Annotated in this window: 65 protein-coding genes (1 of these 65 only partly in view); 33 read left to right on the plus strand and 32 right to left on the minus strand. The window is 67.7% G+C overall.

What is annotated here, in order from left to right; all coding sequences use genetic code 11:
* Positions 1–639, plus strand: a 639-nt coding sequence (locus ABIC28_RS25300; protein WP_354581383.1) for a hypothetical protein, incomplete at its 5' end; no start/stop codon positions are given.
* A gap of 270 nt (positions 640–909) precedes the next feature.
* Here the strand turns inward: ABIC28_RS25300 and ABIC28_RS25305 are convergent.
* The 21 genes from ABIC28_RS25305 to ABIC28_RS25405 all read right to left on the minus strand — a co-directional run bounded on the left by ABIC28_RS25305 (position 910) and on the right by ABIC28_RS25405 (position 12,011).
* Positions 910–1,122: a hypothetical protein gene (locus ABIC28_RS25305; protein ID WP_354581385.1), complete on the minus strand. Its 213-nt coding sequence runs from the start codon at positions 1,120–1,122 to the stop codon at positions 910–912.
* Positions 1,123–1,178: 56 nt separating this feature from the next.
* On the minus strand, positions 1,179–1,448 hold the full coding sequence (locus tag ABIC28_RS25310) for a hypothetical protein (protein WP_354581387.1): 270 nt from the start codon (positions 1,446–1,448) through the stop codon (positions 1,179–1,181).
* Positions 1,449–1,482: 34 nt separating this feature from the next.
* Entirely contained in the window at positions 1,483–1,815 is a 333-nt protein-coding gene (locus ABIC28_RS25315) for a hypothetical protein (RefSeq protein WP_354581389.1), read from the minus strand.
* Positions 1,816–1,888: 73 nt separating this feature from the next.
* The gene (locus ABIC28_RS25320) at positions 1,889–2,206 is read right to left on the minus strand and encodes a hypothetical protein (RefSeq protein WP_354581391.1); all 318 of its coding nucleotides are present in this window, start codon (positions 2,204–2,206) and stop codon (positions 1,889–1,891) included.
* Positions 2,207–2,390: 184 nt separating this feature from the next.
* Positions 2,391–2,789, minus strand: a complete 399-nt coding sequence (locus ABIC28_RS25325) for a hypothetical protein (protein WP_354581393.1) — start codon at positions 2,787–2,789, stop codon at positions 2,391–2,393.
* A gap of 239 nt (positions 2,790–3,028) precedes the next feature.
* Complete coding sequence (locus tag ABIC28_RS25330) at positions 3,029–3,337, minus strand: hypothetical protein (RefSeq protein WP_354581395.1); 309 nt, start codon at positions 3,335–3,337, stop codon at positions 3,029–3,031.
* Positions 3,334–3,561 carry a hypothetical protein gene (locus ABIC28_RS25335; protein ID WP_354581397.1) on the minus strand — a complete coding sequence of 76 codons (228 nt, stop codon included), beginning with the start codon at positions 3,559–3,561 and terminating at the stop codon, positions 3,334–3,336. The genes ABIC28_RS25330 and ABIC28_RS25335 overlap by 4 nt, the downstream gene beginning before the upstream one ends.
* Before the next feature lie 29 nt (positions 3,562–3,590).
* The gene (locus ABIC28_RS25340; protein WP_354581399.1) at positions 3,591–3,884 is read right to left on the minus strand and encodes a hypothetical protein; all 294 of its coding nucleotides are present in this window, start codon (positions 3,882–3,884) and stop codon (positions 3,591–3,593) included.
* Between the two features lie 58 nt (positions 3,885–3,942).
* The gene (locus ABIC28_RS25345; RefSeq protein ID WP_354581401.1) at positions 3,943–4,299 is read right to left on the minus strand and encodes a hypothetical protein; all 357 of its coding nucleotides are present in this window, start codon (positions 4,297–4,299) and stop codon (positions 3,943–3,945) included.
* 40 nt (positions 4,300–4,339) lie between these two features.
* Positions 4,340–4,777 carry a helix-turn-helix domain-containing protein gene (locus ABIC28_RS25350; RefSeq protein ID WP_354581403.1) on the minus strand — a complete coding sequence of 146 codons (438 nt, stop codon included), beginning with the start codon at positions 4,775–4,777 and terminating at the stop codon, positions 4,340–4,342.
* A 96-nt stretch (positions 4,778–4,873) separates the two neighbouring features.
* Complete coding sequence (locus tag ABIC28_RS25355) at positions 4,874–5,101, minus strand: hypothetical protein (protein ID WP_354581405.1); 228 nt, start codon at positions 5,099–5,101, stop codon at positions 4,874–4,876.
* Positions 5,102–5,294: 193 nt separating this feature from the next.
* Entirely contained in the window at positions 5,295–5,801 is a 507-nt protein-coding gene (locus ABIC28_RS25360) for a transglycosylase SLT domain-containing protein (RefSeq protein ID WP_354581407.1), read from the minus strand.
* 68 nt (positions 5,802–5,869) lie between these two features.
* A complete protein-coding gene (locus ABIC28_RS25365) occupies positions 5,870–6,346 on the minus strand; it encodes a hypothetical protein (protein ID WP_354581409.1) in 477 nt (158 codons plus the stop codon).
* Between the two features lie 44 nt (positions 6,347–6,390).
* Complete coding sequence (locus tag ABIC28_RS25370; RefSeq protein ID WP_354581411.1) at positions 6,391–6,594, minus strand: hypothetical protein; 204 nt, start codon at positions 6,592–6,594, stop codon at positions 6,391–6,393.
* 598 nt (positions 6,595–7,192) lie between these two features.
* Positions 7,193–7,441: a hypothetical protein gene (locus ABIC28_RS25375; RefSeq protein ID WP_354581413.1), complete on the minus strand. Its 249-nt coding sequence runs from the start codon at positions 7,439–7,441 to the stop codon at positions 7,193–7,195.
* Positions 7,442–7,541: 100 nt separating this feature from the next.
* Positions 7,542–8,096: a GNAT family N-acetyltransferase gene (locus ABIC28_RS25380; RefSeq protein ID WP_354581415.1), complete on the minus strand. Its 555-nt coding sequence runs from the start codon at positions 8,094–8,096 to the stop codon at positions 7,542–7,544.
* 92 nt (positions 8,097–8,188) lie between these two features.
* Positions 8,189–9,205, minus strand: coding sequence for a hypothetical protein (locus ABIC28_RS25385; protein ID WP_354581417.1), 1,017 nt, complete (start codon positions 9,203–9,205; stop codon positions 8,189–8,191).
* Between the two features lie 26 nt (positions 9,206–9,231).
* The gene (locus ABIC28_RS25390; protein WP_354581419.1) at positions 9,232–9,909 is read right to left on the minus strand and encodes a 3'-5' exonuclease; all 678 of its coding nucleotides are present in this window, start codon (positions 9,907–9,909) and stop codon (positions 9,232–9,234) included.
* A gap of 41 nt (positions 9,910–9,950) precedes the next feature.
* Entirely contained in the window at positions 9,951–10,250 is a 300-nt protein-coding gene (locus ABIC28_RS25395) for a hypothetical protein (protein ID WP_354581421.1), read from the minus strand.
* 88 nt (positions 10,251–10,338) lie between these two features.
* Entirely contained in the window at positions 10,339–11,361 is a 1,023-nt protein-coding gene (locus ABIC28_RS25400) for a DUF3560 domain-containing protein (protein ID WP_354581423.1), read from the minus strand.
* A 50-nt stretch (positions 11,362–11,411) separates the two neighbouring features.
* Complete coding sequence (locus tag ABIC28_RS25405; RefSeq protein ID WP_354581425.1) at positions 11,412–12,011, minus strand: hypothetical protein; 600 nt, start codon at positions 12,009–12,011, stop codon at positions 11,412–11,414.
* 174 nt (positions 12,012–12,185) lie between these two features.
* Between ABIC28_RS25405 and ABIC28_RS25410 the strand changes: the two genes are divergently transcribed.
* Positions 12,186–12,443: a transcriptional regulator gene (locus ABIC28_RS25410; protein WP_354581427.1), complete on the plus strand. Its 258-nt coding sequence runs from the start codon at positions 12,186–12,188 to the stop codon at positions 12,441–12,443.
* Between the two features lie 149 nt (positions 12,444–12,592).
* On the opposite strand, the gene ABIC28_RS25415 is transcribed toward ABIC28_RS25410, so the two are convergent.
* From ABIC28_RS25415 to ABIC28_RS25445, 7 genes are all read right to left on the minus strand, one after another.
* Positions 12,593–13,153 (minus strand): hypothetical protein, encoded by a 561-nt coding sequence (locus ABIC28_RS25415; protein WP_354581429.1) that lies wholly within the window; start codon positions 13,151–13,153, stop codon positions 12,593–12,595.
* Between the two features lie 27 nt (positions 13,154–13,180).
* The gene (locus ABIC28_RS25420) at positions 13,181–13,939 is read right to left on the minus strand and encodes a DUF8176 domain-containing protein (RefSeq protein ID WP_354581431.1); all 759 of its coding nucleotides are present in this window, start codon (positions 13,937–13,939) and stop codon (positions 13,181–13,183) included.
* A gap of 25 nt (positions 13,940–13,964) precedes the next feature.
* The gene (locus ABIC28_RS25425) at positions 13,965–15,200 is read right to left on the minus strand and encodes an insoluble domain protein (RefSeq protein ID WP_354581433.1); all 1,236 of its coding nucleotides are present in this window, start codon (positions 15,198–15,200) and stop codon (positions 13,965–13,967) included.
* A 117-nt stretch (positions 15,201–15,317) separates the two neighbouring features.
* On the minus strand, positions 15,318–16,715 hold the full coding sequence (locus ABIC28_RS25430) for a CpaE/TadZ family protein (protein WP_354581435.1): 1,398 nt from the start codon (positions 16,713–16,715) through the stop codon (positions 15,318–15,320).
* A 3-nt stretch (positions 16,716–16,718) separates the two neighbouring features.
* On the minus strand, positions 16,719–17,069 hold the full coding sequence (locus tag ABIC28_RS25435; RefSeq protein WP_354581437.1) for a hypothetical protein: 351 nt from the start codon (positions 17,067–17,069) through the stop codon (positions 16,719–16,721).
* A 36-nt stretch (positions 17,070–17,105) separates the two neighbouring features.
* Positions 17,106–17,417 (minus strand): hypothetical protein, encoded by a 312-nt coding sequence (locus tag ABIC28_RS25440; protein ID WP_354581439.1) that lies wholly within the window; start codon positions 17,415–17,417, stop codon positions 17,106–17,108.
* Positions 17,414–19,579 carry an FtsK/SpoIIIE domain-containing protein gene (locus tag ABIC28_RS25445; RefSeq protein WP_354581441.1) on the minus strand — a complete coding sequence of 722 codons (2,166 nt, stop codon included), beginning with the start codon at positions 19,577–19,579 and terminating at the stop codon, positions 17,414–17,416. The genes ABIC28_RS25440 and ABIC28_RS25445 overlap by 4 nt, the downstream gene beginning before the upstream one ends.
* A gap of 1,180 nt (positions 19,580–20,759) precedes the next feature.
* Between ABIC28_RS25445 and ABIC28_RS25450 the strand changes: the two genes are divergently transcribed.
* From ABIC28_RS25450 to ABIC28_RS25485, 8 genes are all read left to right on the plus strand, one after another.
* The gene (locus tag ABIC28_RS25450; RefSeq protein ID WP_354581443.1) at positions 20,760–21,068 is read left to right on the plus strand and encodes a hypothetical protein; all 309 of its coding nucleotides are present in this window, start codon (positions 20,760–20,762) and stop codon (positions 21,066–21,068) included.
* A 44-nt stretch (positions 21,069–21,112) separates the two neighbouring features.
* Positions 21,113–21,511 (plus strand): hypothetical protein, encoded by a 399-nt coding sequence (locus ABIC28_RS25455; protein ID WP_354581445.1) that lies wholly within the window; start codon positions 21,113–21,115, stop codon positions 21,509–21,511.
* Positions 21,508–24,567 carry an ATP-binding protein gene (locus tag ABIC28_RS25460; protein ID WP_354581447.1) on the plus strand — a complete coding sequence of 1,020 codons (3,060 nt, stop codon included), beginning with the start codon at positions 21,508–21,510 and terminating at the stop codon, positions 24,565–24,567. Before ABIC28_RS25455 ends, ABIC28_RS25460 begins: the two co-directional genes overlap by 4 nt.
* A complete protein-coding gene (locus ABIC28_RS25465) occupies positions 24,564–26,735 on the plus strand; it encodes a hypothetical protein (RefSeq protein ID WP_354581449.1) in 2,172 nt (723 codons plus the stop codon). Before ABIC28_RS25460 ends, ABIC28_RS25465 begins: the two co-directional genes overlap by 4 nt.
* Positions 26,735–27,553, plus strand: a complete 819-nt coding sequence (locus tag ABIC28_RS25470; RefSeq protein ID WP_354581451.1) for a hypothetical protein — start codon at positions 26,735–26,737, stop codon at positions 27,551–27,553. Before ABIC28_RS25465 ends, ABIC28_RS25470 begins: the two co-directional genes overlap by 1 nt.
* A complete protein-coding gene (locus tag ABIC28_RS25475; RefSeq protein WP_354581453.1) occupies positions 27,550–29,136 on the plus strand; it encodes a peptidoglycan DD-metalloendopeptidase family protein in 1,587 nt (528 codons plus the stop codon). The genes ABIC28_RS25470 and ABIC28_RS25475 overlap by 4 nt, the downstream gene beginning before the upstream one ends.
* Before the next feature lie 228 nt (positions 29,137–29,364).
* The gene (locus tag ABIC28_RS25480) at positions 29,365–29,943 is read left to right on the plus strand and encodes a hypothetical protein (RefSeq protein ID WP_354581455.1); all 579 of its coding nucleotides are present in this window, start codon (positions 29,365–29,367) and stop codon (positions 29,941–29,943) included.
* A gap of 13 nt (positions 29,944–29,956) precedes the next feature.
* A complete protein-coding gene (locus ABIC28_RS25485) occupies positions 29,957–30,538 on the plus strand; it encodes a hypothetical protein (protein ID WP_354581457.1) in 582 nt (193 codons plus the stop codon).
* A gap of 201 nt (positions 30,539–30,739) precedes the next feature.
* Here the strand turns inward: ABIC28_RS25485 and fabG are convergent, their stop codons facing one another.
* The 3 genes from fabG to ABIC28_RS25500 all read right to left on the minus strand — a co-directional run bounded on the left by fabG (position 30,740) and on the right by ABIC28_RS25500 (position 33,223).
* Entirely contained in the window at positions 30,740–31,438 is a 699-nt protein-coding gene (gene fabG, locus ABIC28_RS25490) for a 3-oxoacyl-ACP reductase FabG (RefSeq protein WP_354581459.1), read from the minus strand.
* Between the two features lie 53 nt (positions 31,439–31,491).
* Positions 31,492–32,436, minus strand: a complete 945-nt coding sequence (locus ABIC28_RS25495) for a hypothetical protein (RefSeq protein WP_354581461.1) — start codon at positions 32,434–32,436, stop codon at positions 31,492–31,494.
* 355 nt (positions 32,437–32,791) lie between these two features.
* Entirely contained in the window at positions 32,792–33,223 is a 432-nt protein-coding gene (locus ABIC28_RS25500; RefSeq protein WP_354581463.1) for a helix-turn-helix transcriptional regulator, read from the minus strand.
* A gap of 803 nt (positions 33,224–34,026) precedes the next feature.
* On the opposite strand from ABIC28_RS25500, the gene ABIC28_RS25505 reads away from it, so the two are divergent.
* The 5 genes from ABIC28_RS25505 to ABIC28_RS25525 all read left to right on the plus strand — a co-directional run bounded on the left by ABIC28_RS25505 (position 34,027) and on the right by ABIC28_RS25525 (position 37,738).
* Positions 34,027–34,320, plus strand: a complete 294-nt coding sequence (locus tag ABIC28_RS25505; protein WP_354581465.1) for a hypothetical protein — start codon at positions 34,027–34,029, stop codon at positions 34,318–34,320.
* A complete protein-coding gene (locus ABIC28_RS25510; RefSeq protein WP_354581467.1) occupies positions 34,320–34,814 on the plus strand; it encodes a hypothetical protein in 495 nt (164 codons plus the stop codon). Before ABIC28_RS25505 ends, ABIC28_RS25510 begins: the two co-directional genes overlap by 1 nt.
* Positions 34,811–35,239 (plus strand): hypothetical protein, encoded by a 429-nt coding sequence (locus tag ABIC28_RS25515; protein WP_354581469.1) that lies wholly within the window; start codon positions 34,811–34,813, stop codon positions 35,237–35,239. Before ABIC28_RS25510 ends, ABIC28_RS25515 begins: the two co-directional genes overlap by 4 nt.
* A 296-nt stretch (positions 35,240–35,535) precedes the next feature.
* Positions 35,536–36,963 carry a hypothetical protein gene (locus ABIC28_RS25520; RefSeq protein ID WP_354581471.1) on the plus strand — a complete coding sequence of 476 codons (1,428 nt, stop codon included), beginning with the start codon at positions 35,536–35,538 and terminating at the stop codon, positions 36,961–36,963.
* 169 nt (positions 36,964–37,132) lie between these two features.
* Positions 37,133–37,738: a hypothetical protein gene (locus tag ABIC28_RS25525; RefSeq protein WP_354581474.1), complete on the plus strand. Its 606-nt coding sequence runs from the start codon at positions 37,133–37,135 to the stop codon at positions 37,736–37,738.
* Here ABIC28_RS25525 and ABIC28_RS25530 read toward each other — a convergent pair.
* On the minus strand, positions 37,728–38,168 hold the full coding sequence (locus tag ABIC28_RS25530; RefSeq protein WP_354581476.1) for a hypothetical protein: 441 nt from the start codon (positions 38,166–38,168) through the stop codon (positions 37,728–37,730). The two genes, ABIC28_RS25525 and ABIC28_RS25530, sit on opposite strands and share 11 nt — an antisense overlap.
* 759 nt (positions 38,169–38,927) lie before the next feature.
* On the opposite strand from ABIC28_RS25530, the gene ABIC28_RS25535 reads away from it, so the two are divergent.
* The 18 genes from ABIC28_RS25535 to ABIC28_RS25620 form a co-directional block, all read left to right on the plus strand.
* Positions 38,928–39,869, plus strand: coding sequence for a ParA family protein (locus ABIC28_RS25535; RefSeq protein ID WP_354581478.1), 942 nt, complete (start codon positions 38,928–38,930; stop codon positions 39,867–39,869).
* Positions 39,866–40,267, plus strand: coding sequence for a ParB family protein (locus tag ABIC28_RS25540; RefSeq protein ID WP_354581479.1), 402 nt, complete (start codon positions 39,866–39,868; stop codon positions 40,265–40,267). The genes ABIC28_RS25535 and ABIC28_RS25540 overlap by 4 nt, the downstream gene beginning before the upstream one ends.
* Before the next feature lie 79 nt (positions 40,268–40,346).
* Positions 40,347–41,594: a DUF2637 domain-containing protein gene (locus ABIC28_RS25545; RefSeq protein WP_354581481.1), complete on the plus strand. Its 1,248-nt coding sequence runs from the start codon at positions 40,347–40,349 to the stop codon at positions 41,592–41,594.
* On the plus strand, positions 41,594–43,411 hold the full coding sequence (locus ABIC28_RS25550) for a hypothetical protein (RefSeq protein ID WP_354581483.1): 1,818 nt from the start codon (positions 41,594–41,596) through the stop codon (positions 43,409–43,411). Before ABIC28_RS25545 ends, ABIC28_RS25550 begins: the two co-directional genes overlap by 1 nt.
* Positions 43,412–44,206: a hypothetical protein gene (locus ABIC28_RS25555; RefSeq protein ID WP_354581485.1), complete on the plus strand. Its 795-nt coding sequence runs from the start codon at positions 43,412–43,414 to the stop codon at positions 44,204–44,206. It begins immediately after the preceding gene.
* A 218-nt stretch (positions 44,207–44,424) separates the two neighbouring features.
* Entirely contained in the window at positions 44,425–46,413 is a 1,989-nt protein-coding gene (locus ABIC28_RS25560) for a cutinase family protein (protein ID WP_354581487.1), read from the plus strand.
* On the plus strand, positions 46,410–46,676 hold the full coding sequence (locus ABIC28_RS25565; protein ID WP_354581489.1) for a hypothetical protein: 267 nt from the start codon (positions 46,410–46,412) through the stop codon (positions 46,674–46,676). Before ABIC28_RS25560 ends, ABIC28_RS25565 begins: the two co-directional genes overlap by 4 nt.
* Before the next feature lie 253 nt (positions 46,677–46,929).
* On the plus strand, positions 46,930–47,244 hold the full coding sequence (locus tag ABIC28_RS25570) for a hypothetical protein (protein WP_354581491.1): 315 nt from the start codon (positions 46,930–46,932) through the stop codon (positions 47,242–47,244).
* 14 nt (positions 47,245–47,258) lie between these two features.
* Positions 47,259–47,981, plus strand: coding sequence for an HNH endonuclease family protein (locus tag ABIC28_RS25575; RefSeq protein WP_354581493.1), 723 nt, complete (start codon positions 47,259–47,261; stop codon positions 47,979–47,981).
* 24 nt (positions 47,982–48,005) lie between these two features.
* On the plus strand, positions 48,006–48,563 hold the full coding sequence (locus ABIC28_RS25580) for a hypothetical protein (RefSeq protein ID WP_354581495.1): 558 nt from the start codon (positions 48,006–48,008) through the stop codon (positions 48,561–48,563).
* Between the two features lie 483 nt (positions 48,564–49,046).
* A complete protein-coding gene (locus tag ABIC28_RS25585; RefSeq protein WP_354581497.1) occupies positions 49,047–51,191 on the plus strand; it encodes an ADP-ribosyltransferase in 2,145 nt (714 codons plus the stop codon).
* 55 nt (positions 51,192–51,246) lie between these two features.
* Positions 51,247–51,426, plus strand: coding sequence for a hypothetical protein (locus ABIC28_RS25590; RefSeq protein WP_354581499.1), 180 nt, complete (start codon positions 51,247–51,249; stop codon positions 51,424–51,426).
* Entirely contained in the window at positions 51,423–52,508 is a 1,086-nt protein-coding gene (locus ABIC28_RS25595; RefSeq protein WP_354581501.1) for an ADP-ribosylglycohydrolase family protein, read from the plus strand. The genes ABIC28_RS25590 and ABIC28_RS25595 overlap by 4 nt, the downstream gene beginning before the upstream one ends.
* A gap of 126 nt (positions 52,509–52,634) precedes the next feature.
* Positions 52,635–53,285 carry a hypothetical protein gene (locus ABIC28_RS25600; protein ID WP_354581503.1) on the plus strand — a complete coding sequence of 217 codons (651 nt, stop codon included), beginning with the start codon at positions 52,635–52,637 and terminating at the stop codon, positions 53,283–53,285.
* Positions 53,282–53,665: a hypothetical protein gene (locus tag ABIC28_RS25605; RefSeq protein ID WP_354581505.1), complete on the plus strand. Its 384-nt coding sequence runs from the start codon at positions 53,282–53,284 to the stop codon at positions 53,663–53,665. The genes ABIC28_RS25600 and ABIC28_RS25605 overlap by 4 nt, the downstream gene beginning before the upstream one ends.
* Entirely contained in the window at positions 53,658–54,023 is a 366-nt protein-coding gene (locus tag ABIC28_RS25610; RefSeq protein WP_354581507.1) for a hypothetical protein, read from the plus strand. The genes ABIC28_RS25605 and ABIC28_RS25610 overlap by 8 nt, the downstream gene beginning before the upstream one ends.
* A complete protein-coding gene (locus tag ABIC28_RS25615) occupies positions 54,013–54,570 on the plus strand; it encodes a hypothetical protein (RefSeq protein WP_354581509.1) in 558 nt (185 codons plus the stop codon). The genes ABIC28_RS25610 and ABIC28_RS25615 overlap by 11 nt, the downstream gene beginning before the upstream one ends.
* A protein-coding gene (locus tag ABIC28_RS25620; RefSeq protein WP_354581511.1) for a hypothetical protein crosses the window boundary here: on the plus strand, positions 54,570–54,783 show its 5' portion. The gene runs 98 nt beyond the window's last position; 214 of the gene's 312 nt are visible here — the first part of the coding sequence; its start codon is at positions 54,570–54,572; its stop codon lies beyond the right edge, outside the window. The genes ABIC28_RS25615 and ABIC28_RS25620 overlap by 1 nt, the downstream gene beginning before the upstream one ends.

Raw genomic sequence — 54,783 nt, forward strand, 5'->3', positions numbered from 1 at the left:
AACACGGCCCGCAGCCACCCCACGCCCCCTACCGGACGAGTCCGGTATCCGGGGACAATCAAAGAACCGACCATTCGCTTTTCGGCGGCGCAGCGACACCCCTCAACGAAAGTTGGTGAGCACCCGATGGTCTCAAGCGCGAGTTGGACTCACGGAAACTCGACCGTCCCAGAGATAGACGATTGGTGGCCCGACAACCCCATATGTCGACACCGCGGGTGGGGGTTCCAGGCAATCTTCATCGGGGGTAGCGCCCGGTGGTTCCACATCCCCCTCCCCACGCCCGTCATCCAGAACGAAGAGCGCTACCGCCTGACGAAGTTCTTCCTTCTGTGGGGCATTGAGGGTGACGGCGTCCTTGGGAGGGTCCACCTGTTCGACGGCCCCTATCTGGTATCCACCACCATCGAAGGTGGACGGGACGGCTATCTCCGCGTACAGCCTTACGGCTACCAGTATCAGGGCGTGCACCACCAGATCGACAGCGAGTCGGAGTTCCATATCGAAGCCCCTCACAACGTCGCGTTTGGAATGGGGATCTCATTCCTCGTCGGCGTCGGTGAACGGACAACGAGGGAGCGTCCTGTATTCCTGACCATCTCCACCGCCGGGGCAGACTACGAACCCATTCCGAGCTAGCGGGACATCCCCGTTGCAGTTCCACCCCACAACACGGGAACCCGAACCGAGACGGAAGGTTCGGGACGCCAGGACCGAGCTGTACCTGCCACCGGCCCCACCCTGCCCGGTAGGGCCGAGCCTCATCAAGCCAACCCGAACATGCCATCAACACCCGGTCAAGACGCAAAACGGCCCCCACGCCATCAAAGGCGTGAGGGCCGCGCCGCTTGCGCCGCCTGGCCTGGCTCAGCATGAAGCCGGGCCAGGCTCTCGACGCGCAGCGGGCAACTACAGGTACTGCTCCCAGAACTCGACCGCAGCGTCATCCTGATCGGTGTAGCTGGGAAGGCCAGTCCCCTCATGGACCGGCCGCAATGCGTCCGCGATCCACTCCAGGTGGTCCGAGCTCCACTCGGCGTATCCGCCGAGCGAGACCAGGATGTTGGCACACGCGATCTGTGCCTTTGCGGGGTCGATCCTGGCTGCGATCTCACTGATCATGGTGGTTCCTTCCGTTGGTCCAACGTCGTCTGTGCGGGTCAGGTGAACGATTGGCCCTACTGGTCGATCCAGGGCTCGTCGTCGCGGCCCTCGACGTACTTGCCGCCGGGCGGGTCGTCGTAGTGGCCGAGCAGCGCGGCGCGGGCTGCGGGCGAGGCGGCGGCGAGGTTCTCGTCGCGGGTTTCCTTCCAGCCCTCCCAGTCAGCGCCTGCGCCTGCGTCGATGACGTACTCGGTGGCGTCGATCGGTTCGCCGCCGAGGAACGCGTCGACGTGGGTGTAGCCGTCGGGGTCGCGGACGATGATCAGTTCGAGTTCAGGGGTCAATCGGTGGTCCTTTCGGCGGGTCCGGGTTGGTCGGTCAGCTCGGGTCGGTGACCGACTCGTCGAGGTAGTTCCGTTCGGCGCGGCGCTCGACCTCTCTCCAGTCGACGCCGAGATGGTCTGCCAGATGGCGCGTGTCCGAGATGAGGTCCACGAACGGCGTCGTGACGTCGTCGGCGGGCTCACCGTCCTCGACGTACGCAGCGACGCCGGAAACGGCCCTCAGAGCGCGCACAGCGCGCGATTCGGCCGCATCCAGGCTTCCCGTCTCCGGGGTGGGGAGAGCGAAGCCCTCGTCGTCATAGGCCGTGAGGTCGGTGGTGGTGCGGAGCGCGGCGAGCGCGGCGGTGTAGGTGTTGGTGTTGGTCATGCGGTGGTCCTTTCGTCCGGGGCTGGCGGGCAGGGGCCAGGGCCGCCGTTGGTGGCGGCCCTGGCCGGGTGGGTCAGTTCTTGGTGGCGGTGAAGTCGAGAGCGGTGGCGAGCATGTGCATCAGCTCCTCGGCGCTGGGCATGAACAGCTGTTCCATTCGCTCGACGGCGGCGTTGCACTCGTCGGGCCGCTCACACGGGCAGTTGCCGTTCTCCACGTCTTCGTCCCCGAGAAGGGCCTCATCACCGATCGAGGCCGGGTCGAGCACCCAGGTGTCGGTGTCGTCGAGGCTGCGCATCATGTAGACGCGGACGACCCCTTCGAGGTAGTGGGTGCCACGCTCGGCGGCCTGGTCGGAGGGGTGGATGAAAGCCGGTGCGGGAGTGGTCATGTTGTGGCCCTTTCGGTCGTTCCTACTGCCGTAACTATACAAAAGACTTTTGTATAGTTCAAGTCGAGGGCCTGGACGTCGCATCGAAGCCGCTGGCGCGCGGGACGTGCCATCTATGCGGGTCAAGACACAGAACGGCCCCCGCACCCGAGGTGAGTGCAGGGGCCTCGCGGAGTACTGGCGGTCAGTCGCCGTCAGTCGGACCGGACATCTGCAAACGAAGGGCTGCCGTCAATGCGGGGGCGACTCCGGCCGAGTCGATCAGCTCGTTCTTGATGGCCGTGAAGCCGAGAGCGGTGGCGAGGATGTGCATCAGCTCCTCGGCGTCCGGGAGTGACTCCTCCGCCATTTCGTTCACTACGACTGCACATTCCTCGGGCTGTCCACACCGACACTCCCGGTTCTGCGGCCCGTCATAGTCGGACTCAGGCGCGAGATCCAAAGCTGCGGGATCGAGCACCCACAAGTTGATGCCGTCGAGGTCGCGCATCAGTGGCACGCGGACGACTTCCTCGATGTAGTGAGTGCCGTTGACCGCGGCCTGGTCGGAGGCATTGAGAACGACCTGCTCAGCGCTTGTCATCGTGTAGTCCCTTTCGGTTCGGTCAACCACTGCACCAAACTATACAAAAGACTTTTGTATAGTTCAAGCGGATTGCTGTCGGTCGCGAGGTGAAGCATGGCCGCGACGGCGGCGCGGTGAATCAGAGGTCGCCGGCCGCCCACATCGCACCGCGCGGGACATGTCATCTACACAGGTCAGGACATAGAAGCGGCCCCCGCACCCGAGGTGGGCACAGGGGCCGCATGGGGTACTTCGGGTCAGTCGAGATCGGGCAGGTTGTGCACCTGCTGGCGGCCGAGGCGGGTGAGGGCATTCACTTTCCCGACCAGCCCTGGCGAAGCGACGGGAAGGATCCAGAACTCGCGCGACCGGCGGGCGGACGCCGCGAGGTCGAGATGATCGGGCTCACGTCGGTGCCATACCTCGTCGAGGATCCGCGGGGCGGACTCACCGCCCGGGTTGATGGAAGTCAGATCGGACACCACCTGTGTGGCCGGGCGGATCACCTGGCGCGGCTTCTCGGTCGATTCCGGGTCGGTGGTGCGCATCGAATCGTGCCGGGTCACGACAGTTCCCACTCGTCGGGGTCGACGAGGACCTCGATGTCGCACTCGGCCTTCTCGATGTACTGCTTGACGTCCTCGCCGGTGAGGTCGGCCTGCAACTCGCTGACGACCCCGGATTCCCAGACCTCGCGGGATTCGAAGATGTCGGCCAGGTCCTGGCCTTCGGGCACGCGCACGCGCGCGCGGACGCGGATGTCCATCTCGACGTACTTGGTGTCGCTCATATGTTGTTCCCCCTGTGGGTTTCTGCTGGTTAGGCGTTGTCTTTACGGACCTTGGCTGTAGCTCTCACGACGACCCCGAGCAGCATCACGGCGGCGGCCCCGGTCATGACCTTCAGCACCCCAGGCACGTCGGAGGTGAGGGCGCCGAAGTTCATCAGGACGCATCCGAAGACAGCCAGCCCCACGCCGATCCCGTGCCTGATGCGGTGCTTGCCTGGCGGCAGCCCCGCCCCGGCGAGCGCGTCGGACTTCGGGGCGCTGGCGAGGATCAGGATTACCCCTGCCATGAGGATCGGAATGCCGATCCAGGTGTAGATGGTCATCGTCGGTGTCTCCACTCTGCTGTTGCTCGCGGCAGTCCGCCCGAGCTGGGGCGATCGGTCACGGGTGCGGCGGCAGCGTTATCGAGGGAACCGTCATCGGGGGCACGGTGGCCGCGGTCTTGTTCGCCCAGTCGCAGCTCACCCCGCCACCCGACTGTTGCAGCGCGTTATTCGCTTCCCAGATGCACAGGACCTGCGCGCCGTCGGGAAGGGTGACCGTGTGGGCGCTGACGATCGGCGGGGCGTCACCCCGGACCTCGATCACCTTCGGGCCCTCTTCCCGCGCCGGGTCGCCGTACACCGCCGAGCAGGCGGACGTGGTGAGCAGCGCCGCCGCGGCGATCGCGAGCACGGCCGCGCTTCTGCGGCTGCGATGGCCGATCCCTGGCCGCCTTTCGGTTCGGTTGTGGTGCATGTGGTTCCCCCTGTGTCAGTTTCGGTTCCCGATGGCGCGTCTATGCGCTGTGGCGTACGTGGGCCTCGACTGCGGACAGGCGCAGAACCCAGGTGCCACCAACGCGCGTGGCGGGCAGCTTGCTGGTGCTGATGGCGTTGAGGACGCTCTGGCGGGCGACTCCGAGGATGCTGGCGGCCTCAGCGACAGACACCAGCGGCGGCAGCTCGACCGCCTCGGCAAGGCGGTCGAAGTCAGCGGTGGTCAGTACGCGCATCGACAGCAGCGGCCACGGGTAGGTGTCGAGGATCGCCAGGGCGGTGGTGTTGGCCTGGCGGACGGAGTCGGCAGGGAGGGTGAAGACAACTTCGGTGCGGCCAAGTTCGGAGCGGCCGACGGCGCCGCCGTGGTCGGCGATCGGGGCGAGCAGCTGGTCGGAGGTCCCCTCATCGAACGGCACGTCGAGTTCGGCGACGACGTTGTAGTCCTGTGTGGTCACTGGTCTGGTCCTTTCTGTTTCGTCTCTGGTGCGAGGTTTGGTTCGATGAGGGCGGGCCGGGGGTGCTACCTACATCCCCGGCCCGCCTTCGTCAGCTCAGTGGCGGGGCGGCCACTGGAACCCGGTCTGGCGCTTGATTTGCGCCAGGGCATTCTTGAAGGCCCGACGGTCGCTAGCCGTCTTCGAGAAGGTCGTGATCATCTGGCCGTCTTTGTAGACGAGCGGATGGCCATTCTTGGATTCGCGGATCTCGAATCCGGCCTTCTCGAGTGCCTTCAGGACCACCTTGGTGTCCCGGTCGATTCCCCTGAACTTCTGCGGCAATCCTCGCACCTCTCTGTTTAATTGACAAGCTAATCGTAACCTATCGCTTGTCAATTGACAAGCGATAGGTTGAAGCGGTGCCTCGACCTGGGGTTTTCGGTGGTCGCGACAGATGGCCGGCGCGGCGGCTGGACATGCATCGGAGGGACTCCCCCAGCTCGGGCGAAGCCCCTCGGTGCGCGCTGCGGGCCGGTTACAGGCCCTCGGTGACGGCGCGGGCGTACTCGCGCGCGATCGGCTGGTCGATGCCGCCGACGCCCGCGCTGTAGGCCGCGGCGATGGTCTCCGGGTCGATGGACTTCCCGGCGGCGGCGAGCTGGTCGACGAGGCGGCAATCGATGCGCACGAGCGCGTGCACGGCGTCGCCGATGTCGAACGGAGAGGCCGCGCCGCTGCCGTCGTCGTCACGGAGGTCGCCGGAATGGTCGGGCAGCAGCTGCGCGGGCCCGGCCTGGCCGAGCGGGCCGACGGCGCGGGCGTCGAATCCGGACTCGAACTCGATCTGCGCGGCGACGAGCTCGGGCGTGATCTGCGGTGCGGCGCACGTAGCCGGGGCGGCGCGGATCCAGGGCGCGAAGTCGGCGGGCACGCGGTCGAGCGCGCTGGCGCCTGCGGCTACCGGGGCGGCGAGCAGCGCGGCCGTTCCGGCCGCTGCCGTGGCCATAGCGAGCGCGGCGCGGCGGATGGAGAGGGCGAACATGCGAGTTCCTTTCCTACAGCGGAGGGTCCACCTTCGCTGGTGCCGGGCTTCCGGCACCAGCGGGTGGTCTAGCGGGGGAAGTTGTGGACCCGCACCTCAGCGGGCACACCGCCACCGTCGTGACCCCAGGACTGCACCTCGGCGCGGGCCTGCCCGGGCACGAGCGCGTTGGCCGCACTGGCGCCGTAGCCGTGGGAGTCGAGCGCGTAGGCGCCGTTCTCGGCGTCGTAGACGGCCGGGTGCAGGTACCAGGTGGTGCCGCGAGGCATGCCGAGCACTCCTGCGACGAAGTTGCTACGGGTGCTGCGGCTGATGGGGTCGACGGTGATCACCTCGGTGGCCCAGTCGACCCGGACGAGCGCGTAGAGCGGCGCGCCGATCACGCCGGTGGCGGCCGCGACGGAGTCGCCCTGGGCGAAGGGGCGAACCCAGCTACCCGAGGCGGGGTGGTGCGGGAACGCGTGGACGTAGCCGACGACGAGCGCGGCGGCCCCGTCGACCTCGGTGGCGAAGCCGGTGGGGAGCACGGTGGCGGTGGCAGTCATGGCGATCTCCTGTGTCTGGGTGGGCGGTTCGGGCGCGGGGACGGTCAGGCGGCGGTGACGAGGCCGCCGCGCATCACGTCGCCGACGTTGACGTCGTTTGCGTTGGCGCCGAGCACCTCCTGGCCGTTGACGAGCACGACGTCGACGAACCGGCCGTCGTTGTAGTCGCCGCCGTAGCAGGCGATGATCTCGGCGACGGGGACCGTGCAGTCCGGGGTGATGTATTCGGCGGCAGTGGAATTCGACATTTCCGGCTCCTTCGGTGGGGGGTGTTCGATGACGTAACTATACAAAAGACTTTTGTATAGTTGCAACCCTTTGAAGGAGCGAAGGCCGCCGCGGCCATGCCCTGGACGTGTCATCTGCGCAGGTCACCCCAGGTTTTCGAGGGCTCGCGGGCATACGAAAATTGCTGGACCACGGGGGCGTGCGTCGATGCCCACCGTGGCCGATCACGGGGGGCCGGCCAATGCCGGGACGTGTCATATCCCCAGCTCAGGGCACATTAATCCGACGCAGCTGGTCGGCAAGGCGAGCGTCAGCATGTGGTCAGTGATTGGCCCTGTGGGAATCTCGCCCCGAGTCCGGGTGGCGGCCAGTATGGCCACCGGTTCGGCGTCATGCCGCACAGTCGTGTGGTTCCTCCAGCCAGCGGCGCCCAGCCCGCCCGCTTGGGCGCCGCGGCGGGCGCGGGAGCTCCCGCCGGGACGTGTCATCTATGCAGGTAGACGTGGGTCTTCGGGAAGTTTCATCACGGCGCGACTGCTGGGCCGCGGCGCCGGACAAAGCGAAAAGGGGCGGGCCCAGGTTGCCCCAGGCCCGCCCCTTTCACATCCTCCGTCAGGATTACCCTGCGCCGCAGTCGCTTCCGCCGCCCGACGATCCGCCGCAGTCACCGCCACCGCCCCACCCGCCGCCGTTCGGGCCGCTGTCGCTGACGAAGACTCCGCTCCACGCTCCCGTCGATGCGTCGCTGCCGGACCTGAGTCGACTGCCGCGGCCGGGTCCCGGCCGCGGGGTCGACTTCACCGCGCGCACGATCGTGATCGAAACCCCGACCAGGATCGCGATGGCGATCCATCCCAGTGCGTCCATGTGATTCCCCCTTCAGAGGTTCGTGTGGCTCCGGCTGACCGCCGGGACGTGTCATCTATGCAGTTCAGAGAGCTATTTCGACTGCATGTGCGTGATCCTCTCAGAGGTTCTTGTAGATCCAGGTGCCCGACCGGGACACGCGGGAGCGGCCGAGGATGCTCGCGACGCCGGGCAGCTGGCCAGGGTCCGTGATGCTGGTGAACCCGAGGTGTTCGTACATCGGCAGCGCTGCGCCTTCGCGGTCGTCGACGAACCCGAACCACAGGTCGATGCCTCCCGCGGCGCGGTGGCGCTCCTCAGCGGCCGCAACGAGGGCGCGAGCGTAGCCGCGGCCGCGATACGAGGGTGCGACCGCGAGGTGTTCGAGCGACCGGGTGGCGATCAGTAGTTCGGTGGCCGTCGCCACCTGGCCGGGCATTGCGGCGGTGAGCCCGGTCGCAAACGACACCGGGCGATGCGAGTTGATCGCGGCCACGGTCCGCGCGCCGTCGCGGATGAACAACCCGACCGCCTCCGGGTCCGCGGCGTCGCGATTCGCCATGTCCCCGCCCAGCGAATCGGCCCCGATGCCGCTGATGTGCTGCTGCAAGAGCTGAGTCACCTTGCGCAGCGCGGTGTCTGTCTCCACGCTCTCGATCGTGGGTGTGGTGGTCATGGGTTCCCTCCCTGTGGTGATGGCCGGTGCCTCCGGCCCGAGTAGGGGCAGGCGTCCTGCGTAGCCGCGGGATGCGCGCTCCCCACTCCAGATCAGCGTGTAGTCGTCGGGGCGGCGCTGCCCCGATCCGGGTGCACGGGCAGCTCGGCGTAGGCGTCGAGCCTCCCGGCGAGAGCGTCTGCGACGTCGTCGAGTGCGGGGCTGATGTTCGCGAGTGCGTCTCGGGTATCGGCCAGCTGCGCGGCGCGGTCGGCGAGAGCGGCCGCCTGGCGGTCGCGTTCGGCTTCGAGCTCGGCCCGGCGCTGCGGTTCGGCGAGCTGGTCGTCGAGCTGGTCGTCGAGCCGTTTCGTCTGCTCGGCGATCGTGACGAGGCGTTGTGCACCGCGGCTGACGTGGTCGATTGCGGCGTGCAGCGCGGTCCGGGCCTCGTCGATCTGGATGTGGTGCTCGGCCGAGTCGTCGTCTGCAAACGCGGCGAGCTGGTGGTGCAGCTGCGCGCCGATCTTGACGTGCTCGGCCAGGTCCCACACCGCGGCGTCGAGGTCCACCTCGGGCAGCCAACCGTCCTTGTAGGCGGCCGAACAGCGGATGGTGCTCGCCGCCCCGAGCGCAGCGACCATCGGCTTCTGCAACTCGACAGGGGCGGCCGCGAGTTCACCGCGGGTGAGCGTCGACGGCTGCTCGTCCTCCGGCTCACTGAGGATGAGCAGGAGTACGCCCACGATCACCGCGCCCAGTCCGATACCGGCCACGACGGCAGACCCGGGCCACAACCACTCCATGCCCGTGTCGCTGTAGTCGCTGGTCCTACCCAGCGTCGCTGCGACCGTGTCGAAGACATCCCCCAGGAGGCGAGCCGCCCAGTACAGGACGGCGCCGCCTGCGCCCGCCATCACGCCGCCCAACCCGATCACCGACAGGAGCAATCCGACCGCGTCGGCCGCCTTCCGGATCCCGGATCCCGGGCCCGAGCTGGGCCCTCGGGGAGCGGTGGCGGCAGGCGCTTCCGGCCGGCTCGTGGTGTAGCCGGGGCCGTCAGACTCCCCGTCGTTGGACTGGTCCAGTTCCGCGCTGGCCGATTTCTCGTTGAGCTCGTCGCGTTCGTCCATGGCGTTGTCCCCCTTGTTGTTGCTGGTCAATGGATCAGAAGCCGTGGAAACTCGGCCAGCTCGATTGCGCTGTCTGTCCACACAGATTCGATGGCGAGGCGCTCGGCCTCTGGGAGCTCGCGGCTCCAGCCCCAGCGCGCCCAGAACAGTTCCCGCTTGACCTGGACGGCGCCGGGGGCGGTGTCGGGGTGGCCGGTTGCGAGCATCTGCACGATTGCGCGGGCGGCGTGGACATCGCCGAGGGCGCGGTGACCGCCGTCGAGCTTGACCCTGAACTCGGTTCCGAGAGCTTCGGAGCGGCGGGCCATGATGCAGTGCCAGCGCGCCGGGTCGAAGAGGTGCCCGGGTTCGATGTTGGCGCACCGGCAGTCGTGCAGGACCCGGTCTCGATCGAACGGGGCGTTGTAGGCGAGCACGATTCGACCGGCGGTGGCGGCAGCCAGGGCGGGCAGCACTTCGCGCCAGGTAGGCGCGCCGACGAGGTCGGCAGCCGTGATGCCGTGCACGGCCTGCGCTTCGGGTTCGATCGCGACCGAGCCGGGGTCGACCAGGGTGTCGAGCAACGTCTCACCGGTGGCGGCGTCAATGACCGCCGCCTCGATGATCGACCCCACGAATCCGGTGGTCTCGACGTCGAGGATGCACGCGACCCCAGGCGCGAGCATGCTGATCGCCCACTCGCGCGGGGTGATGGTGACGGTCATCGGTACCTCCTCGGTGGCCATGGTCTCGCGGGGCCCTGACATCACGCGGTAGCGGCGGGCTGCTCGGCGGCGGCCTCGGCGAGCCGGTAGCCGTTGCCGCCAGCGGTGGTGTGGAGGCGGTCGATGTTGATGGTGACGACGCGGCCGGGCTCGGTGATCTCATCGGTGGTGGTGTTGTGGGCGCGGATGACGGTGCAGACCGCCTGTGTGCCGAGGGAACCGGCGTCCTCGAAGGTTTCGACGTGGAGGGTGCGGCGCACGTCGCGGCGGGGGTCGTCGGTCCAGAGCTGGCCGGTGTGGATCTCGTCGCCGTGGCGGTTGGTCATCGTGGTGGTGGTCATGGTCGTCTCCTCGCGTGGTCGATCAGGGTTGGTGGACGGGGGCGCCCCGGCCTGGTGTGTCTCGGGGCGCCCCCGTCGGTTCGGTGGGTCAGGCGGCGGGGGTGTCGATGACGCGGGCGCCGTCGACGATGCGGACGGTGGCGCCGGTCTCGTCGTGCAGGCCGCGAATGTCGGTGTAGGGCACGCGGTCGGTCCAGGTGCCGCCGACGATCGACGGGATGGTCACGGACTTGGCGTTGACCTTGAGCACCTCGTGCCAGCCGTGGCTGTTGTAGGCGACCCGGTCGCCCTTGACGATGACGTCGCGGCTGTAGGCGGTCGTCTTCCCGTCGGCGAGCTGCTGCTCACGCACACCGGACCAGTAAGCGATCTCGTCCTCGACGCGTGCGAGCTCGACGTCCAGCTGTTCGCGGTAGGCGCCGTCGGCGGGCTCGTGGATCTCGACCTGCTTCTGTCCCGTCTGCGGGTGCGTGAAGAGGGTGCGGGTGTAGCCGTCGCGGGCGCGCTCGAAGCGGTTGCGGTCGGCGGTCAGCTTTTCGATCCGGCGAGCCACGGTGTTCGGGGCGTAGCGCGCGTCGGTGGTCTTCGCGGCGGCGTCGGCGCGGCCGCGGGCGGTGGCGGCGTCGCGCTGGGCGTGGACGGCCTTTCCGAGTGCGTTCCAGGCTTTGTCGACGGCGCGGCGGTGCCGTCCCTCGCTGTGGTGTCCGACCTTGATCGGTTCCCCGAATTCGGGAAGCGCCGCGTGTGCCTTCTTGTCGGCCTCCCAGGCGGCGTCGGCGGCGCCGCTCTTGCGGTCGGCCTTGGCGTCGAGGGCGTCGACGCGAGCGGCCTGGCGGGTGATCTTGTCGGCCTCGACCTCGGCGGTGGTCCGGTAGCTGGCGTCGATGTCGATGTCGACGGTGTACCCCGCCTCGCGCAGCTTCTCGGTGGTCATGTTGATCAGGACGCGCTTGGGGGCGACGTCGCGCGAGCGCGGCACGTACCAGGATTCGAGGTTGCGGGACCAGCGCCAGCCTCTGGCCTTAAGGATCGGACCGGCGGTGTCGCCGCGGGAGGTGCCGTCGATGAGGGTTCCCTCGGCGGGGGTGTGGGTGATGGTCAGTGCGGACATGGGCGGTCCGTCCTTTCGTTCAGAGGTGCAGGTCAGGGGGCGCGTCGCGGTCACTTGAGGAACCGCCACGCCGAGCGTGCGGCGCGGGCCCCTGGGACCTTGCGGACGGCGAGGTTGGTGGCGGCCTTGGCGGCGCGCTTGCCGTAGACGGCGCTGCGGGAGGGGGCAGCGGGGCGGGCGGCGGGGCGGGCGGGGGCGCGCTTGGCGGCGGGTCGTCGGGCCGGGGCCGGGTCGGCGGGGGTGAGCTCGCGTTCCCACTCGGCGAAGTGGTCGAGCTGTGTGGGAGCGGTGGCCGGGGTCTGCTCGCGGTTCGGTTCGGTGGTGGCGCTGCGGGATTCGCGGCGGGCCTGGCGGTGCGTGTGGGCGTTGACCGGGTCGAGGTATCGCAGCGGGGTGTGGGTGACGATGTTCTCGGCCAGGCGTGAGTGCCAGTGGCGGGTCTTGTAGGCGGCCAGGAAGTGGCCGGCCAGCCAGGCGGTGGCGCCGAGGGCGATCAGACTCAGGCGGGAGGTGATCGGGGCGCCTCCCGCGATGGAGATCAGCGCGACGATGACCGCGAGGGCGCCGCCGAAGCGCAGAAGGGGCGCGCCGATGGTCCAGATGAGCAGACCGGCCAGGGAGAGCAGGGCGGCGAGTGCGATCAGCGACATGTGGATTTCCTTTCGGCGGTGCGGCTTACAGGTTTAACTATACAAACAACTTTTGTATAGTTGCAACCCATGGCGCTACAGACCGCAGACAAGGTGACCTCTAACGACACAATGAGGTCTTGTAAGGTTCCAGAATTGGACAACCCATACCCACCGCGAGGAGGTGAGACAGCAATGCCCAGCAAGAACGAGATCACCGTGCAGCAGATCATCGAGCTGATGAAGCAAGAGACCGGCAAAGAGATCAAGCCCATGACCTACTACTCGTACGAGGCCCGGGGGCAGGCACCCGCTCGGATCGGCAAGGTCGGCAACTCCCCCGTGTACGACCGACGCAAGGTTCTTGAGTGGATCAACAACCGGCCAGGCCGCGGCGCCGGCGGCGGCCGACCACCACGCCGCCGCACCCAGGACACCGACACCACCGAATAGCCCACTCCATCACGGCGGGACGTGTCATCTTCCCAGCTCAGAGCACCGACTCCACACAGCGCAGTGCCCCCGCTCCGACATCTGGAGCGGGGGCACTGTCGCGTTCGATCCCTCCGAGCGCACCGGCCGGGACGTGTCATCTGCGCAGGTCAGCCGCAGTCGACGTGGATGGACAGGTAGACGCGGCCGCTGTGGGTGCGCTGCCAGTCGGCGGGGGCGTCGGCCGCGGCGGCGATGTCGAGCTGGTCGCCCTCGGACCAGCTCACGCCCTGGAGGGTGTCGAGAAACTTGCTGCTGGCGTCGACATCGGCGGCGGCGAGGAACCTGTCGGTGGTGTCGATGTCCGTGGCCGCGAGGTGCTGGTCGGTGTTCTCGACGCGCAGGGTCGGCGAGCCATGGCGGGCCTGGATCTTCCAGCCGTGCGGGGCGGTGATGTCCACGGCCAGGTCGTCGCCGCGGCCGGTGCAGCGCGCGGTGACCTGGCCGGGTTGGGGCGTGGTGATCTCGGTGTCGGAGTGCTCCTCTCCCCACCCGATGACGATGCTGCCGAGGTCGGTGCTGGTCTTGGTGACGATGTTTCCGCTGGTCGAGGTGGTGACCGACGCGGCATCTCGGGGCCCGTCACTGCCACATGCAACCAGGACCGCCACGGCGGCAAGGGCAGCGAACGTGACGGCGGTTGTGGCTGTGGCGTTGCGTGAGCTGGTCATTCGGGGGAAGTCCTCTCCGGGGTCCGGTCAGTTGAACACGTCGACGAACCACTTGCCGTCGATCTTCTTGGTGGTGACGGTCTGCGTGATCCGTTGCGCGCCTCCAGGTCGCAGCTCGGACAGATCCATGAGGTAGACGTCCTCGGTCAGCGCTTTGGTGCTCAGGCAGTAGGTCGTGCCGACAGGCACCTCGTTGATGAAGCCCTGGAGCTTGTCTGCGGGCACCACGGACGAGTTCGGGGTGGCCAGCGCGCGAGCCGCGGCACCGCTGCGCTGGGTGTAGTAGGCGTGGTTCCACGCGGCGATCACGCCGTCGCCGCTGCGCTGGTCTCCGCGCTCGGCGCGGCACTCTTCACCCCCGCCGAGCGGGGGCGCGCTCTGCTCGGTCTGCCCTGCCGGCTCGGCCTTTTCAGATTCGGGCAGGTTGAGCGTGGGCAGCCCGTTCTCATCGGTCGGCCCGAAGTCGGAGGTCTGTTCCGCCTGGGTGGGGGCGGTGTCGTCGCCACCGAACTGGCCGATCACCACGGCGCCGGCCAGGACCACCGCGGCGGCGCCGACCACGGCCACGGTCTTCTTCCCGGGTCGGCGCCCGCCGAGCCCAGAGAGGCGACCGGGCCCCGTGGGCGGCGCGGTGGCCGCCGGGGCGCTCAGCGGCCGCGTGGGCGCCCCGCCGGGCACCACGCTGGTGGTGGTGCCCGGCGGGACCTTCGTGGTGGGAGCGGCGCCGAGAAGGTCGATCACGGCAGGATGCCGCGCCGAGCTGCGGCCGAGGTTCGACATCTTCATGGTGTTGCACCCACCCTTTCTGGGATCAGTTGTTGTGCTGGGCGATTCCGTCGCCGACTGCATTCGAGATCAGGTTTCCGGACAGGCCGGGGGTGGCGTCGCGGAAGAACCCGTTCAGCGCCTGGTCGACCTGCTCGAGCATCTGCTCACCGCCGGGCTGCGCGGTGACGAGGTCGCGGGCCTGCTGATCGACCGTGCCCGCGGTCTCGACGGTGTTGACCACGGCGGCCGCCGCGGCCTGGCCGACCGGGCCGGAGTTGTTCCAGTCGTTCAGCACCGTCTCGGTCTGGGCGGTGACGGCGGCCTGGTCGACGTCGGGAACCTTGATCTCCTGCGGCTGACTCAGGTCACCGGCACCGAAGTTCGTACCGGCGGCAACACCTGCCGCACCACCGATCAGCGCGCCGGCCGCGGCGGCCGGGACACCGGCGACCGCTGCACCGATCGCGGCACCGGCTGCGGTGCCGGCCACGGTGGTCGGCACGACCACCACGGCGGGAAGGCCGGGCACGGGCGCAAGCGGGACCGAGATGACCCCGCCCATGCCGAGACCGATGTTGCCGCCGACGGTTCCGCCGATCAGGCCACCGACAACCGCGGCCGGGACACCGGCTGCGGCGGCACCGGCGATGGCACCGGTCGCGCCGCCCGCGACCTGCGCGGCGGCCATGCGCTCGGCGCGGGTGGTGTCCACACCGACCGACCGCCAGAAGTCCGTGACCTGCGACTCGATGACCGCGGAGGTGCCGTTGGTGCGGGCTGCGTCGCGGTCGGAGATCCAGTTCGGCTGCTCGATCAGGACCTCACCGAGGCGGATCTTGTCGCGGGGGGCGATGATCGGCGCGGTCGGCGCGACCGGGGTCGGCAGGTGCAGCTCCTGGATCTGCACGGGCGCAACGTACGTGTCCTCGGGTGCCACGTAGACGTTGTTTCCGTAGTCGTAGTTCGGCAGCTCGCGCCATTCGGTGTTCTGGTACTCGGCAGGCGGCGCGACCCAGTACTCCGGAGGCGCCTCCGGGGCGGCCGCCGGGGCGGGGGCGGCCTCGGGCTGCGCGGCGGGGGCCGTGGTGGTGCCGCCCTGAGTGTTCCCTCCGGTCGTGCCGCCCTGGGTGGGCGCGGCGCCCGCCGCGCCGATACCGGAGGCCAGGGCGGCGGCGACCACGGCCACCGCGGTGGCGGCCTGGGTGGCGGTCTGGCGGCGGTGCCGGGCTCGAGTAGCGCGGCGGGCGGCGCGGTTGCCGGTGGTGATCTCGTTGCTCATCGCGAGTGTGCCTTTCATCTTCGGGTCGGCCTCGTGGTGAGGCCGGGATCTTCTCGGGAATGGGAAGGATCGGGGGTAGGGACGGTCACGCCCGGACTGGTTGCCCGGGCCAGCGCATCAGCCCATGGCAACGCCCGTCATCAGGCCGACGACGGTGGCCCCGAGCACGGTCAGTGCGGCCCGCGTCTCCCCCCGCAGCTGGCTGTACGCGATGCGCTCACCGGAGGCGAACAGCGGCTCGAACGGCATCCGGCACAGCTGCACCCCCAGCGCGGAAAGCGCGTCGACGGCCTCGGTTTCGACCATGGGCGCGTCCCCGGGGCCATCGGTGATGACCACGACGGTGCGGGCCAGCAGGTCCGGACGCTTGGCCGCGATCGCGGCAAGGGTGTGCTGAGCGCCCTTGGCCGCGTCGCGGCGCATCGGCAGAGGCACCACGACCGCGTGCGCGGCGTCGGTCGCCCACTGCCAGCTGCCGGCCATCGTCGAGTTGCCGGTGTCGACTACGACCAGGTCGCGGTGGCGGCTCAGGATCGTCGAGAGCGCCGCGGCGTCCTCGTAGCTCAGTGGTGCCTGGGCCTCGGCCCGCCCGGCGATGATGTCGGAGCCGGACGGCTGGCGGGTCATGTACCGCCCGAGCGTGGTGGGCCGGGCATCGTTGGCCGCGCCAGCGAGCAGGCTGAGCACGTCCTGCCCCGCGGTCGGGGGCACGGCGACGCGGTCAGCGAAGCTGCCGCCGACCTCCCCGAGATCCAGGCACGAGACGGTGGCGGGGCCACGGTGCTCGGCCAGCCCCTCAGCCAATGCGATCGCCATCGGGCTCTTACCCACGCCGCCCTTGATGTTGGCGAAGGTGACCACTGCGCCTTCGGGGAGCGGGCGCGCGATCGTGGTCTGCGCGCCGCGCAGCCGCATCTCGAGCGAGTCCGTCTTCGGCGCGAGCTTGAGACCGAGTACAGCGTTCACCCGGCCCCGCAGCCCGAGCCGAGCAGGGTCGCTCGACTCGGGGTCCGCGCGCGGCGCGGACAGCTGCGGGAACACGTTCAGCGGCCCCGTGATCGGGCCCGTGGTCGGCGCTGCCGGCCGCTGCCCCACCGGGGAAGGTGTGGGGGCAGCAGCCGGGCGCGAAGCGGCCTGTATGGGCACCTGGATGGGGTCCAGGGCCACGTCGTGGCCGATCGGGTCGGCCGCGACCATCACGGGCGCGGAGACCGGCTCCGCGGCCACCGGTGCGGGGGTGGTGGTCGTGACGATCGGAAGCGGCATGCTCGGTGCGCTTTCCGCCGCGGTCCCGTCCGGGTGGACGGTCCGGAACGCAGTGCCCTTCTCGGTCCGGACGACGACCTCGACGACTGTGTCGTGTTCCTGCGCCAGCTGGTGCAGGAACTCGTGCACGACGGCGCCGATGGTCTTACCCTCGGTCGCTTCCAACTTCATCGGAGGAACCTCGGCGTCCGCCAGGGTGGCGCGCGCGGTGGACTTGGAGGTGATCTCGACATCAACGGTCGGCCTCATCGTCTATTCGGTCCCGCCGAAGGCATTGGCACCGGCCAGCGCGGTGTCCATGTCGATGGCCGCGCTCTCCGCACGATCCAGTTCCTCCAGTGCCTGGGTGCGGGCGGGGCCCTCGGGCAGGGCAGCGATCACAAGGCGGCGCTGGTTCGCCGCCTCGCGGATCTCCGCGAGCCGCTCACGGGTCAGCTCCTGGTTCTCGCCGATCTTGGGCAGCCATGCGGGAACCGAGTCCTTGAGGAACTCGCGCATCGCCTTGATGACGGGGTCGTTCGCGCCCTTGGACACGAAGGCCAGGCGTAGCACGGCGACGTCCTCGGAGGTCGGGGCAATGGTCTGGGAAATTCGGCGGCTCATGGTGTTCCTTTCGGTGGTGGTGGGTGGAGCTGGGGGTCAGGGGTTGAGAGGCTTGAACATCTCGGCCGCAGCGGCGGCGTTGTAGCCGTCGCGAAGGGCGATCCGGTAGGCGAAGTTGCCGCCGAGAATCGAGGATTTGCCCGCGCCCGGACGCCCCAGAGCGCCGGGGATCGGCGCGGGCCACTCGCGCTGCCGCCAGCGGTCGGCGACCTGCTTTTCCATGGCCGCGGCGGGACTGTCGACGTGCTCGGCGAGATCGTCGATGCGCTGGGTCAGGTACTGGGGCGGTGCTGGTGACTCGGCGTGGTTCATGGGTTGTTCCTTCCTGCGGTCGATGTGGTTGCTCATGCGGACGCTCCGACGAGGTCGGCTTCGGGGAGGAGGACGACCTCCTTCGCGTCGAACGAAATGCGTGTCTTCACTGCGCCGTTGCCGATGGTCAGGACGGTCTCGACGACATCGCCTTGCTTGTTGCGGCGGACATCGACTGAGTCGACGGTGACGGGGACCAGGACGCCGTTGTCGTTGTCGACGAGGACGGTCTGGCCGGCCTCGACGGCAGAGGCGGGGATGACGTCTGAGAAGTCGTCCTCGACAACGGGCTCGGGCGCGGCCTCCGCGATCGGTGCCGACGCGGGAACTCCAGTTGTCTCGGCGTCTGCATCCTCAGCAGCGGACGTGCCGATGACGATCGGTTCGGGGGCGCGGCCGTGCGTGCGTGCCCGCTTGGCGAGGGCACGTTCGGATTCGATGAACGCGGCCAGCTCCGACGAGTAGCAGGTGAACCCTGGTGCCTCGGCGGGCATGAGGCCGTCGATGATCGCCATCTCGCTCTCGGCGAGCTGGTTCCACTTGTTCGGGTGGCGGTCGACGTTCGGGGTCCACCACATCTGCGCGTCGGTGGGATTGCCGTCGTCGCCGAGCGCGATGCCGCGGCCCTTGACGGAGGTATCGACCTCGCGGCCGACGGTGGAGTCTCCCCACATCATCAGCGCACCGTCCTGCGAGAGGTTGCCGAGCGAGATGCGGGTGCCGAAGTTGTCTCGGGCGTTGCCGGAGGCTCCACCGAACAGCGAGGCGTCCGGGCGCTGCACACCGAGCAAAAGACGGATGCCGGCCGACCGTGCGAGGACGGCGAGGTCGGCCCATGCGCCGAGCGGATCGAGTTCCTTGAGCTGTTCGCGGGTCTCGTCGTCACCGGTCTTGGCCAGGCGCTGCCACTTGCCGGAGAGGATGAAGAACTCGTCGAGCACCGCGATCATCAGCGGCAGTTGCGAGCCCTCGATCTTCTCTTGGTGGATGTAGGCGTTGCGGGCCATCATCTCCGTGTGCAGGGCGCGGACGAACATCGCGGCGCGCAGCGCGTCGTAGATGATCGCGCCGCAGCCCGGGTAACCCTCTAGGCCGTCGAGTTCGATCATCTTCGGATCGACTCCGACAAACGGGATCCCCCGGCGCGCGGCCTCGGTCAGCAGCGTGCGGATCACCGACGTCTTACCGCCGCCGGTGGGTCCGACGATCAGGCAGTGCGGCTTGTTGGAGCTGGTGGAGGTGTCCCAGTAGAAGGTTCGGTCCGCAATACCGGTGGCGTACGGGAGGTGGCGCAGGTTCTCGTCGACCAGTGCAAGCGGGTGATCGACACGTGTGGGCATCGGCGAGACGAGACGCATGATCAGGTGGCCCTTGTCGGGGTACCAGTCGGTGGTCCAGTTGCGGCCGGACTCGTGCTCGCCCGCGAGGGAGGCGAGGGCCTCTTCGACCTTGATCTGGAATCCCTTGGCACCTGCGTTCATCGACTTCTCGAAGGCGATCCGGTAGCCGGTCTCGATGCCGTCCTCGTCGACGGTCTCGACGGTGACCTTGGGGTCCTTGAAGATCGGGGTGCTGTCGATCGCTGACTGGAGGGCCTTCTGCCGGTCGCTGCGGGTGTCGGGGGTGATGGTTTCGCGGGTGACGACGATGCGGTCGTGGTGGGCCTCGTGGCGGACCTTGACGTCCCACGCGTCATTGCCGGGGAAGGTGGCCTCGACCGCGCGGGACAGCTCCTCGAACTGCTTGGGCCGGATGACGCTGCCTCGGGGCAGCTTGACCGTGGCGCGGCGGATCACGCGCCACCCGGGAGGGAACGCGATGGTGGTCTTCTTCGGCAGATGCCCGGTGCCCTGGCGGACCACCGATTCGAGCGCTTGTGACCACTTGTGCATGCGGTGGCGGACCACGTCGACCGCGACGAGCGCGACCGCCGCGACAACGAGCAGCACCCGGTAGCTGTGCAGCGTCGTCAGCGCCTCGACGACCGCTTCGTTGCTGACTGCCTCCATGATGCGCGGGGAGTACACAGCGGCCGCAGCGGCGACGATGACGATGGGCGAAAGGGGCGTGAACTTGCGGATGCGCGTCGGCTGGCCGTCCTTGCCGAGCTGGTTGCCGCGGCCGTTGCCGGAATCGCCGAAGGTGTCGCGCCAAAACGCCACCAACCAGTCCTTGAGTGGGTCGTGATTTCCGCTCACCGCCTACGCCTTTCGCTCGCGTCGTTGCCTTCCGAACGCCGCCCGTGGAGGCGTCTTTGAGCACAGTGGCAGAAAACGGCAATTTTCCTCAACAGGGTGACTCTTACCCGTTCGGGCGACGAACACCGCTGGCGCGCACAGTCTCTGAACCCGGCTATCCGCGCCCAGAGGTAACTCGATATGCGGTGATTTGAGCGCTCTCACACGCGCTTGGCACGCGGTCTGACGTGCGCCCCAATTCACCGCTCGTGTGGGCGCTCGGATCCCCGTGTGGGTGGGCGTTGTTGCAGCGGTCCGCCGAGCGCCCACACGAGCGGTGAGTGGACGGGATTTCAGCGCTCGTGTGACCGCTCGGTTGCGCCCTGCGTGGCGCGGTGTAGGGAGCGGTTGTTCCCGCGTGATCGAGCGTTGATGTGAGCGTGGCGACGAGCCTGGGGTGAGCGGTCGGCGCGACGCGGTGTCGAGCGCTGCGGATAGCGTTCCAAGTGGGCGTTCCGAAAGGTGTTGGCGCGGAGCGGAATTCTGGATTACACTCCCCCCCCAAGGAACGCCGGGGGGGAGTGACCCCGGAGGGGTGGGGCGTGGGAGCGCCTTTTTGAGCGCTCAGAATCACCGCCGAATTGCGGCGCAGATCCCGGCCCCCATTTCCACCGCACATCTGAGCGCTTCTCAGAGCCCTGTTCACCGGGCCTCGATTTGCCCCCTCAGGGAACTGCCGTGAAACCCAGGTTCCGTGCGGCATCCGATACCGCCTTCCAGCGGCGCCCCTGAGTACCGCTCGATCCCGCGCCCAATTGGGCCGATGTGCGCACCCCTAGCCTCTCTGCGCGCTAACGCCCTGAGAGTGCCGCTGCCGCCGCGCGGTCGAGGGAGTCATCTAGCGCCCGCTGCTACGCCTGCGTTCCCATCTCTGGCGCACGCCGGACTTCCGGCGCCGTGAATCACCCTCGTGTGCACCGAGATAGCTGCGTGTGTTGCCGGTGCCTGCGCGGTGAGGTCGCTATCGAGCTGTTCGACTGTTGCTGAAACGACCACTCCGAGACCACAAGTCCTGCGGATCCAGCGCAACGGACTGGTCGGGGTAGTGGGCACCCCTTTGAGATAAAACGCGAAATCGACTTACGGTCACGCGCATCCAGATTCAGGTGCACCGACCGAACCTCAGCGATGGAGAGTGCTCATGTCCCTCACGTCCACAGTCGCCGATCTCGCGATCGCGACCCCCCACGTCGAAGTCCTCGCCCAACAGACCGACGTCAACACAAGCGGCCTGCGCAAATGGATCAGCGACAACGGTGTCTTCACGATCCTCGCGCTGATCGCGTGCGTGATCCTGGCCGGCGGTATGCGCGGCAACCTGTCGAAGGTCTTCACCGTTGGTGGTCTCTCGCTCGTCGGCATCGCGTTCTTCAGCCTCTCCAGCAGCGAGAGCGCCGCGACCGGCATCGGCAACTGGATCCTCAGCCTCTTCGGCATCAACGTCGCCTGATCTCGCATGCCTGATCACCGACCGACGATCGAAGGGAGCCGACTGTGATCGACAACGACGACATGCTGCACCGGGTGGACCGGCACTACCTCGGCCCAACCGGATTCACCCTTCCGATCCGGCTTCACTACGCCGCGCTCGGACTCGGGGTCACGATCCTGCTCACGGTCTTCGTCATCGCACGCGGAATCGTGCACGTGCCGCTCGGCTACAAGTCCTTCGTCCTGATGATCATCATCACCGTCGCACTCACCAGGCAGGTGACGAAGTACGTCAACGCTGATCGCCCTGTCCGGTCGGTGATCCGGTCCGCCTGGAACGACTTGAATGCGCCGCGCCCGCCGAAGCCTGGGCAGACCGTCGTGCTCCGCGTTCCCGCTCTCTCTCGCGCTGTTGGACGCGCACACACCATCACGTCAATCGAAGGTGAGTCCTCCCGATGACCATGCAACCCGACAACGACATCGCCGCGCTGTTCGATCCGAACTTTGAGGAGCCCGAACCGGCCGTGGTGGTTCCTGGTGCGCTTCCGCAGTCGTGGGTGGCTGCGATGGCGGCGAACCGCGCTGCGGCCGGGCCGGTCGCCCCCGCACCGGCGCCCGAGCTGGCGTGGTCGAAGGTGCCGCCCAACAGCTTCGTCCCGTCGCCGGCGCCGGTCGCTTCCCCGCCGGCCGACGCCCCCGATGAAGGTCGCAGTTCGCGCCGTGATCGACGACGCAAGCGCGGCAAGCACGATGATCCGGCGGCAGAGTTCAACCGCCAGAGCTCCGCGGCGAAGAAGCGCGCGGACCGTGAACGTAAGGCCGTGCGCCTGGCACTGGTCGGGGTCGAGGGAAACGTCACCCGCACCCGCCGCCAGTCGACGGCGTGGTTCGTCCAGCCGCCGGGGCCGTGGAACATGCGCCCGGTTGGCAAGCAGCGCCGCTACATCCGCAACGAGGGCCTGGTCGTGGCCAACCTGGCCGAGTCTGGAGTCACGGGGCTGCACCGCCGACTTCTGCGCACGCCGTGGCCGGTGCGTCAGTGGGCACAGAATCACGACCGGTGGGCTGATCCGATCCCGGACGTTCCCGGAGCGCTGTCGTGGGCGGACTACCTGCGCGGCCAGCAGCACGCGATGTTGTGGGGCAACCCGACACAGAAGGGCCGCTACTGGGGTGTCGAGCTTCCCCCGCGCTCGGTGCTCGCTCAGGGCCTCGACCTCGTCGGTCAGTGGCTCGTTCCGGTGGTTGATTGGCCGCTGCTGGGCCGTGTCGCGCAGCTGGTGCGTCAGTGGGCTCGCAATGCGTTCCTGGGCGAGCAGAAGGCCATCGCCGATCACCTCGCCACCATCGAGCGGCACCTGTCCGGCACGGGCGTCAATGCCAAGCCCGCCAACGCAGCGCAGATGGACTACCTGCTGCTGCGCTCGGCGACGCTCGGGCTGCCGCTCGACGCCGATGGTGTGATCTCCGGCGGCGGCGACTGGGAAGAGTCCGACGTCGCCGCGCTCGAAGACCTCACGAACCTCGAACTGACCCCGGGTGATGGCTACACCACGGTGCGCGGGCAGGTCGGTGGCCGCGACTACACCGGCTACGCGATCGTCCTCACCGTCGGACGCATGGCGCCGCTGCCGATCCCGGAGAAGATGCTGCCGTGGCAGGTCATTGGCGACCCGTCGGGTGAGCCCCTGGAATGGTCCGAGCGGATCCAGCTCAAGACCAAGGGGCAGACGCTGCGGAACCTGCGCCGACTGACGAACAAGATCGAGTCGCAGTTCGACCACTACACGGTCGAGCACGACCAGGTGCCGCCGCAGGAGCTTGCCGAGCAGCACGCACTCGCGCAGCGCGTCATCTCCGATATCGAGGAGGACCACTCGGGGCTGTCGGTGCGCACCGAGGGCTGGTACCGCGTGCTCGTCGTCGGGTCGACACCGGAGGAGGCCAAGGAGAAGGTCTCCCTGATGCAGGAGATGTACGCGCCGCACATCCGCCTGGAGCACGAACATGGCCAGTACCAACTCCTGCGCGAGTTCATCCCCGGCGAGCCGCTGGCGAACATCGCGCACTGCCGACGGATGAACGTCGAAGCGCTCTCCGCAGGGATGGCCGCGGTCGGTGACCGGATCGGTGACCGCACCGGCGTCGTGGTCGGTCAGACCGCGTCGATCGCGCCGCGGCCGGCGGTGTGGGACCTGTTCGCCGCGCACGAGAAAAAGCACAAGTCCGGTCTGACGCCGATCGTCGCGGTGCCCGGCTCGGGCAAGACGTTCTTGGCGGGCATGCTCGTCTACCAGGCAGTGCGCGCAGGTGCGTACGGCGTCGTGCTCGACCCGTCCGGGCCGCTCAAGAAGCTCGCGCAGCTGCCCGAGTTCCGTGGCATCGCTGAGGTCAAGGAGCTGACCGGTCGCAACTCGCGCCCGGGTTCACTCAACCCGTACTGGATGATCGTCGACCCGCGCCGTGACGATCCGGAGTACGACCCGAGCAATCCTGACTACCGCGACGATCCCGATCCGAAGGCGGCAGCGCAGGCGCAGTACGAGGCCGATGTGCGGGCCGCGGCTGCGGAGCGGATTTCGGTGGTGGTGTCGGTGCTGAAGATGATGCTCACCCCGGCCCGCCTCGAGCGCGACGGGACTGAGACGGTGCTCCAGACCGCGGCGAACATGGTCGGCGGCGAGCGCCATCACAACGCGCGCGAAGTCCTCGACGCCATCGCCCGAATCGCCGCGGACGACGTCGACCACAATCTGCGTTCGGTTGCCAAGAGCGTGCACCAGGACCTCGAGATGATGTCCGATCTGGCCGAGGCCCGAGTGCTGTTCCCGGAGAGGGGCACCACCGGTGAGGCAGAGGACTTCGTCGACAGCAAGATTGTGCTGACCGTGCTGACGATGCCGGGCCTGCAACTGCCGCCGGAGGGCACCAACCCGTCGCAGTGGACCCCGCAGCAGCGCATGGCAGGTCCGCTGATGCACCTGGCCGCGTGGATGGCGAACCGGCTTATCTACGAGCTGCCGCGCTGGGTGCGCAAGGTGCTGTTCCTCGACGAGAACAAGTACCTCGAGCAGACCGGCGCTGGCCGCACCCTGAACCTTCGCATCGCGCGTGACTCGCGCAAGTACAAGGTTCGCGCGTTGGTGTGCTCGCAGCTGCCGGACGACTACCTCGGCGTCGACGGCACCGACGACAAGTCAGCGTTGACGTACGAGGTGATCATCGGTGACCTGGGTGGCAACGCTCACGCGATCGAGGGTGCGCTCAAGCTGCTGAACCTGCCGACCGGTGAGGGCTACGAGTCGATGCTGGCCGATCTCGGTGGCGGCGGCGAAGACACCCTCGACGAGGACACCGACACCGAGCACCTGGATGAGGCGCGGCGGTTCATCGTGAAGATGGCCGACGACATCGAGCTGATCCGTTCGGACTGGACTCACTTCGTGCACCTGGCGCACGTGTTCGACGCCCTGGATTCGCGAGCGACCCGCGCGGCCATGGGAGGTGCGGCATGAGCCCGCAGCGGCCCCGGGCCGCACGGATCCGGCGTTCCCCCTCCCCGCGCCGGTTCGGACGGCGTACGGGGCTCGTGGGGCGCGTTCTGGTGGTGCTGATGCTCGCGACCATCTCGCTGGTCGGTCTCAGTGGCGGGGTCGCATCGGCTGGTGGGTTCGATTGCACAGAGGTCCCGTCTCCGGAGTTCCCAAACGAGGTCCTCGAGACCACCTTCGATTCGACCAGCGCCGAGAAGCCGACCGGCGACCTCCCCGCCGACAAGACCGGTTACCAGACCTACGGGTGGGCCGGTCTGAAGTGGCACACCTACGACCTCGGCTGCGGCGCGGACCTGGTCAAAGCACCCGGCGCAGTGGGCGATACCACCCTCGGCAACACGTTCTTGACCATCGGCAAGTCCATGGCCGCCGCGGCGTTCTGGCTCGACGCCCAGACCAAGACCGGGAAGGCCGCCGAAGAGGCAGGCGTCGAACCAGCCTTGGAAAAGTTCGATCAGATCGTCTTCTCGATCACCAAGGGCCTGCGTGGCCTCTACGGGCAGTGGATCGGGATCGCCTTGGTGATCGTGGCCTCGATGCTCTTGTGGAAGGCGATGAGGGCTGATGCAGCCGGGGTCACCAAAACCGCTGCATACGCAGCCGCGGGCCTGGCACTCGGTGCGCTGATGGTCGGCGCTCCGCAGAAGGCGCTCCAGGTAGCTGACGAGACCTTCGGGTCGTTGATCACCGAGACGCAGGACGAGATCTTCTCGGTGCCGCTCGGTGAAGGGCCGAACGCTGGCACGCTCGCCGGCGGCGCCACCGATCCGCGGAACGTCCTGGTCGATCAAATCTTCCTTCCGGACTGGCGGAAGGGCTGGTTTGGCACCAACTACGACCCGACGGATCCGGCCCAGCTCGGCCCGAAACTGCGGGATTCGTTGGCGTTCAGTTACGACGAGCAGGAGAAGGTGAAGGGCGATCCGAAGGCGCAGACCAAGCTCGCCGAGGAGAAGGCCGACAAGTTCAAAGAGATCGTCTCGTCACTGGAGGACGACTATCAGCTCTCGTACTACCAGTTCCAGGGCAAGGACTCCGGCCGCACGTCCACCGGCTTCATGAGCATGATCAAGCTCGCGATGCCCTCGCTGCTGTGGGCGGGCGCCTCAATCCTGAAGTTGGTGGCGCTGCTGGCGATCCGGTTCGCGGTGCTCGGTGCGGTGGTGTGGATTCCGATCGCCCTCGCCTACGGCGGGTTGCTGTCCCGGATCGTGCGCATCCTCGCCACCGCTTACCTGTGGGGTCTCGCTGGCGCCGTCATCGTCGCCATCTACCTGATGGTGTTGGTGCAGCTGTACGTCAGCGCCGACGGTGCCGTCGACGGGTCCTGGCGACTGTGGCTCATGGTCCTGATGACCGTCGTGTGCTGGTCGGTCATGCGGCCGTTCAAGCGGATGAGCCAGACATTCACGCAGAACTCGGCGAGCATGGTCAACCGCAAGGCCCGTAACGCGAAGAAGTCGATCAAGCGCAAGGCATTCGACGCTGCGAGCCTCGCGGTCGGTGGGCCGACCCAGATGATCGCGGAGAAGGCGGCGGAGCGGTTCGCCCGTCGCGGCGGCAACGACGACGAGACCGAGGACTCGAGGCCGCGTGTGGGGCGTGGCGCATACCCACCCACCCGCCCCGAGGGCCGCGCGCTCAACAACCGCCGTCAGCAGGCGTTGACGCAGTCGCGAGCGGACGCCCGGAAGGCGCAGGGGCTCAGCCGGGCAGGACGTCTGGGTCAGTCGACCGACGCCGCAGCCGAGCGCGACGCACGTATCGCGGGGATCGCGGCGGTGGCCAGTCGGGACCTGGCCCGCGGCAAGGGCGGGGGCACGGACGCCGATCGCGCGGCAAGGTCTGGTGCGGCCGCCTGGAGGCGGTTCGACCAGGACGAGGCCGAGACCATGGTCCAAGAGCGCCGGGCACGCAAGGAACTGCTGTCCGCCAGCGTCGGACAGCGGTGGGACGGCGGTGACCGCTCGGCCATCGCGCCGATGAAGGTCTACACCCCCACCCGCGGCCAGCAACCGAGCCACGCGGCGACCCCGAGTGTGCGCCGGTCGCAGATCAAGCCGCCCGAGAACGCCCGGATCTGGAACGCCTCGACGTCCAGCACACGAACGAAGGACCGGTACAGCTGATGTCTTCGTCCGGCCCCAACCCCGTTCTCGCACCGATCCGCCGGTGGGTGCTCTACTCCCGCACCAATCTGGTCATCTCCGTGGTCGGTGTCGTGGCGTTCCTCTTCGCGGTCGGCGCGGTCTTCGGTGAGACCCCGCCGCCGCGGGCGGCCGCCCACACCGTCGATGCCACCGCCGAACCGGTCACCCCCGCGGAGACGATCAGCTACGACCTCGAGGAGGTGAGCGAGTCGATGGTCGCCGGCAAAACCTCAGCCTGGGTCGCGGCGAGTGCGCCGGCCACCGCGATGGCCTATGCGACCGCCTTCGTCGACACCACCCCGTCGGATACGAAGTGGGCCAGCACCATCGGCCGCTACACCGCCGAGAAGCCGGGCGAGAGCTTCCATGAGGCCCGGCCGCAGACTCTGGTGGTCATCACCGGCCCGACGGTCAGCACGCTCGTCGACGGCGCCAATGGCGCGCGGGGCGCGCGGGTGACCGTTCCCACCCAGGCCGGGTACTTGCAGGTCACGCTCACCGTCGACGAGGTCACCGGGGGGAAGCGGTGGGTGGTCGACACACCCCTGCCGACGCTCGACCTATCCGAGGTCGACAAGCTCGCCCCGGCGACTCCTACGTCGTCCCCGCGCACGTCGGCGGCGCCGACCACGACCGCGGTGCCCGAGACGACGTCGCCGCGGTCCTCGTCGGCCTCGAGTTCGACGACACCGCAGCCGCCCGCCTCACCGAGCCGCAGCAACGACCCGAAGCCCGTGCCCGTGCCCGGGCCGATCCCGATCCCGGAGCTCGACACCCCGATCCCGGGGGGACGGTGAACATCGGCGGCGCCCGGCGGGCGCTGCTGCTCGCGGGCGCCGCCGCCATCGTCATCGGGACATCGGCGTGCTCGATGGGTGCTCCGGTCATTCCGAAAGACCCGTGCCGCAACGTCCCCGGCGACAGCAAGAGCTCGAGTTCGTCCCCCGAGGGCGCGGAACTGGCCGCGTCCGGGCCGATCCGGCTGCCGGTCGAACCCGGGACCACGTCGTTCACCTCCGGGTTCGGTGAACGGTGGGGATCCCAGCACCAGGGCGACGACCTCGCCGGGCCGGTCGGCACGAAGATCCTCGCCGCGCTCGACGGCAACGTCGTCAAAGCCGGGTCCTCCGGCGAAGGGCCGGGCGTCGGGTTTGAAAACTGGGTGGTCATCGACTCCAACGTCGACGGCAAGCCCGTGAGCACGGTCTACGGCCACATGTTCGCGAACGGCATTCACGTCAAGCCCGGTCAGCAGGTCAAGGCCGGTGACCACATCGCCGACATCGGCAACGCCGGCGGATCCACCGGCCCGCACCTGCATTTCGAGTACTGGCAGGGCGGCCGGTTGCAAGGCGGAACAGCCATCGACCCCATCACCGTCCTGCCCGACATCGCCAAGCAGAACGGCAGCGGTGGCACGTCCGCCGACCCCAGCACCACCAACAGCAGCAACGTCCAGCTCGTGGCCGCGTCCCGGTCGACAGCCGACTGCTCCGGATTCGGTGTGGCCGGCGGCGGCGAGCTGGCGTTCGGCGTCGTGCCGGCCGAGTTCGAGCCGTGGCTACGCCGCGCCGGCAGCGTGTGCAAAGAGATCGACTCCCCCCTGCTGTCCGCTCAGCTCGAGCAGGAGAACGGATTCCGCTACGGCGCCAACGCTCCCCGCTCCCCCGTCGGCGCGCAGGGTCCGGCGCAGTTCATGCCCGGCACCTGGGCGACGTGGGGAAAGGACTACGACGGAGACGGCAAGGCCGACCCGAACTCGATCGGCGACGCGGTGATGTCGCAGGCCCACTTCATGTGCGCGCTCTACCAGGACGTATCCAAGACGCCGGGCGATCCCATCGCGCTTACCCTGGCGGCATACAACGCTGGTCCGGGCGCGGTGCAGCAGTACGGCGGCATCCCGCCGTATGCGGAGACGCAGAACTACGTCGCGAAGATCACCGCGGCCCGCGCGAAGTTCACCAACCCCAACGCGCGCGGCGAGTTCGTCCCGAACGCCAGCGGCAACAGCAGCCAAGTCGTCACCGCCGCACGCCAATACCTCGGTCTCCCGTACGTCTGGGGTGGCGGCGGCACCGGCGGCCCGACCGGAGGCGGGTTCGACTGCTCAGGCCTGACCTCGTACGCCGTGCACGCGGCCAGCGCCGGGAAGACCGCCCTTCCACGCACCTCGGAGCAGCAGTGGGGCGTCGGCGTCGAGATCCCGATCGACCAGGCCAAGCCCGGCGACCTCGTGTTCGGCAGCTGGACAGCGAATGGGCCTGGCCACGTGGGCATCTACTCAGGCAACGGCCAGATGGTCCACGCCCCCACAACGGGCGACGTCGTCAAGGAAGCCCCGGTCATGGCAGGAATGAAGGCCCGCCGTGTGATGTGAGGGACGCGCCATTTCACCTGTTCAACAGGCATTTTCGAGGCGGGGATGCGGGGAGGACATCTCCTCGCATCCCCGCCTTCGTGATTCGCCACCTCCACGACGAGGTGTCCGGGACCCGCTGCCGCCGGGGACATATCACCTACCTGCACAGGACCACCCACTCGGAACCTGGGGGACATGTCATTTATGCTGCTAGACGGCACAATCCGAATGAGGGGGGAGAGTGGAATGAGGGCACGAAAGCTCGCCATCGTGGTGCTGTTGCTCGCTGTGGTCGGGTTCCTGGCCTACTTGCAGCTCTCCCGGGCCAGCGACGACACCTCGACCGCTACAACGACGACCTCTGCGACCGCCCCGACCTCCGCGTCTGCGCAGCCGGCGGATGTCGAGGCCGCCGAGGCGCCGGCCGCCGCTCGCGCCGCTGAGGACGCCGTCCGGCAGGGGCTGACCGTGGCGTTCACCTGGTACCCGGCCACGGACGGGACGCAGAACGACGCGTACAGGCGGGCCCGAAACTGGCTGACTGGCAAGCTCGCTGACCGCATGCTCGTCGACGCCCGCACCGAGCGGGGCCCGGGCGTGCAGTGGGACGAGTGGGCGCAGGAAGGCGCGAAGGTGATCGCCGACGTCAGCGTCGAGTGCTCCGGCTGCCCAGCCGACACCGACACCGTGGTTCAGCGCGTAGCCACCATCAAGCAGACCGCGATCGCTGGCGCCAGCACCGATACGGTCACACCCGACACCACGGTGTGGGTCACCGCCGTCCGCAGCGGCGACCACTGGCTCATCGACGACATCCGCTACTGACCCCGGAGGATCCTTGAACCGCAAGAGCATTGCCGCAGCACTGATATCTGCTGCTCTCGCCGTCGGACTGACCGCGTGCAGCAGCGACGAGTCCCCCACCGCAGCCCCCACCAGCGCACCGACAACAACCAACGCCGCGTCTCCGTTCGGCACCGATGAGTTCATCGCCAATCGTCTGCGCAAGTCGACGACAGCGATCGTCGAGGCTGTAGAGGAGCGCGGCGGCACACCCGAGCAGGCACTCGCAGCCCTTCTCGCGAGCCAAGCGGAAACCGCCTGGCAATCCGGCCTTTCGATGCCCCCACCGGCCGACGGAATCCGAGACATCTATGGCTGGCGCTTCGCCTACAACATCGGCGCCGACTCCTCAGATGCAGTCAGGGCAGCCACGCAGACCTTCATGCAGAACGCGGCCGCGGTCACGCTCAAGCCCGACGACCCGGTCGCCTACGCTCTTGCCGTTCAGCATGCAGATCCGCGCGGGTACAACGAGAAGGAGCACTTCTACAAGTTTGGTGAGACTGCGGCCGGGCAGTATCCGAAGGCTCTCGAGAAGGCCCAAGCCGCCTACGACGAGCTGCGCGACTCGAAGTAGCGGCCATTCGAGGGGGACGTGCTATTTACCCAGCTCAACGCCGATTTGTAGAGGTGAAGGCGCCTGCGGCGGGAACGAAAAAGGCCAGCCCGACATCCTGGCCGCCATTCGATGTGAACGGGGTGGGTGCCGGGCCGGCCGTTTGCTCAGAATCCGTGGGGACCTGTCCTTTTACCTGCTAGACAGCCCTTTTCGGATTCATCAATGCCCCATGCCGATACCGCCGTCGACGTTGATGACACATCCGGTGATGTAGGCGGCGCCGGGACTGAGGAGGAAGGCCGCGGTGGCGGCGATCTCTTCGGGCTTGCCGAAGCGGCCGAGCGGGATGTGGGACTTGGCGAGCTCGATGTTCTTCTCACCGATTGCGGCCGCCATGTCGGTGTCGGTGAAGCCGGGGGCGATGACGTTGCAGGTGATCGAGCGGGATCCGAGCTCGCGCGCGGTGGCGCGGGCCATGCCGATCACGCCGGCCTTGGCCGCGGCGTAGTTGACCTGGCCGGCCGCGCCGGACATTCCACTGGCCGAGCCGATGATCACGATGCGGCCCGAGCGGGCCTTGAGCATGCTGCGGGAGGAGCGCTGGACGATCCGGAAGACGCCGGTGAGGTTGGTGTCGACGACGCGCGTGAACTTCTCGGTGTTCATGCGCATGAGCAGGGCGTCGTCGGTGATGCCTGCATTCGCCACCACGCCTTCGACCGGTCCGTCTTCGGTTTCGATATGTGTGAAGGCCGCGTCGACGGACGCGTCGTCGGTGACGTCGCACACGATGCCGTTCACGCCTTCAGGAACGGAGGAGCCGCGGTGGGTTCCCCACACGGTGTGCCCTTCCTTGACGAGCTGGCTGGCGATTGCTGCGCCGATGCCGCGGTTTGCTCCGGTGACAAGAACTCGCACGGGTAGATCCTCCAGTTGGTGTTGCGGGGTAGGGAATTCAAATGGTGTGGGTGTCAGTGCATGTCGGCTTCGCGCAGCAGCATGATCGCGACGGGGACTCCGTGGTTCTTGCGGTTTGAACGCACCTCGAATGTCGATGCGGTGAAGGGGACTCCGTCGATCTCGAGATTCTGCCTCAAGCCTTCACCAGCTGCCGGGTCGGCCAATACGCCCAGGTCGACCTGGTCGAGCACTTGCGCAATTTGACCTTCTCCCAGCGGTGCATGACGACCGGCGCTGGTCAGCGGGATTTTGTGGGTGGACTCGACCAGCAGCAGGGTGGCGTTGGTGTAGCGGATGAGCGAGGCGAAGTTGGACTCGAACAGTTCACGGTGGGGAAGCTGCAAGGTGAGGCCTCGCAGAAGGCGGATGTCGTCCCCGTCGGCGCAGTGAAGCCGGCAGCTGGACCAGCAGTGCACCCACTGGTCTCCGGGTTTCAAGCTCCAGTAGCTCTCGATGAGGTCGCCGTCTTTGCCAGTGAGGGCGTCGTAGTAGCCCGCAACCAGGGTCCAGACATCCTCCGGGTTGAGGAAGGTGAACAGTCGATGGACAGGGTGTTCTTCGCCGGCCTCTCGGACGTCGCCGTACAGCGACGGGTTATCGCCGCTGGTTCGGGTCGTCATCGCCTGCATGTCGAGCACCCAACCGTTGTAGGTGGGGCGTGGAGTCGGTTTCTGGCCGCCGATCCAGATGATCAGACCGACCGGAGTCCCATCAGAGGCGTCGATCTGGTGCGTTTCGACGATGATGCCCTCGACCTTGGGAATACTCCGGCCCTCGAGTGCGGCGACGATGACCGCGCGCACTACGTCTTCACCAACTCGGTCGAGCTTGAGCAGGCCTGCGCACCGCTTCAGCGGCCTAGCGATCCTCGCTCCCCCTGCTGAGTGAATGAATGGTTCTCCGTCGAGGCGGGTGCCGATGATGTCGACTGCCAGCCACGTCCCCTCTATAGCCATTTGCCCAGCATATGCGAGCCGTCCGTTGACTTTTCGGGTCACCCGGGCCGGTTGTGCCGCTCGAAACCGGTTGCCGTCCCGGTCTTGTCGGCCCGCGTCCCCTGCGGTTGCAGCACTGTTAGACCAGCTGTTATGTTTTCCGCTACGGCTAGGGGTGGCAATGCGCCTACTCCAGCCAGGCTCCGGTCGATGAGTGATTCTTGGCAGGACGCAGAAGGCCCACGCAGAAGCGTTGGGTCTGCGTTCAGCTACGCAGAATCAGGAGAACCGGATGCTGACACTTCATCGCCACCGAGGCACCAACCCGCCGGCCGTCACGGAAGATTCGCGCGGTCGACAGTGTGTGACCAGCGGGCTAGGCCGGGGCTCCCGGTGGGCGGTTGCGCACACGTTCGTAGCTGGCGCGGAGTTCACTCTCTGGAATGTCGAGTGCGGCGGAAAGCTTGCGGGCGACGTTGTCGGACAGAGAAATCTCGCCTCGCTCCACACTGCCGACGACCTGTGTGGTCACACCAGCCGCCGCGCCAAGCAGGGGTTGGGTCAAGCCTTTGAGAACTCGCCAGTCGCCGGGGTACCGCTCGCCCTCGGGGACCTGGACGACGTCGGCGATGGTGATGCCGATCGCAGCGGTTGCTCGCGCGAGCAAATCCACCTGGGGCGACGAGCCACCTTGTTCCCACCGTCGAACCGTCTCAGCCTTGATCCGGACAACACGACCCAGCTCTGCCTGCGTGAAGCCAGCTTCAATACGTGCCTTCTCCAGCTTTTCGGGCTGGAATCCGCGCATAACTCGTCGACTCACAGACTGAGCCCTACCAGAAAAGTCCTCATCACTGGACACTGTGCAATCCCCTCGTTACGATGCGCACATGCAGGATCCTATAGAACGGACTGCATAGATCGGAAGGTAGAGGGGGGATAGGGCAGATGTCCAGAAAAATGTGAACGGTCCCCCAGCTGTTAGCGCAGCCAGGGGACCGTCAGCAGCAAGTCGACTGTTAGCGCAGCCGAACAAGCCGAGAGACCAACGGGTTAGCCGCCCGCGATCTCGATTGCAGAAATGAGTACCTGCAAATGAACACGTTAGTTGGCGCTGGCGCCGTACGCCTAGCGACTGCCAGATCCTGCATTGGACGGGCGAAGGTCGACGGGAACGATCGCGTTGCTGATGGGCCTCTGTCTAAGGTCCTAGCCGAGCACCGTCCGAACCTTGATCGCACGTCGTGCACGGTCTGCAAGTTCGTCTACACACCTGACCGCCCGTTGTGCCCTCCCGTTGCTGACGCTCTACGCGAGCTGTCCTTGAGGGACGCCCGAACCCGGACTCCGAGAACTCCTCTCGCCCACTACGCGACCGACCGCCTGAGGGCGATGGAGCGCGAACACACGGGTGATGGGCGGTGCCGGCGGTGCGGTTTCGTCTACTCCGGCCTGGTTCGCCGGTGCCCAACCTCCCGCCGAATCACTGCCGAGCTCGAGACCCGTGGTGGGGCGCCGGTGACCCAGTCCCGTGCAGGTCAGGGCCTGTGCGAGTCGAAGGGTTCGGGGTGGACTGTGACAGGTAAGGATCCCGAGCCGTGGAAACGTGCGATGGCTGCCTGCTCGGTGTGCCCGTTGCTCGCGCAGTGCAATGCGAGTCTCGAGGAAAGGCTCTCCGAAGGCGAGATTGTCCGTGAAGAGGTCATCGCCGGGCGCCTTTTCGCTGCCTCTGGCCGTGAGGTCGCGGCCGACAAGGTCGACAGGTACGCGGTCAATCGGAAGCGGACGATGGGGAAGGAGCCGGAGCTGGTCCCCGCCCCGGTCCCGGCCCCGGTCCCCGCGCTGGCTCCGCTGTTTCTCACCCGCGGCCAGCAGCTCGCACTCTTCGAGGATGTGGCGGCGTGATGCGCCGCGCAGGTTTCGGCATCCTCGGCGCTCTGGCCCAGGGTGACCTCGAACCGCCGGCCAGCGACGACTACCCCGCTGCCGACCGTTGGAGCTGGTTCGCTGGCCTCTACGCCGACCAGACGTGGGGCCTGGTGGCCGCCATCCCCGAGTTCCCTCGGTTTGCGGCCGATCAGCTTGCCTCGGTGTGCCGAGCGACAGCCGCGGAGACGGCGACGGTCGAGGAGTGGCAGGCCATCAACGCTCTCGCGCTCGCTGGCCGCGCCGCCGCCCACTCCCCCAGCCTGGCCCTGGCCTGGACCGCAGTCCTTGACACCTGCACTGACGCATATGACCACCTCGCGGGGAAGACCTTCGGTGGGAGCGAGGCCGTCCTTGGCGCGGTCGAAGCCGTCCTCCACCAGCATCCGGAACCGAACGCTGCGGCCTTCGTCGACGGCGCTCTCACCGCGTGGACCCGCCAGCTCGATTCGTCTGTCCGGAGGTCAGCATGAACCGTCAGATCGCGGTGGATCGAGAGGGCCGTCAGTGGGCGGTGCTCGCCGTGGACAACACCCTGCGGGGCCGTCTCATCAGCGGTAACGCGTCGCCGGCCGTGATGGACCTCGCCGAGCTGGTCGACATGTACGGGCCGCTGATCATGTCCCCCACTCGCCCCACCAATGCCAGCAACCTCGCGGCGTTCGTCGACACCGTCGACCTCGTCGCCTCTGATCCAGAAACGGCCTCGCTCGAGCAAATCGACGAGGTCGCCGCCTTCGCGCAGTCGATCGTCCTGGCAACAAGGTCGACGGCGCGATTGACCCAGTCCACACCTCGCGCAGCTCACATGCGTGCCTCCACGATCGGTAGGGGTGCGCGTGATGAGATGTGGGGTGCTGGAGTGGGCCAAAACGACAGGAGAGACGGCTGTGACTGAGTGATCTGACGGAGGTAACCCGGCGAGCTCGATAACTCAATTCCACAGTGCAGTAAGACCCCAGAAATGAGAAAACCCCCAGGCGGGGGTGGGTTTTCATCAGGAGATCCATTGGAAGGGCCGAGTGGCCCTTCCCGTCTGAGGGAGATCGTCTGCCAGGACGATCCCGCTCTGGGTGAGTTTCCGAAGTTGGACGCTTCGTGACTCGATTACTGCAATTCCCCGAAGGGACTACCTTGACCGGTACGTCTCAGGGTAACGCACACCCTGAAACCAGCTCAACCGTTCATATTTCCGTGATCTCCGGCGTGTCGCCCGAGGTCAACGCCACCGATCGCGCTCTGCCCAATCCGTTCGCGGATGGTGAGTGGGAGGCGCTCGTCGCTGCCGCGGTGGCGGCCGTCGCTGAGGAAGAGGCTGCCCAGGCGCAGCTCGATTCCGCCGACGCGCAGGCCGAGGCCGTGATCGCCGAGCTGCTCGAGGCTCAGCCCGTCGGCTCCCGCGCGTTCTCGTTGCCGATCGCGCCCGGCGCCTGCACCCGAATCCTGCCGTGGCACAGCCGCGCCTACTGGCTGTCGCTGTGCGAGTGGGTCATCACGCACACCGACCGCGGCCAGGCCGCTCTTAAACGCCATGGAATCGCCGCCGCCACGTTCATTCGGGGATGTGCGGCGCACGCCGAGGTCGCCGAGTCGGCCACCGGACGGCGCGTGACGGCATGCCTGGACACCCTCTCCAGTCGGTCCGGGTTGTCCGTCGACCAGATCAAGCGGTGCCGCCGCGTGCTCCGGATGCTCGAGCTCGGCGTCGAGCAGGCCCGCGGCAAGAAGCTCAACGGCCTCGAGCGTGAGGCTGCGGCCCGCCAGTACGAGCAGACCCACGGAAAGGCCCCTGTGCGGCCCCAGAGCGGCGCTGCGAGCGTGTGGAGCCTGTCTGCCCCCCAGTGGGCCGTCGAGGCTATGCCGGCGCCGAAGAAGAAGGCTCGCCCGTCACGGCGGCCGCGACGCCGTCCGGCCCGTGCTCCCCGCACCACCACAGCTGCGACCAGGCCTGACTCCGCGAGCCCCCGCAGCGCCGAGCGCTCCGCACCCCAATCCCCTAGGGGTTCTTTTGCTCTTGATCTTTCCGCTAGGAAAGACTCCCTAACGCGCAAGCGCGCAGGCGAGAAGAACCTCACAACCACCACCCCGATGCGGCCGCTGGCCCTTCAGCGAGCCGCGGCCGAGCTGGTCGAGCGCATTCCTGCGCTGCGTGGCCTCGTGGGCATCGACGAGCTCACCGGTCAGCGCCGCGGGCACATCGGCTCGGTCTGCGACCTGCTGGTCGAGGCAGGAATCGACACTGACCGCTGGACCGGCGTCGACATCGCCCAGGCCCTCACCCTCGACGGCATCGCCCGAGGGTGGACCTGGCCGACGACCGAGTCGATGACCTCGCCGCTGCGCCTCGTCGCCTGGCGGCTGCGCCAGCTCGACTGGTCGGGCATCTCGCCCACCGAGCGCAAGGTCGCCGACCGCCAGCACGCCGCCGAGGCCCCCGCAGCGGCGTCGTACCGGCTGGTCAAGGCCCGCCGCACAGTCCTGGCAGCGACCGAGACAGTGCAGGCGCCCCCGGCCTCGGCCGAGCACCGCCAGGCACTGCGCGCACAGTTCGCCGCTGACCAGGCAGCCCGCAGGGAACAGGCCGCCCGCAACGCCGCGGCGGCCGCGATCTCGGTCGCATGATCAGCCACGGAGGGGACGTGTCGTTTAGCCAGGTCAAGCGTTATTTCTGGGATACTGAAACCCTGACGCCGAGCCGGACGAGATCCCGGCGACGGCGTCAGGATCTGCATAGGCTGCGGGACAAGCCCGTGGGCCCGGAGATGAGCAACCAGAGGACGGAGCGCCATACGTGAGCACCAGGAACGCCACCACTCCGCCCCCTCGCATCCTGGTGAGCCGGATCACCGACCAGCACAAGAAGGTGTCCCGGAACGCCGACTCGGTCCGCGAGCGGCTCAAGAACGGCGCGAAGCTGGTGATCGTCGACACCGGCGACCAGACGATCGAGCTCCTCGACAAGGACCTCGTCGGTGCCGGCCAGGACTGGACGCTGCGGATCTCCGGCACGTCGACGGTGCGGATCCACCTGTCCACTCCCCTGCCGAAAGGCGCCCAGATCGTGGCCACCGGTGGCTCATTCGTCGAGGTCACCGGGCAGGGGACGCTGTACGCCTACACCCGCTCGAGGGTGCACGCGTTCGGCGAGTGGACCGTGCACGCCCGGAACTTCGCCGACATCAGCGTCTGTGACTCCTGCACCGCTGTTTCCATGGATGACACCACGGTCACCGCCTACGACACCGCTCACGTCGACGCCAGCGGCCGTTCCCGGGTCACCGGTACTGATCAGTCCTCCATGCACCTGTCCGAGGACGCGCATGGCTCTGTGACGCGCGGAGTGAAGGTGACCGGGCCCTCGCGGTCGAATCTGTACGCGACCCGGCCTACCGGGTAGCTGCGCTCTGGCGCTGGGCAGCGGCGTCGGAAGTGCCCCAGATCGTGCGCACATCGCCGTTGCGCAATGACACTCCGACGCCTTCGATGCCCCAATTGACCATGCCGATTTCACCTGGACGGTCTGACCTGGTCGATCCGAAGGTCGTACCGACCGCCGGGACCTGGACGACGTCCCAGCCATCGGGTAGGCGAATCGTGACGCCCTCGGCGTTGCAGTCGTGAAGCGCCGGTTGGTCGAGCTGCTCGACCAGCACCTCGCCCTGCACGGCGCAGCGCGGCAGTTCGTGGCCTCCCGGAGTGATGGTCAGTGCGTTGCTACAGCCGGCCAACAGCAGCGCCAGGCCCGACACTGCCATCACCACCGACACCGACATCCGGAATCGGGGCGTTGCGCGTAGAGCAATGCGTTGCGGGGCCATGGTGGCCAACCTTCCATAGTGCGGATGTCGTTCCGGATGTTGCACAGGCCGATCCCCGGCCGTTCCGGAAATTGCACAGCCTGACGACGTTGCGGACGCCGTTGCAGAGACCGGAATGCCCAGTGCGGACGCCGTTGCAGAGACCGGAATGCCCAGTGCCCACGCCGTTCCGGCAATCGCACAGCCTGACGAAGTTGCAGATGCCGTTGCGGACATCGCGATGCCCACTGTCCCTGTCGGCCCGGATGTTGCACTGCCACCACCTCTGCCGTTCCGGAAATCGCAGTGCCTGGTGCAGCGAGGGCCCCGCCGTTGCGCTCGCCCCTGCTGCGCCACAGGGAGGTGCCCTTCCTCCACCGCTCTCGTTGCGAGAACTGCAACGAAAGCAACGCTGGCAATACGGGCATTACCAGCGTTGCTGTGGTTGTCGGGCACCTGCGGGCCGCCGACTGGCCTGAGGAAAGCAATGCCAGCAATGCTGGGGCGCCGCATCAGTCAGCATTGTCGGCAATGCCGGTAATGCTGGCATATCGCCGGGGACTGCGAGAAAGCAAAACAGGCAATGCTTGCAAAGCGACACGCCCGCAACGCCAGTAATACAAGCATTGCTGGCGTTGCTGAGGTAGGGTTCACTGCAAGCAACACCAGTAACACCCGCAACGCTGGCGATAGCAGTAACACCCGCAACAACTGCAACGCCAGCAATGCAAGCAATGCCAGTGCAACAGGACCCGCGTGGGACCACGCGAGGACGCGAAGGAGATGCCGGTGTCGACACGCATGAAGCCAGCTCCAGGACGCAACGACGCGGCATTGCGCCGGGTCATTGCATTCATCAACGGGAAGGGGGGAGTGCTCAAGACGACGTTGACCGCGAACGTCGGCGGGCTGCTGGCTGCATCCGGGTACCGGGTTCTGATTGCAGACCTCGACCCCCAGGGCAACTTGGCCGAAGACCTCGGCTACACCGGAACCGACGTCGACGACGAAGGCAAGAATCTCGCGCAGGCGCTGGCGTTCGGCGAGCCCCTCACGCCGGTCCAGGCGGTCCGAGAGAACCTCGACGTCCTTCCTGGGGGAACGCACTTGGAACTGGCCACCGCCGCGCTCACCTCGAAGGCGGCGAAGGACCCCGTCGGCGCGAAGCTGGCACTCGCAACGGCCCTCGAGCCGATCGCGGACCAGTACGACATGATCCTGCTCGACTGCCCTCCCGGCGACGAGACCCTCCAGACGGCCGCGACGGCAGCAGCCCGGTGGCTGCTGATCCCCGTCAAGAGCGATGCCTCCAGCCGAAAGGGCATAACAGCGGTCATGAATCGGCTCAACGCCGTTCTCGGAGACAACTCCGAACTGGACCTTCTTGGCGTGGTTCTGACCGCTGTCGGCACGTCCGCTACGACCGTGCAGAAGCAGGCACGTCTTGCGATCGCGGAGGCGTTCGGTGGCAGCGAGGACGTCGTGTTCGACAAGACCGTGCGGCACTCGGAAGCGACGGCGCAGGCCACCCGCGAACGAGGAATGCTGGTCCACGAACTTGACACCGTCATCCAGAACGGACCGAAGTGGTACGAGGTCATCCGCGGCGACGCCCAGGCGCAGGATCTCGCACCCCGTTCATCCACGTCCGTTGCCGACGATCTCCTCGGGGTCGCCCAGGAGCTCGTCAGCCGCATTACCGCCGCAGAGAACGAAGAGGCAGCATCATGACCGAACAGAAGCGAACCATCACCGGGCTCGCGCCACGGACGACGCCGTCCATTGCGCGGGTCACCGGGGACCTGTCGAATCTCCAGGCCAAGAACCGCACCACTGCGACGCCGGCGCCGCAACAGCCAGCGCCCGCAGCGCAATCCGCAACGGAACCTGCAACGCAGAAGCCGCCCAACAAGCCCATCACCGTCTACATTGCGCCCGACGTCTACAAGCAGGCTCGCCTTGCACATGTGGCAACGCGCGGCAGCGAGTCGGACCTCACCTGGTCCCATTTCGTGGAGAAAGCACTGGCCGCGGAAGTGCAACGGCGGGCCACGCAATACAACGACGGCGAGCCGTTCGAGGGCAAGGACGCACCGCTTCCCTCAGGCCGCCCGCTGTCCGACGACTGACATCCACGAAAGAGGCCCCCACCGGTTAGAACGGCAGGGGCCTCGTCGACCGGGACGACCCTGGAAGGAAACCCCGATCATGACTGACCTTAATCTCCGCGCCGCCCGGATTCAGCTCCGCGGGCTCGTCGCAGCGGTCTTCTTCACAATCCTGATCGCGCTCGGCATCACCACAGGCGCCTTCATCCTGTCGTTCTCTGTGCTGCGGGACCTCGCAGGGCAGGGCATGATGCCGCAGCAGTGGGCCTGGATCTTCCCCGCGACTGTTGATGGGGCCATCCTCGGATGCACGTTCGCGGCAATCCTGCTGAGCAAGATCAGCGGCAACGCCGCCGGTCGCAACTTCTTCGTCTCCGTGCTCTGTGCCATGGTGTGCATCAGCGTCGCCGGCAACGCGTACCACGCCTACAAGGCCGCTGAGGAGGCCGTGCGCAAGGTTGCCGCGGGAGTCGACCTCGGCTTCACCCCGCTCGCGCCTGGCGCCGCCGCGATGATCGCGGTCATCCCGCCCCTGCTGGTCCTGGCCTTTACGCACGGCATCGGCATCCTTATCAAGGCCATCGGAAACGCCTACAGCGAGTACAACGAGCTCGTTGCGGCAGCTGCTGCACTGTCGACGACCGTTGCGGAATCCGCAACGCTGGTTGTCGCTGATGATGCGCTGGCCCCGATCGCAGTTGCAAAGACGACGGACTGGGATGTTGCACGAGCCCATGTCGCGCCGGAGACCGCCGCGCCCCACCCGGTGTCAGTTGGGGACATCGCAATGCCCGTTGCGGATGCCGTTCCGGTCGTTGCACAGCCCGCTGCCCACACCGTTCCGGAAATTGCACAGCCTGACGACGTTGCAGATGCCGTTGCGGACGCCGTTGCAGAGATCGGAATGCCCGTTGTGGAGGCCGTTGCGGAGTCCGCACCGTCTGCTGACGACGTTGCGCCTTCGGCACTGTCCGCTGCTGACGACACCGCACTGTTCGATGCCGTTGCGGATGCCCACGCAACGATGACGGAGTTCGACGTCGCCGCAACGCAGGAACCGGAGCAGAGCCTCGATGCGCTCCTCGATTTCATCGACCGTGCACCGCTCGCCGAGAACGTCCGTGAAGCTGCCCGCCTGAAGGTCAAGGATCCGAACAAGACGTTCGTAGCCATCGCGGAAGAGACCAACGCGGCTCCCAGTACCGCATACCGCCGCTACGCCAAGTTCGAGGAGGCTGCCCGCGCCGCCGGGTTCACGATCCCCCCGCTGCCCGATCTGGGAGAGAACAGCCTCACCGAGGACGTCGGCGGCGAGCTCGACGAGATGCGAGAGCTGGTGAACAACTGATGACCGAACACGACAGTGGCGCCGATCAGGGCACCCTCTTCGGCGCCGAAACGGCACCCAGCGAGATGCCCACAGCTGACCAGGCACAGCACGCCGAGCCTGCGCCCGCCACCGCCCTCGTTGCGGCGGAAGCGAGCGCGCCGGCCACCGCCGCCGACGAGTCCAATGTCGAGGCAGTGGGGGAGGAGCAGGAACTGCGGCCGTGGGAGTCCCTCCCGGTGACCGAGGACGCCGACGGGCACGCGCTCATCGTCACCGCCGAAGCCAGCTACCGCCCGTCCGGTGCTCGGCTGACCGGCCCGGTCGACTCGATCGAGAAGCTGGGCCAGCTGATCGATTGGGCAGCTCTGACCCCGCTCGGTGTCCCGGCTCAGGTGTGGCTCGTCGGGATCGGCGCCTGCGAGCTGCTGGGCTGGACCATCGACCCGGGCAGGGAGGAAGACTACAAAGACCTCGAGAAGCTGCGCTTGCGGGCCGTAGAGGACCTGTGCCAGGCCGTCACCACCACGCTGACGGCACTGACCAAGGCGGGATGGGAGCTGCGCGGCGACCCCGGCCATGTCGTGCACCTCTCACGGCAGATCGGCAAGGCCACCCAGATGGTCGACCTGGTCCTCGAGCCCTACGTCTGGACGTACTGGAACAAGGACTTCGGCTGGTACAACCGGATCGGCGACATGGGCATCCTTGGCAACCCGACCAAAGGCACCTACCTCCCCGACGATGACCTCCCCGCCGCCCGGGAGCTGGGGCGCCGCCTGGCCTGGTCGGCCAAGCACCTCGGTGTCCTGCCCGGCCCGACCGCGGCCCGCACCGGTGCATCAGTCCTGGACAAGATCCGCCGCGAGCGCCTCCAGACCAGCAAGGGCATCGTCGTCACCACCGCTGGCACGATGCCGCCGATCGACGGAGCCCCGAAAACGGACCTCGAACCGGCTGAAGGCTGGTTCCGGGTGCCGGACTCCGACGATCTCCACGACATCGCGCAGCTGGTCACGATCGACCAGCGCGCCGCCTACCTGGCTTCGGCCGGGATGCTCTCCCTTGGCTACGGCAACGCCCGCCAGCTGCTCGGTGACGACGCCGCGGCCGCGGCCGCCGAGGACAAGCCCGCGTTCGGGATCTGGCGCGTCACCCTGCCCGCGGCCGGCCAGTACTCGCTCCCGGAGAAGCTTCCGTTGCCGCACCCGGCAATGCTCGTCGACCAGCCGGTGACCACGTGGATCACCACCGTCAGCCTCGAAGGGCTGTGCGCGCCGATCGCCGACGGCGGCATGGGCCTGGAGGTTGACGACCTCGAGGTGACCGAGGCGTGGGTGTACGCGGAGCAGGGGAGGGCCCTGGACAAGTGGGCCAAGGTCATGCGCGAAGCCCGCACCGTCGCGGTCGAGTCCGACGACGTGGCGATGAAGCGGTTCCTCGGTACCTGCTACAAGGGCTACATCGGCCGAATGCTCGACCCCAAGAAGTGGACCGCCACCCGCATGCAGCACCACCACCAGCCGCTCTGGCGGGCCGCGATCATGGCCCATTGCCGGTGGCGCGGCCGCCGGGTGGCCATGCGCATCGCCCGCGAGACCGGCCGCTGGCCGATCCGCACCGAGACCGACTCGTGGGTGTACCTGCTCGGCGAGGGCCAGAACATCGCCGACGACAGCGACCAGTTGGGCAAGATGGCCTTGGAAAAGCACGTGGAGCTGACCGACGAGATGATCCTGTCGTTCGCGGCCGCGGAGACCAGCCGCGAGATCCGGCTCGCGATCTCCGCGGCCTACGGCACCAGCACTGACACCGACGACGACGAGGAGGAGGACTAGATGGCGCTGCACCTGCCGAAGCCGCGGTCAACGCCTGTGCCGCAGAAGACCGTCGGGTTCGACGGCATGAACGTCAAGGTCGCCGCCGCCGCCGCCGAGGGCGTGGCGAAGTCGCAGGAGACCAGCAGCGGCCTGGCCGGTCTGACGTCGAAGGTGTCGGTCAAGCAGATGCGCGGCGAGGTCGGCAAGGACGGGCTGCGGCAGGCCGCGATCGACGCCACCGGCAAGGAACCGTCGGATCGGACCTTGCGGCGCTGGGTGCAGCAGGACCGCATCCCGGACCCGCAGGTGGCCGAGCTGGCGCAGCGCCGCGCGGCGGTCGAACGTCTCGGCGGCGTGGATGCGGTGGCAGCAAAGATCGGTAGGACCGCGTCGTCGGTGCGTAAGTACCAGTCCGGCAAGACCAACGATCTGCGCAACGACGCGAAGTCCAAGCTCAAGGCGGCGAAGGCGAAGGACACCATGCAGAAAGCGGGCGTATTACGCCCCGACGGGACATCGAAGGTCGCGACGGTCCAGGTCACCGGCCGTATCCACGTACGCAACGGTGACGAGGTCGGGTACGACTTCCGCACCCGGACACTGGACTTCGCGAACTCCGACAGCCCGTTCAGTGCCGAGGAGTCGCAGGAGCTCGCCGTGGCCCTGGCCAACGACGATCAGGCCCGCGTCGTGGCGATCCTCGAACGCCACGCCACCCTCGACTACCCCGAGAACAAGGGCTTCGACATCTACAGCGACAAGGTCGGGTTCCATTTCGATGCCATCGACGACATCTCGATCGATTGGAACTGAGGCCGCCCACACCTCGAGGACCATCCGACCCAGCCCGCCGCGGTACGGGGTCGGGTGGTCCTTGTCGCATCCGCACCCGAAAACCCGCGGCGTGGGCCTGTTCTCGCTGGCCAAACGCCATCACTATGCGGCGGGGACGAAAGAGGCACCCAGTTGAGGTAAAACGCCGAAATGGGCCAACGTAGGCACCTGTGTCCCTTCCGGTAATCGAGGTGCCCATGCCCGCCAGACGTTCGAGAGCCCGCCGCGCCGTCGCACTGATCGTCACTGCGACCGTCGCCGGCGCCGGCGTCGCGCTCACTGCCCCCGCCATCGCCAACGCCGACCCGGCCCGCTGCGCGGCGACGTTCAACCTGTTCATCCCCGGCACCTGGGAAACCAACGCGAACGCCGACCCGAACCAGACGATCGGCATGCTCAAGCCGATCGGCGACGCGATCAAGCGCGAGAACGGCTCCCAGGCCGACGTTTACACGCTCCCGTACATGGCGCGTGCCTTCGACAACGGACACACCTACGCCGACAGCAAGGCTGACGGGCTCGGCAAAGCGGAGCAGGTGCTCGAGCAGATCGCCGAGGCCTGCCGGAACACGAAGATCACCATCACCGGCTACTCGCAGGGCGCCGACATCGCGGGCGACCTTGCCTCGGGGATCGGCAACGAAGAGGTCGACGTTCCGGCCGAGCGCGTCCTGGCCGTCGGGCTGCTCGCCGACCCCGGCACCGGCACCAAGGGCTCGGCCACCGTCGGCCCCCGCACGGCAGGAACCGGCATCGCCGATCCCCGGCCACAGGGGATGGGCAAGCTCTCCGGCCGCGTCGCGACGATCTGCGACCCCGGCGACATGTACTGCTCGATCAAGAAGGGCTCGAACCCGCTGCTCGGATCCCTCGGTTCAATCCTGTCCAAGACCCCCAGCGGGACAGCCAATTCGGGGACCGCTGACAGCACCACGCAGGTTGCCACAGCGCTGACCTCCGACTTCTCCGATGCCGACCTGCCCGAACTCGGATCCGACGTTGCCACCCTGGGTAAGCAACTCTCCGAGCCCACCGTCGACATCGGCCAGATCGCCACCACCGCGACGTCGATCGCGAAGACCCTCACCCCGCTCGCCGATCTCCTCGACTCCGGCGCCGCCAACTCGGCCGCGACCAGCCAGCTCGCCGCCGCACCGGCCGGCACCGCCGAGAACGGCGCCTCCCAGGTCCTCACCCGCGCAGGCCAATCCGACCTGGCCGGGGCGCTGTCGACCGTCACCACGATCGCCGACACCGCGACCAAGCTCACCAGTGGTGGATCGACCAGGCTGCCGTCGAACTCGCCCGACATCACCTCGCTGTCCACGGCCGCCGGCACACTCGGCGGCCAGGTGGCGCCCGTGGCTTCCACCCCGGCCGATGCGCTCTCGACCGCCACGAACGTGCTCGGCGTGCTCAAGCCGAAAGTGGTGGTTGACCAGATCCTCAACGTCTCCACCAACATCACCGCGCTCGACTTCCCCGCGATCCTGCGCAACCTAGAGCTGCTGGTGCAGAGGGTCGCCGCCGGTGATGCGCGCGGCGCGCACGAGGTGTCCGGCCAGCTCAACAACCAGTTCTCACCGCTGGTGAAGATGACGGCCGCGGTCGACCTGAAGTGGGCCTCGCAGGTGCTCTCGATCATCCCGGACCCCTCCGGATACACGCAGATCGCGGCCCTGGTCACCTCGATCCTCGGCAACGTCGACATCGTCAAGCTGGCCAACCTGATCGGCCAGGTCCAGGAGATCGCCTGGGCGGCAGTGGAGAAGCTGTTCCCGCCCCCAGGCCAGATCCCCGACCTGCTCGGCGCAGGCGCCGCCATGACCGGACTGCTGCCGGTCGGCCTCGACCTCGCCTCCGTCGCGGCGAACATGCTCTCCGGCAAGGCCAGCAAGACCAGCCCCGAGCTGCTCGGCAAGCAGTCGTCGAAGGTCGCCACCAGCATCACCGCCCAGGCACAGACCCTTGACCTTCCGGCCCTGACCGGCTCGCTGACCACCATGGCGCAGTCCCAGGGCGCCGAGGACCTGGTCGGCCTGGTCAAGGAAGGACTGACCGCCGCGACCTTCTACAGCTCCGGCGCGCACACCAACTACAACGCCCTCGTCGTCGACAACGCAGGACGCAACGCCGTCCAGTGGCTCACCGACTGGCTCAACCTTCAGATCGGACGTGCCGCATGAGCCCACGCGCCCACAACCCCGCCGCCCGCTGGACCTACTGCAACGACTGCGAGCACCGCGGCTACCACGCGCGCAGCGACGCCAAGGCAGTCCGCAAGCGCCACCCCGGCGAGAAGGGCATTGCCGTGTTCGCGTGCCCCCACACCGACGGGATGTTCCATGTCGGCCATCGTCCGGAAGCGTTGAGCCGCGGGGACATCGACCGCGGGCTGTTGCGAACCCAGGCCGTCCAGGCTCTCGAAATACGCAGGCAAGCCATATGACGGCGGCTGACCCCCAGGTCATCTCGGGTGGGCCGTTGTGGCCGTCGTCCTGGGTGATGGTTGGCCTCATGGTCGCGCTCGTGGTGCTGCCCGCAATCGCGGGCATCGTCCTTCGGGTGCGAGGGGCGTGGGCCTCGACTCGACGTGCTCCAGAGCCGAAGGCATCGCCCACGGCCGATCCGGATCGCGCCCACATCCACCCTCAGACAACCTCCACCGCCGCATCTTCCGCGCCGACCGAAGGGCCAAGCGCATGACCTCCACCACGAAAGGCGTGATCACCATGCAGATCCCGAGAGACCGCCAACCGGTCGTGCTCGAGCAAACCGTCAGACTGCGGGAGATGGCCCTGCGCACCTCCGTGGCCCTGTCCGCGGGCGTCGTCGTGGCGGCGATCCTGCTGCTCGCAATCGAGTGGGCCGACCCGGTTCGCGACGTCAGCATCGCGACCAGCTACGTGTCCCGGGTGGGCATGGTCGCGACCGTGTTCGCCGCGGGTCTTCTCGCGCTGGCGTACCTCGCGGGCCGATGGTCTCGACAGCTCCAGCCGCAGGCGGTGACCCGATGAGCTGGAAGGCAATCGTGGCCGCGGCCGCGGGCATTGGTGTTGCGTCGCTGGGCGCGTTCGAGATGGCCGGGCCCGGCCTGGGCACGGTGCTCGCTGCACCCGCCGCCGCCGCCGCGGCGCCGGCCGCCGCCCCAGCGGTGGGGCAGGGGACGAACATCGACGAGCTCGTCGTCGGGCTTACCGTGGTCAAGTCGCTGCCGAAAGTCCCCGGCTACGAACGGGACTGCACCAAGGGCAAAGCGTGCGTGTACGGCCCCGCCTGGACCGACGACTACACCGGACCGTCGTCCCATGACGGCTGCGACACCCGCAACAACGTCCTCGGTACCCAGCTGGTCAACGTGCGGTTCAAGCCCGGCACCCGAGATTGCAAGGTCATCGGCGGCACACTTCACGACCCGTATACCGGCAAGACGATCGAGTTCGACCCGAAGAAGTCGTCCGCAATCCAGATTGATCACGTGTTTCCCCTCTCGAGGAGCTGGAGTGCCGGCGCCTCGAAATGGACGCTCGCGCAGCGCACCAGCTTCGCCAACGACACCGCGCTGAACCTGCTCGCTTCCGACGGCCCGGCGAACCAGGCCAAGAGCGACAAGGGCCTCGACAAGTGGATGCCCGCCAATGCCGGGTACCGGTGCGAATACGCGATCAAGTACCTCACCGTGGCCAAGACCTATCAACTCGCAGTCACCACCAGTGAGGTCGACGTCGCCCGCACCGCGTGCAGCAACCGATAGTCGCCAACTAGCGAGGAGATCCCGATGACCCAGACACTCGAGGCAGACACCACGCTCACGGCCGCCCAGAAGCGCGCCGAGCAGCGCCGCATCAATGCCCGGAACCGGAAGGTCAGCATGCGCGAGAGGAAGCTCCGACGGATCTACAAGGGGCGCGACGACCTCGACGTTCCGCCCGCTCGTCAGATTGTCGACCGCTATACCGCGCTGCGTGATTCGGGGCGCCTGCCGATCGACACCGACGAACTCGACGGCACCATCGTCGCGGTACGCCGACACCACTACGACTCAGGTGCTTCTCGCTACGAGACGATGTGCGTAATAGGCGTCGGCGCACTGTTCATGCTCCTGTACCTGTGGCGAGCCGAGTCGCGGGACGGCCTGGACACGTTGCAGACCTTCGACCTCGCAATCATGTTTGTGCTTGGGGCCTTGTGTGCAGCTGGTCTCGGTGTCCTTGTGTGGGGCTGGGCCTACGACTCCAAGAACAAGCGGGCGTTCGCGTTCCGTGCACATGCCGATGCGCTTCTCTCCGAGGCCGAGAATGCCGACACCTCCGACATTGCCGCCGTCACCAGATGATGATCGCGAGCAGGTTCGCGCCGCGGCGGCGGGCCAAACCGACTGGGGTCAATGGGGTTCGGCCGAGGAGCACCTGCGCTACCTCCGGCCGGCCCCGGACCAGCGGTCGAAGTGCCAATGCGGTTGCGGCGGGCTGGCCACCCATCACGGTGCCGCGAACGGCGTCGCCTTGGTGAGCGGGTGCGAGTTGTCGGTGCGCCGGTGGGTGCGTGACGGCTGCTGATCGTCTCGCTGATGTCTGACCAGCCTTGCAACATTACAAAAGATTATTGTAAGGTTTGGGTCTGACGCAGCCAGCTGGGAACAGATCCCGGACCGCCACCACGGCGCGAGGCTGACCGACGCGGAGGGACTGACGTGAATGCCGCATTCAGTGCCGCCACGGACACCCTCAACCTGATTGAGTCGCCGCGCGCCGGCGGGCCCGGGTTCTGGTCCCGTCTTGGCAGGGGGGACATGTCAATTGCCCAGTACGATGCCCCTGTGTGCCGATCAAAGTCCCATGGATCCCCCGGTCGCCGATGCCCCGGATGCGGCAGCACCGCGGCCGCACTGAAGGCCAACGGGAATCGCCGCCTCGGCCGCGAAGCCCGCAAGAAGGTCGTCGACCACCTCAAGGAACAGGGGATGGTCGACGCCGCCGCGGCGGTCCAGGCCGCGCCGCCGAGCATCCTGAAGGAGCTCATGGCCGGCCTCGGGATCGACGAGTCGATCCTGGGTAAGACCCCGATGCCGAGCACCCACGCGAACCCGCCGTCCGCGAAGCTGCTCATCGCCCAGGCCCTCGCCGAGCGCGAGAAGCTGGCCAGCCCGAAGATCACCACCGCCCAGGCCGCACTCGAGGCGGCCGAGGAGAACGTCGCCACGGTCGACGCTGACGCCAACGAGGCACGAAAGGCCGTCAACCGCTACCGGTCCCGGCTCCGGAAGGCCACCAAGGAGCTCGAGGACGGCACCGGCACCGCTGAAGCGGTCGCCGAGCAACAGAAGCTGCTCGACGACGCCAAGACCGCGTACATCGACGCTCAGCGCCGCCAGAGCGAGGTGCGCGACGACCTCGCCGCCGCCAAGTTCGGCATGCGCGAGGACATGGGCGACGAAGACCGGGACGCGTACTACGCCAGCCTCACCCAGGACGAGGTCGAGGCGATCGGGCGGTCCTACAACCGCCGCTACGCCGAGGCTGCATCCGAGGCGCTCGCTGCGGGCCCGGTGCTCTCACCCGCGGGCATCGAACGTGACACCAGCGTCTACACCGCCGGCACCATCCCGATGCAGACCGGATCGGCCATCGAACAGGTTGAAGGGCGGTACCTCGACGGAGGCACCGCGATCGTCCGCCGCGGCTCCGGCGACTTCGTCGTGCTCCAACGCAAGGGCGACGCCTACTACCCGGTGGCCACCGCACACGGCAAGAACGACGCCCTCGCCAAGGCCAACCGGATCCCGATTCTGGTCGACCCTGGTGCACTGCCGGCCGACGCAACCGACATGCAGCGCCAGGCCCACGCGGTCCGGGGGGACCTGCTGCTCGACGTCGCACGCGAAGCCGCTGCGGGGAAGGCGACCACGGCCGCCCAACAGCAGAAGATCATCAACGACGGCTTCGACGGTGCACGCGAGAAACTGACCGACTCCGTCGGCGCCGGACCGGTCCGCGCTGACATCTACGACGGCGCCAAGAGGCACACCAAGCGCGTGCGCGAGCGCGCGGCGGTGGCGGCGGGGGAGAAGGCCCGCGCGGAGGCGCTCGCGGCCGGCAAGACCAAGACCCAGGCCGACGACGCCTACGCCCGAGCTCACCGCCGCGCGCTCGGCACCCCGACCCGCGGCGGCGGGGTCATTCCGCACTTCGACCACAAGATCCCGCCGGACAGCCTCGGCGCCGACAAGCACGCCAGCCTGTACCGCAGCGGAATCCGCGCCTTCGGCAAGGAAACCGCCGGCGACTACGCAGTGATCCATCAGCGCGCTGGAGACCTGCAAGCGTGGGGGTTCTCCACCAGCGGAGACAAGGTCTACACCTCCGACCTCGGCAAGCTGACCCAGACCAACAGCACGTTCGTGAACAAGGTGCTCGACGGATCCGAGCGCGGCGCCCTGAAGACGTACACCGGCGGCAGCTACACGACCATCAACGCCGCGGTGACCGGCCGCGACCCGAGCCCGTCGCCGCAAACCAAGACCGTCGTGCACGGAATCGAGTCGGCGTTCGACAAGTTCAACGAGCACAACCCGAACATGGAAGCGATGACGGTCATGCGCGGCACTCGCATCCCGAGCGGGTGGAAGGGGACGCCGACCGAGTACATCGACTCGACGTTCACTGTCGGCTCGAAGATGCAGATCGGCAAGGTCACCAGCACCACGACCAGCCAGTACACGGCGCAGAACTTTGCCGGACACCCGCCGTACATGATGGTCATCCGCACCAGGTCCGGCCTACCGGTGAAGTCGATCTCGTTGCACAGCAGCGAGGACGAGGTCATCGTCCCGATGGGCACTGACCTGCGCTGCGTCCGCGTTGACCACAAGGGCATCAACGGGATGCCGACCGTCTGGCTGGTCGCCGAAGACCTGGTCGCCGAAGCCGACGGAACCCCCTCGCCCCTCAAGGCCGTCGCATAGAAAATGCGAATCTACATGGGAAAATGACACGTCCCCTTAGTGAGAGAAGGCCACGATGAGCGCGCAACTACCCCCCGAGCAACTCGACGACATCCGATCCCGCCTCAAGGCAGGCATGACGCCGAACGACATCGCCAACTTCTACGGCCGCGTCGCCGACCTAGACCTGATCGAGGTCGAGCGGATCCGCACTGCCGCCAACGAGCTCGAGCAAGAGCAAGAGGAGAACCCATGACAGCATCTGACATGAGCAGCCACATCGCCGAGCTCGCCCGCTACGGCAACGCCCTGACTGGCCTCGCCGCCGGTGACGCCTGGGGCTACCAGGTCGAGTTCCGCAAGTACGCCGACCTGCCGGCCTACCCGGTGCCCGCACCTGCGGGGGAGTGGGTCATCAGCGACGACACCCAGATGACCCTCGCGCTGCACGACGCCCTCGTCGAGATCACCGACTTCGACGACATCGCCGCGGTCACCGACGCGATCATCCGCCACTTCATCCTGTGGCAGGTCGACCCCGACAACTACCGCGCCCCGGGCCGCGCCTGCATGGGCTCGCTGTCGAACCTGCGCGCCGGAGCTCGCTGGCATGACGCCGACGGTGCCCACGAGTCCGCCGGTTGCGGAGCCGTAATGCGCCTGGTCCCGGCCGCATTCGCACCCGAGCCGTACTGGCGCGGAGTGACCGCCCTCCAGGCGGTGATCACCCACAAGCACCCGCGCGCAATCGTTCCCGCGCTGCTGCTGGCCGACGCGATCCGCCACGCTCCGGAGCGGCATGGCCGGTTCCTCGAGCACGCCCTGGCCGAGGCCGACCGGATCTACGACGGCGCCAGCGAGTGGCTGACCGACCCGTACCTCGCCGCCGTCCTCGCCCCCTACCGAGGGGACGTGTCATCTGTGCTGGTAGACGGCCTGAATGACGACGTGGTGGACATCCTCATCTCGGCCGCGGAGACCCTGGATCGCCTCGACCAGCTCGACCCCACCGAGTTCGGCGATCCGTGCGCCGGCATCGGCGAGGGCTGGGAATCTGCCAGCGCCATCGCCCTGGGCCTGCTCGCCGCGGACCTGGCCACCTCCCCGGACATTTCGGACGCCCCGCGCCTGACCGGACCCGAAGCGCTGGGGTGGGCGGCCACCAGCAACGGCGACTCGGACTCCATCGCCTGCATCGCGGGCGCGGTCATCGGCGCCGCCCACACCGTCCCGGACTACTGGCCCCTGTCCGGCCTGACGCCGCGGTTCGAGCCGCGCTACACCGCCGAGCTCGCGGCCGCCTCCACCGTGCTGCCCGGAGCCTCGCCGACCGACTGACCGTCGGGCACCCCGTAGGTGAATTGCGGTGTGAACTGCGAAAATGACACGTCCCCCCTTCCAGTAGCTGGACGGTGGGGAGCGGGTCAGATCCGCCGCAGCGAAGCCACCACCGAGGGGGAGAAGATGCAGCAGGCAGTCATGGGAACCATCGGCGCCGTACTGGTCATCGGGGGAGTACTCACGATCATCTGGTCACGCCGCACCCCGGACCGACGAGCCCGCCCCGACTCCTACTTCAGGTGCGCGTGGGCCTCGGTGGCCATGTGGTTCGGTGCGCTGCCGATCATCGGCGCGATCGCCGACATCACGCATCTGTCCGCGAAGCTGCAAGACGCCGCCTACGCCGTCGTGCTGATCGGCGGCCTGACCGCCACCCTGTGGTTCGCGATCGTGGGACTGCGGACCCGCCGCAACGAGTTCCGCAAGCTCCAGCGCCAGTGCATCGACGAGGGCCGCACCCCGCCGCGGTACTTCTGGACACCCTGGTCCATCTTCGGCTGGACCCTCGGCCTCGGCGCCGTCCTGGTCATCTGCGGCAGCCTCGCCATCGCGTCGATCATCGGTGTCCTGCTCGAGAACGCGACCGTCGACGAAGTCGAACGAACCTCCCAGACCATCGCGACCATCACCACCACCTGCATATTCGCGCTGATCCCGATCGCGGCCGCGGCCGGCCTCTGGCGATGGAAGGGCAGCCGCGTCGAAGCGCGCGAGCAGCTGGCCGAGACCGCCGAACCGTCCACGTACGCCACCACCGCAGGAGAACCGGCATGACCGGCCCCGCCGATATCCTCGCCGACCACAGCCGTTGGTTCTCGTTCGAGACCTACGACAAGTGCTGGTGCGGAGCGATATTCGCGAAGGGTCAGCACCCCGCCCACCAGATCGACGCCATGGCCGCCGCCGGGTACGCCTGGGTCCAACTGCCCGCGAGGAACATCGCGCACGGCTGGGCCGTCGAAGACACCGACGTCGAGATCCGCAGCCATGACCACCGCGGCAGCGCCGCGGTATCCCTAGTGGTGCCAACGATTCGCGGAACCACGCTGCAAAAGAGCTACCACCCATCGGTCGGACCCGAGCTGGCTGGCGCGATCATGGCCGCCCACCTCGAGGCCACCGCGGCCGCCGAACTGGGACATGCCCATGGATAGGCCGACGATCGCGCACCTCACCCCCAAGGCCACCGCCGAGATGTTTCGCCGCGTCGCCGATCGACTGAGCGAGGACGGGTACGGGGCGCGGATCTTCGGCTGGCGGCGCCTTTCGGTGATCTGGGAGACGAAGAAGCCGCCGCGCCAACTCCTCCCGATCGACCGCAAGGTCGTGCCCGTCGAGGACCTCTTCGGGCACTCAGATGACGACCGGGAACAGCCAGAGCCGCCGCCTCGGTGCCGCTGCGACGGCGCGGCATACGAGACCAAAAGGCGTCCCTTCCTGGTGCACCCGGACTGCCCCATCCACGCCCAGCACACCGCCGAGCCAGACGAGACGAGCGCCGGTGAGCGATAGCGCTGAGGCCCGCGCTGCGCTGCTGACAGCTGCCGCCGAGGCGCTGTTCGAGCGGGACGGCGCGAGCGAGGAGTGGCCGGAATGGGGGAACCTCAAGCCGCGGCAGCAACAGTGCTGGATCCGGGCCGCTAAGCCCGCCGTCGACGCCGTGCTGGCCGCGCTGCCTGCGCAGACGCCTCCCCTCGGCTACGTCGAATCCGAGGAGATGATGGCGGCGTCAGCCATGGCTGAGATCGTGCACCTGCCATCGCCAGACGGGGCGATCCGTCATCTCCACGCCGAGCTCGAACGCCTCGCTTCCACCGCGGCGGCCTCGTACATCACGCGGACGCCACTCCGAATCGAGACAGGATCGTCAGGCGAGCAACTGATGGTCTGGCACGACGATGGCGCGCTCCGAGTACTCACCGCAGAAGGCGGCGTGTTCCTGTCGGGGACGACGAGCTTCGAGTACGGCCGCGACTGGTTCGCGGTGACCAACACGCAGGTCCGCGCCCTCGCCCACGCTCTGCTGTCCGCCGTTGCACACGTCCACGAGGAGCACTGATGCCCGCCTATCCCGCTGACTACCTCGACTTCGCCACAGAGCAGTTTGGTCGAATCCATCAAGGCCACAGCCTGAATCCGGAGGTGCTCGCGGTCGACCTGCGGGCCGCGCGAGGAGAGGCGCCGACAAAGGAGCTGCTGGTCGAGGAACTGCATATGCAATATCACCCGCGCCTCAAATGGTGCGGCCAGCTGTTCGGCTTCCCGTGCGACG

The organism is Rhodococcus sp. PvR044 (assembly GCF_040548995.1).
GTDB lineage: Bacteria > Actinomycetota > Actinomycetes > Mycobacteriales > Mycobacteriaceae > Rhodococcus_G > Rhodococcus_G oryzae.

Bases quoted from the DNA above. Each gene is read 5' to 3' on its own strand.
- ABIC28_RS25305 (WP_354581385.1), bottom strand. From the start codon at position 1,122: ATGATCAGTGAGATCGCAGCCAGGATCGACCCCGCAAAGGCACAGATC.
- ABIC28_RS25315 (WP_354581389.1), bottom strand. From the start codon at position 1,815: ATGACCAACACCAACACCTACACCGCCGCGCTCGCCGCGCTCCGCACC.
- ABIC28_RS25320 (WP_354581391.1), bottom strand. From the start codon at position 2,206: ATGACCACTCCCGCACCGGCTTTCATCCACCCCTCCGACCAGGCCGCC.
- ABIC28_RS25325 (WP_354581393.1), bottom strand. From the start codon at position 2,789: ATGACAAGCGCTGAGCAGGTCGTTCTCAATGCCTCCGACCAGGCCGCG.
- ABIC28_RS25335 (WP_354581397.1), bottom strand. From the start codon at position 3,561: ATGAGCGACACCAAGTACGTCGAGATGGACATCCGCGTCCGCGCGCGC.
- ABIC28_RS25340 (WP_354581399.1), bottom strand. From the start codon at position 3,884: ATGACCATCTACACCTGGATCGGCATTCCGATCCTCATGGCAGGGGTA.
- ABIC28_RS25345 (WP_354581401.1), bottom strand. From the start codon at position 4,299: ATGCACCACAACCGAACCGAAAGGCGGCCAGGGATCGGCCATCGCAGC.
- ABIC28_RS25360 (WP_354581407.1), bottom strand. From the start codon at position 5,801: ATGTTCGCCCTCTCCATCCGCCGCGCCGCGCTCGCTATGGCCACGGCA.
- ABIC28_RS25365 (WP_354581409.1), bottom strand. From the start codon at position 6,346: ATGACTGCCACCGCCACCGTGCTCCCCACCGGCTTCGCCACCGAGGTC.
- ABIC28_RS25370 (WP_354581411.1), bottom strand. From the start codon at position 6,594: ATGTCGAATTCCACTGCCGCCGAATACATCACCCCGGACTGCACGGTC.
- ABIC28_RS25375 (WP_354581413.1), bottom strand. From the start codon at position 7,441: ATGGACGCACTGGGATGGATCGCCATCGCGATCCTGGTCGGGGTTTCG.
- ABIC28_RS25380 (WP_354581415.1), bottom strand. From the start codon at position 8,096: ATGACCACCACACCCACGATCGAGAGCGTGGAGACAGACACCGCGCTG.
- ABIC28_RS25385 (WP_354581417.1), bottom strand. From the start codon at position 9,205: ATGGACGAACGCGACGAGCTCAACGAGAAATCGGCCAGCGCGGAACTG.
- ABIC28_RS25390 (WP_354581419.1), bottom strand. From the start codon at position 9,909: ATGACCGTCACCATCACCCCGCGCGAGTGGGCGATCAGCATGCTCGCG.
- ABIC28_RS25395 (WP_354581421.1), bottom strand. From the start codon at position 10,250: ATGACCACCACCACGATGACCAACCGCCACGGCGACGAGATCCACACC.
- ABIC28_RS25400 (WP_354581423.1), bottom strand. From the start codon at position 11,361: ATGTCCGCACTGACCATCACCCACACCCCCGCCGAGGGAACCCTCATC.
- ABIC28_RS25405 (WP_354581425.1), bottom strand. From the start codon at position 12,011: ATGTCGCTGATCGCACTCGCCGCCCTGCTCTCCCTGGCCGGTCTGCTC.
- ABIC28_RS25410 (WP_354581427.1), top strand. From the start codon at position 12,186: ATGCCCAGCAAGAACGAGATCACCGTGCAGCAGATCATCGAGCTGATG.
- ABIC28_RS25415 (WP_354581429.1), bottom strand. From the start codon at position 13,153: ATGACCAGCTCACGCAACGCCACAGCCACAACCGCCGTCACGTTCGCT.
- ABIC28_RS25420 (WP_354581431.1), bottom strand. From the start codon at position 13,939: ATGAAGATGTCGAACCTCGGCCGCAGCTCGGCGCGGCATCCTGCCGTG.
- ABIC28_RS25425 (WP_354581433.1), bottom strand. From the start codon at position 15,200: ATGAGCAACGAGATCACCACCGGCAACCGCGCCGCCCGCCGCGCTACT.
- ABIC28_RS25430 (WP_354581435.1), bottom strand. From the start codon at position 16,715: ATGAGGCCGACCGTTGATGTCGAGATCACCTCCAAGTCCACCGCGCGC.
- ABIC28_RS25435 (WP_354581437.1), bottom strand. From the start codon at position 17,069: ATGAGCCGCCGAATTTCCCAGACCATTGCCCCGACCTCCGAGGACGTC.
- ABIC28_RS25440 (WP_354581439.1), bottom strand. From the start codon at position 17,417: ATGAGCAACCACATCGACCGCAGGAAGGAACAACCCATGAACCACGCC.
- ABIC28_RS25450 (WP_354581443.1), top strand. From the start codon at position 20,760: ATGTCCCTCACGTCCACAGTCGCCGATCTCGCGATCGCGACCCCCCAC.
- ABIC28_RS25460 (WP_354581447.1), top strand. From the start codon at position 21,508: ATGACCATGCAACCCGACAACGACATCGCCGCGCTGTTCGATCCGAAC.
- ABIC28_RS25465 (WP_354581449.1), top strand. From the start codon at position 24,564: ATGAGCCCGCAGCGGCCCCGGGCCGCACGGATCCGGCGTTCCCCCTCC.
- ABIC28_RS25470 (WP_354581451.1), top strand. From the start codon at position 26,735: ATGTCTTCGTCCGGCCCCAACCCCGTTCTCGCACCGATCCGCCGGTGG.
- ABIC28_RS25480 (WP_354581455.1), top strand. From the start codon at position 29,365: ATGAGGGCACGAAAGCTCGCCATCGTGGTGCTGTTGCTCGCTGTGGTC.
- ABIC28_RS25495 (WP_354581461.1), bottom strand. From the start codon at position 32,436: ATGGCTATAGAGGGGACGTGGCTGGCAGTCGACATCATCGGCACCCGC.
- ABIC28_RS25500 (WP_354581463.1), bottom strand. From the start codon at position 33,223: ATGCGCGGATTCCAGCCCGAAAAGCTGGAGAAGGCACGTATTGAAGCT.
- ABIC28_RS25505 (WP_354581465.1), top strand. From the start codon at position 34,027: ATGGCTGCCTGCTCGGTGTGCCCGTTGCTCGCGCAGTGCAATGCGAGT.
- ABIC28_RS25510 (WP_354581467.1), top strand. From the start codon at position 34,320: ATGCGCCGCGCAGGTTTCGGCATCCTCGGCGCTCTGGCCCAGGGTGAC.
- ABIC28_RS25515 (WP_354581469.1), top strand. From the start codon at position 34,811: ATGAACCGTCAGATCGCGGTGGATCGAGAGGGCCGTCAGTGGGCGGTG.
- ABIC28_RS25540 (WP_354581479.1), top strand. From the start codon at position 39,866: ATGACCGAACAGAAGCGAACCATCACCGGGCTCGCGCCACGGACGACG.
- ABIC28_RS25545 (WP_354581481.1), top strand. From the start codon at position 40,347: ATGACTGACCTTAATCTCCGCGCCGCCCGGATTCAGCTCCGCGGGCTC.
- ABIC28_RS25550 (WP_354581483.1), top strand. From the start codon at position 41,594: ATGACCGAACACGACAGTGGCGCCGATCAGGGCACCCTCTTCGGCGCC.
- ABIC28_RS25555 (WP_354581485.1), top strand. From the start codon at position 43,412: ATGGCGCTGCACCTGCCGAAGCCGCGGTCAACGCCTGTGCCGCAGAAG.
- ABIC28_RS25560 (WP_354581487.1), top strand. From the start codon at position 44,425: ATGCCCGCCAGACGTTCGAGAGCCCGCCGCGCCGTCGCACTGATCGTC.
- ABIC28_RS25565 (WP_354581489.1), top strand. From the start codon at position 46,410: ATGAGCCCACGCGCCCACAACCCCGCCGCCCGCTGGACCTACTGCAAC.
- ABIC28_RS25570 (WP_354581491.1), top strand. From the start codon at position 46,930: ATGACCTCCACCACGAAAGGCGTGATCACCATGCAGATCCCGAGAGAC.
- ABIC28_RS25580 (WP_354581495.1), top strand. From the start codon at position 48,006: ATGACCCAGACACTCGAGGCAGACACCACGCTCACGGCCGCCCAGAAG.
- ABIC28_RS25590 (WP_354581499.1), top strand. From the start codon at position 51,247: ATGAGCGCGCAACTACCCCCCGAGCAACTCGACGACATCCGATCCCGC.
- ABIC28_RS25595 (WP_354581501.1), top strand. From the start codon at position 51,423: ATGACAGCATCTGACATGAGCAGCCACATCGCCGAGCTCGCCCGCTAC.
- ABIC28_RS25600 (WP_354581503.1), top strand. From the start codon at position 52,635: ATGCAGCAGGCAGTCATGGGAACCATCGGCGCCGTACTGGTCATCGGG.
- ABIC28_RS25605 (WP_354581505.1), top strand. From the start codon at position 53,282: ATGACCGGCCCCGCCGATATCCTCGCCGACCACAGCCGTTGGTTCTCG.
- ABIC28_RS25610 (WP_354581507.1), top strand. From the start codon at position 53,658: ATGGATAGGCCGACGATCGCGCACCTCACCCCCAAGGCCACCGCCGAG.